Genomic DNA, 56,379 nt, shown 5'->3' on the forward strand with positions numbered 1-56,379 from the left:
GGCCCTCAATCTGCCGCCGGATAGCCGCGCCGCCTAAGCGTTCGCTGATTGTTCGCCCTTAGCGTTGTTTAGCGTACCATCCACGCTATGCCCTCCTCTTGACCCGGTGCGAGCGCGAGCTTCGCGGCGATATGGGCGAGCTTGGCCTCCTGAGCTTCGGCCAGTGTCTCGACGCCTTCGTCCCAATAGGCGCAGCTATACTGAGGTGGACCCGCCTTCTTGGACAGGTTGGCGGCGAAGTTAAGCTAATCCCGGATGTGATTATGCCGCCAGTTTGGTCATCAGATCACGGGGGGCATGCCCCCCGTGATCTGTTTCTCTGATCCGCCCATAGGCCTCCGCCGGGGTTCGCCCGGCCAGACCCGAGTGCGGTCGCTGCGTGTTGTAATAGGTGATCCATCGCCGGAGGCCAGTGCGCAGCTCCGAGCCGGTCTCGAAGGCGTGGAGGTAGACGCATTCGTATTTGAGGGATCTCCACAGCCGCTCGATGAAGACGTTGTCCATCCACCGGCCTCGGCCGTCCATGCTGATCCGCACCTCGGCGTCCCGCAGCACGCTGGTGAACGCAAAGCTGGTGAACTGGCTGCCCTGATCCGTATTGAAGATTTCCGGCTTGCCGAAGCGCGCCAGTGCCTCTTCCAGTGCTGCGACGCAGAAGCCAGCATCCATCGTGTTCGACAGCCGCCAGGCCAGCACCTTGCGCGTCGCCCAGTCCATGATTGCCGCCAGATAGAGGAACCCGCGCCGCATAGGGATGTAGGTCACGTCGGCGCACCACACCTGGTTCGGCCTGTCGATCATCAGCTTGCGCAGCAGATATGGATAAATGCGGTGCTGTGGATGCGGATCACTCGTGCGCGGTCGCTGGTAGATCGGCGACAAGCCCATCTTCGCCATCAGGCGCCGCACCCGACGTCGGCCAACCTGGTGGCCTGCACGTTGCAGATGCCGGACCATTTGGCGGCTGCCATACCACGGACAGTCTAGGAACGCGGCGTCGATCACCCGCATCAGCGCCAGCGTCTCTTCGGCTTCAGGCACCGGCGCATAGTAATAGGATGACCGGCTGATTGACAGCAGCCGACATTGCGCCGTGATCGACAAGCGGTGGTGAGCAGGTTCGACCATCGAACGCCTCCGTGCCACGCTCATCGACCGGAGGCTTTGGCTAAAAAATCGCGTTCCACGACCAACTGGCCGATCTTGGCGTGGAGCTTCTCGACCTCGGCCTCGCTGGCTGCCCTGGCATCATCGCTTGCCCCGCAGAAGGTGTCTGCCATACCTTCGACCGCCTGCCGCTTCCAGGCCGCGATCATCGTATGATGAATGCCATGCTTCGTCGCCAGCTCCGCCAGCGTCAGATCACCCCGGATCGCCTCCAGCGCCACCTTCGCCTTGAAATCCGCGCTATAGCGCTTCCTCGTCTTCTTCATTTCCCGTCCATTCCTCAGGTCGGGATTAGCTTAGCACCCTGTCCAGTTTTCCGGGACCACCTCACCACGATCGACATAGCCCGGCGAAAAGCTGCGCATAATTATGAGATGTCGTCCATCCGTTGGCACCATGGTTTTCTCGACAGCCTCGAGCTTCAGGACAATTGGCGACCAAACAAGATCGTGAGCAGCCTTCTATTCCACCAGGTACCGGCGGGGCAGAAGAAGGTCCTCATCGAGGAGATCTGGAACCTGCTCGAGCCCGGCGGGATGGTCTTGATCGCGGATTACATGAAGCAGGAAAACCCGCTGATGCGGGCGCTGTTTCGCGCGACCGTCCAAAGACTGGACGGATTTGCGGACACCCAGCCCAACGCCGACGGCGTAATGGAAAAGCATATCTCTGCCCGATTTATCGACAGCATGAGGTTAGCCCGATTCAATACGCCGACAGGTGCCATTTCTCTGTGGCGCGGCTATAAGGCAAGGACCAGCAATTGACCAGCACTGCCCCTCCATCGGCCCTGCGCAGACCTCTCGCGAGTGCTTTGTTCGTTATTCTTGCCGCATGTTCAAACGTCGCGTAGGCCGCAAGCTACACGACGGGAGTCGAGGGCTATGTCATCGAGGGACATGTTCCAGATGAAGCCATTGCGAGACTGCTGCGCGAGCGACCCGACGGCGTGGCCGGGCTTGCCGTGCCCGGCATGGAGGCTGGCGGCCGCAGGCAGGCATTTGAGGTGTTTGCGTTTGGCCCGCGCGGACAAAGGGTTTTCGCAAGCTACCCCTAGCACGAAGCGAGTGGCCCGCCTGTCCGAGAACAGGGCAACCGAGATGGACAGCGAACCAAACGGGGCGCTCTGTAGTCGAGCCGAGGGAACTGAATTGACCAATATCACATCTGGTAATCAACCCGAGCGGAATTCCAAAGGGCATGCCGTCCGACCTTATACGCCGGCCAGGCATTTAGGATCAGTCGCCAAAGCCCACTTGACCGCAGATAAACGCGGGGCGCATGAGGCAGGCCGCTGCCCTTTCAGTCTCGTGCCGGCGATCGCGAAGATGCACCCTGCCCCCTCGCGCGCAGGTTGGCCTTGTTTTCAAAGTTAGAGAGTTGTGAACGAGATGAAACACGAGGGACATGCGGCATCGACCGGGACCCAAAGCAGCAAGAGCGAATCTGCCATAAGTCTCGCCGGTGGCGTGGCTATGGGCACGGGGGTCATGATCGGCGCCGGAATATTTGCCCTAACCGGTCAGATCGCACAGTTGGCCGGGCCGCTGTTCCCGCTTTCCTTCGTCGTGGGAGCTATCGTGACGGCGCTTGCGGCCTATAGTTACATCAAAATGTCGAACGCCTGGCCATCGTCTGGCGGCATCGCGATGATCTTGCAAAAGGCCTATGGTCCGGGCGTCGTGGCGGCCTCTGCCTCACTGCTCATGGCGCTCTCGATGGTGATCAATGAAAGCCTGGTAGCCCGTACCTTCGCTGCTTACGCCCTGCGTCCGTTCGGCCAAGAGGAGAATGCCCTTTTCCTGTCTATACTCGCGCTAGCTCTGATCGTCTTCGCCTACTTCGTAAATGCGTCCGGCAATCGTTCGGTGAGCGGCTTTTCGCTCATCATGTCCGTGATCAAGGTCGGCGGCATCGTCGTTTTCGCAGTGGCGGCGATCTGGGCGAGCGGTTTCTTTTCTGGCGCTTTTTCCGAAGACATTTCGCAAACCGGTGGCGGCGCATTTCTGGCATCGGTGGCATTTTCCATCCTCGCCTTCAAAGGCTTCACGACCATTACGAACAGTGGCGGCGATATTGTTGATCCGCATCGCAATGTTGGTCGCACGATCGTCATCTCGATTGTCATCTGCGTGGTGACGTACCTGCTCGTGGCACTGGCTGTCGGAGCAAGCCTGACGATTGGCGAGATTGCCCAAGCGCGCGATTATTCTCTGGCCGCCGCCGCCAGACCGGCGCTGGGTCAACTGGGCTTCTGGTTCACCATCATCATTGCACTATCGGCAACTACCTCGGGGGTGATCGCCAGCGTGTTCGCGGTCTCGCGCATGCTGGCGATGCTGACTGACATGAAGATGATCCCGCACAGTCATTTTGGCATGAAAGGCGGAATACGAAGCCATATGCTGGTCTACACGGTCGTGGTAGCCGGCTCGCTAGCGGTGCTGTTCGATCTGTCGCGCATCGCTTCCCTCGGGGCGTTTTTCTATCTGGTCATGGACATGCTGGTGCATTGGGGTGTCTACCGGCACCTACGAAAGGAGATCGCTGCAAAAAGCTCCGTTCTGCTCGCCGCGATTGCAGCCGACGGTGTTGTTCTTGCTGCCTTTACTGCCACCAAACTCGACACCGACCCGCTTATTGTTGGCATCGCTGCGGCCCTCATCGCCGCTGTTTTTGCTCTTGAAGCTCTCTTCCTGCGTCGAATAGGCAGAAAGGATGAGAAACCCGGGTCGAAACTAAGGTGAAATCCACCACCGGCCCGGATGACGAGACGCGGCTGATCCCCGATGAAGCACGCATCTTTTTATTAGATGGTGATGGGCTCCAAGTTCATCCCCGCTGCCTCCGAAGCGGCCGACTTGCTTGATGCGCCGCTCGAGGTTTTATCGGCCATGCGTGATCGGCAAGGATGCACTGCTGTCCGGCTCCAAGCTTCAGGATGCGCTGGCTCTCACCTCCCGCGGTTTCAGGTATCCGCCCGTCTTGATAGATTGCTTCCTCAATCCAGGAGTTTCGACATATGACAGAGCAAAAGAAGAGCGCCGCGGTTTCGCGATGGGAAGATGAGGGCGGGGCCACGCCGTGCGGCCCTCAGGAAGCTTTGGCAGCAGCTTGCGACGAATGGGATATTCCCGCACTTTCCGATGCCGAGATCATCCAGCTGCGCATCCGGGTAATCGCATTGGAAAATATTGTGCTAAGTGTGCTAGCCAAAGCCACTGACGAACAACTGACGCAAATTGGCGAGATGGCGGAATTCATCACCCCGCGTCCCGGTGCCAGGCAACATCCCCTCACCATTCATGCCGCGTCCCAGATGACCCAGCTCGTGGAGCGCGCCAAACATTTTCGATCGTAAGGATACGAGCGCAATCTGCTAGCCAATCACATCAAATTCGTGCGGTGCGCAAGCAAGAATCGCGGCCAGTTTGCGCTCGGGTCACAGGAAGCCCTTTGGCAGTCTATCGCTAAAGTAGCGGTAGCGCTCTTTGTGTCAGACGATTCGCTGCAACTTGTTCGGTAAAAGCCCCGTAAGCAAGGCGCGATCCCTCCGCGGGGAGGCGAACCGCGCAAAATCCCTCCAGGACTTCATTGGGTCCATCCCGCAGGGCCGCGGCTTGCAGTCCAAGCGCGGTATCTTCGACGAAGGCGCGCGCCGTCGATTCCGTAATCGCGTCCTTGACGGACCATCTCTCCCAGCGGACGATATGTTCGTTCAGGCGATTGTTTGCGCCGCGCGCGGCACCGAATTCCGCGATCCCCATCTGCATCAGAGCGTGATAGGCGGGGTGGAACTCAACTTCGTCCAGGCGCTGACCGAAGCGGTCAAAACCTTTAAGGGTTGGCGGGTTCTCATTGGCGAGCCTACCAAGCTCCAGCGTCTCGGCCCGGCCCACCAGTTCGCCGAAGGCGCCCAGACGGTCCTTGTGCAGCCCCGCTCCAGAACCGGATACACCATCCTGAATTGCCCGGTCGGCGTCAAAAGCATTGAAATCGACGAGCGGCGGCGGCTGATTGCTGACCTCGTGGGTTTCGAGTGCTGTAAGGGGACGATAGGGTACCATGACAACAAATGTGCATCTCGCGCGAGCGGTCATCAAGGTCGGATTTCGCATCTGTGCTTGCCGACCAATGTTGTTGAAATATTCCAGGAGCCGCCGCGTCCTTGGAGATAACCCCCAAAATGCCGCCAGGAGACCCGATGCAAGACAAGTCAAAAGCGCTCCAGGCGGCGCTACGTGCCAATTCCGTGTGTTCCTGCATTACGCTCGACCGGGACATGCTCGAGGCCACATTGAACAGCCAGACCGGACGTGAAGGTTTCGGGGAGCAGTTGGCGATCTCGCACCCGCACCTGTTCGCGAACTCGCCGGTGTTTATCGCGCCGGAGACAGTGACGATGATGGTACGCGTCGTCACGGCGGTGGAGACCGCCGCAGCCCTCGCGCAATATGGTGAGGCGGTGCAGAAGTGGGCACCGCCCAGCTCCGCCCCCGATCTGGGACCTGCCGGTGCGCTGATGGGGTATGACTTTCATCTTTCCGAATCCGGACCGGTTCTGATCGAGATCAATACCAATGCCGGGGGCGCGTTCCTCAACGCAGCCCTCGCCAGGGCGCAGCGTGCCTGCTGCTTCGGCTCCGATGGCTCGAATGGATCAGTGGAGGATTTTGGACCGGCGATTGCGAGAATGTTTCGCAGCGAGTGGTTACGCCAGGGCCGCACCGGGACACCCAACATGATTGCGATCGTCGATGACGCGCCCCTTGATCAGCATCTCTATCCGGAGTTTCTGCTCGCCAAGGCAGCGCTCGAGCGTCAGGGAATTTCGGCGGTCATCGCGGATCCAACGGCTTTTGAGGCTTCCGGCGGTGAACTTTTTGCGGATGGCTGCAAGATCGATCTGGTGTACAATCGTCTCGTCGACTTTACCTTGGAAGAGCCGGATCATTCCGTCCTCAAGGACGCTTATCTGAATAATCTGGCAGTGGTCACGCCCAACCCATACGTCCACGCCATGCTGGCCGATAAGCGAAACCTCTCGCTCTTGAGCGACCCCGCGCTCCTGACCCGCTGGGGCCTGGCAAAAGAGCAGACTGAGGTTCTTGCGACGACTATTCCCGCTACCACTCTGGTAACACCTGATAACGCCGCGTCGCTTTGGGCGGAACGTCGGCATCTCTTCTTCAAGCCGGCGCAGGGATATGGCAGCAAAGCCGCCTATCGCGGTGCCAAGCTCACCCGCAGCGTCTGGTCACAGATCCGGGACGGTGACTATATCGCCCAGCAATACGCGCCGCCGAGTCTTCGCAAGGTCAAGTATGATGGAGAGGCTGTGGACCTCAAGGTCGATGTGAGGCTCTATACCTACGCTGGTTCCGTATTGTTGAAGGCGGCGCGGCTATACAGGGGGCAGACGACCAACATGCGCACACCGGGTGGCGGTTTTGCGCCAGTCCTGGAAGTCTGAATTTTCACTGAATCCTCTTCGTGCTCGCAAGTTGTGATGTTCGCTCGGGAAGGCTTCCGGCTGTTCGGATGGGTATGAGCGGCCATACCCGCCCGCTCGCTACGCGTGTTGGCCCCGGCAGCGGCATTTCGACAGCGAGCGATGAGTGGGAGTTCGGCCCTCGGTAAGGGATCCCGTGCCCTTGTCAAAAGCGGCGTCTCGAAGGTCCACAGCGCTGGACAGGGACGGTGTGTAAGATCGGATCGAGTGAAACGTCAAAGACAACAAGGAGTGCTTTTTGATCCAGCGCAAGCGCTCGATTGCAACCGGACCAGGATGATCAGATGAAGTCGGTTTTGCTCCACATAAACCAGGATCCTGGCCAGGCCGCACGGTTAGCTGCTGCCATGGAAGTCGTTCGCGCCCACAACGGGCAGCTGATCTGTTTGCAGGCAACCCCTCTCGATGCGTATTTCTTTGTCGGCGATCCGTTTGGAGGGTCATACGTTCCTTCCGGCATCTTCCAGACTTTTCGCCAAAACGAGAAACTTGAACAGGTGCGGATCGAAGATACGCTCAAACGGGAGGGAATCGATTGGCAATGGCTTCACGCCGAGGGATCAGCGGCTCAGACCATCATCGAACACGCGAAGTTTGCCGACCTCGTCGTTCTAAGCCAACCCGAAGAGAAGGAAACAATTCTCCCGCGCAGGGCGCCGCTCGCCGCCGACGTGGCGCTCCATGTTCAATCGCCCGTACTACTCGTGCCGGCTGCCGGGCAACGCTTTACCAACAGCAGTGCTGCCATGATCGCCTGGAATGGCTCCCCAGAAGCTGCCAACGCCATCCGGCAGAGCCGTTCGCTTCTGCGCGCCGCGCCCAAATTGCATATCGTAAGTGTCAGCGAGAAGGGGGAGAAACCTTCTTTGGACGATGTCCGCAATTATCTGGCGCGATATGGTGTCACCGCCGAAAGTCATGATTGGCCGCTCGACGGAGACACCGTGGCCAATGCGCTCATTGCGGCCGCAGCGAGTCTCGAAGCAGAATATATCGTGCTCGGTGCCTATGGCCATTCACGACTCCGCGAAACTGTTCTGGGCGGCGTCACCCAGGATCTTATCACGACGAGCCCCGTTCCGCTGATTCTCGCGCACTGATATGATCGGCGTACGGGCCCCGCGATATGCACATGGTTTCTCCTTACCAGCCCCTCAAGCAAGGGGTAGTCAAGGGAGGCGTCGGCAATGACCCCTGTCCAGCTCGTTCCCCGCTCGGTGGCCAAGGTCTGGGGTCGCCGTCAGCCTGGCTTCGGATTTGCGCAGGCAGCAAGCGGCGACGATCCGATCGGTGAAATCTGGTTCGAAGAACCCGACCACCGCTCAGGCGCCCTTCTTGTCAAATACCTGTTTACGAGCGAGCGGCTCTCTGTCCAGGTCCATCCAGACGATGCCGAAGCGCGAGCGCTCGGACATCCGAGGGGCAAAGACGAATGCTGGGTGATCCTGAAGGCTGAGCCGGGTGCGCAGATCGGCCTGGGGCTGAAGGCAGTTGTCGCCATCGACACCCTGCGCCTCGCAGCGCTCGATGGAACCATAGAGACGATGCTTGACTGGCGCGAGGTGAGCCCCGGCGACGTCTACTATCTGCCCGCAGGAACCATCCACGCGATCGGTGCGGGAATTACCCTCATCGAGATCCAGCAAAATGTCGATCTTACCTACAGGATGTACGATTATGGCCGTCCGCGCGCCCTCCATTTGGAAGCAGCGCTGCGCGTGGCACGCCCCGAACCCTGGCAGGCTCTCACACAACCATACGTTCTTGCCGATGCTCGCCGGATAGTCGCCGAAGGACATAAATTCGTGGTCGAGCAATGGAGCGGCGCTCGCGCCGGTACACTCGCGCCCGGCACAGCGGCATGGATTGTACCGCTTTCAGGACACGGACGTATAGGTGATGCCCCCGTGGAGCCGGGCCAGGCATGGCTGGCCGATGAGCAGCATTCCCTCGACTACAATGGCGAACTGCTCGTTGCCTATCCGGGCAGCAAGGTGACTGAGGGCCTCTGGGTGTCGTCCCGTTGAATAAGCCGAATTGAGCAGCGCAGTGCCCTATTATCAATCTTGCCAGCCACTTCACTTGGATCGGCATGCGGAACCCTGATCACGAACCGGGTCTCTATCGGGCTCGGCTTTCGTTCCTAGATAGACGCCTATGCCGGCGAGGACCACGCCGATCATCACCATGAGAGTGAGCGGCTCGGCGAAGAAAAGGGCTCCGATCGTAATGCCCAGAAACGGCACGAGAAAACTGAACACGTTCGCTTTTGAAAGAGGCATCGAGCGCAGAGTCGTTTGCCACAGCCAGAAGGCGAGTGCTGTCCCTGGAAGTGCAAGCCCTACGAGCGAAACTATGAAGCCCGGCGACCAGACGACAGCACGTGGATGTTCGGTCAGCACGGCGATTATCATCAGCGGAATGGCGCCGATCAGCAATTGAAGGCCCATCGCCATCGCCGCGTCGACCCGGTTGGCAAGCTTCCTGATTGCGACATTGCCAGCGGCAACACCGAGCGCGGCCAGGAGCACGTACATCAGGCCAAGTCCGGTTGAGCGCTCGTTGCCGGCGAAGACCTGGGGGGCAGCGACGATGATGACGCCAAGAAAGCCGATCAGCAGGCCGGTCCATCCGCGCAACGCAAGGCGTTCCCCGATCAGGCCGTATGCGAGTACCGCGGCGAAGATGGGTTGGGTATTGGCCACGACGGTCGCCAGGCCGGGAGCGACAAATTCGGCTGCATGGAACATCCCGAAGTAACCCAATCCGGTCATGCCAAGTCCTGCAAGCGCGATCCACCCCCACTCCGCCCTGTCTTTCGGGAAGGGTTTGCCCAGGCAAAGCGCGACCAGAAGCAGCGCCGACCCTGCCGTAACGGCGCGAAGACTTGCGAAGGTCAGATGCGGGGCGAAATCGAGCCCGATCGTGATCAGCGGGTAGCATGAGGCCCAAAGGACCATCACGAGAATGGCAGACAGCCTCGGCGGAATCAAAGCGTCATCGACCGGACGGTGTTCAGGGTATTGCATCGCCGCACAGGATACAGAGCTACCCCCACATTGGGGGTCCTCTTTGGGTACGCGCAAACCGCATCCGCGGTGCAGCAGCACGCTGCTGGCCCAAATTCGATCGTCTGGAATCCACCGCTTGTCCTGCGCTCAGCGCCAACCAATACCAAAAAACCTGCCCTCACTCCATAGTGGCAAGTAGCCGGTCGATGGGGACGGTGGCAAATGTCGTGTAACTATCCGCAATTGCGTAGGGAAGAAGAAGCACCCCGTCATGCACCAGGCTGCCGCAGCTATAAACCACATTGGGCACATAACCTGAACGTTCGTCCGCTTGCGCACGCAACAGCGGTTCGCGGGTGCGCGCCAGAAGTCTGGAGGGATCCTTCTTGTCGAGCAGGCACGCACCAATGGCGTAGTTTCGTACTGCACCGACGCCATGAGTGATCACGAGCCAGCCCTCGTCCAGTTCGATAGGCGAGCCGCAATTGCCGATCTTGATGAACTCCCAGGGATAGCGCGGCGAGACGACAGTGACGCTTTCGCCCCAATGGTGAAGATTGTCTGAGAGCGCCAGCCAGATGCTTTCGTCGTCGTGGCGGCACAGCAGTGCGTATTTCCCGTCTATCCGTCTCGGGAAAAAGGCGAGGCCCTTGTTGTTAGCCCCCGGTCCTTCCATTCTGTGGAGATTGAAGGTTCTGAAATCGTCGGTTGTGAGAAGTTCCGGCGCGATGGCCCGGCCGTCATAGGCAGTATAGCTGCCCAGATAGCGCGATGAGCCATCATCCTCGACAAAGCGAACCAGGCGCAGATCTTCGATGCCGTTGCGTTGCTGCGCCGTTACCGGGAAGAGGACACGTTCGGAAAGATCATCGCCTTCGTTGCAGACGATCCGGATGCTCCCATCGCTAGCGGATGGATTGGGATCCCGCTCGAGCCGGTGCGCGACGACCTGGCGGCTTGGCGCATCGATGGTGAGTCCGGTTTTGATATTGTAACTGCCGGTCCTGAACGTGACGGACGAAATATGCCCCTCCCCCACGCCGCGCAACGATAGCACAAATCGTAGGCTGCCTGGCGGCAGACCCGTCTGATCGGGATGCGGGACGGCACTCGGATTAAAAAGCGCCGCCGCCTCGTAGGAATATTCCTGGTGAAAGAACGCGCCGATGAGCAACGCCTGTTCACGCGTAGCGGAGCATTTCGCGATGATGCGACCGTTGATCTCCTCGAAGCGCGCCAGCAAGAGTTTCTCGACGAAGTAGCTGCGGTCTTCGAAAGGGAGCAATGTCTGCGCAAGGTAGGCCGAGACGGCTGCATGGTCCATCGAGAGCACCCTGTCCACGATGCGCTGCAGCCGCGAGCGTTCCGGCATGGTCAGGGCAAGGGGATCGTCAGCCGGGAAAAACGGCCGAATGACGACCCGCGATGCATCGGGATGCAATTCGACCGGCAGCCGCTTCATGATCCCGGGCTGCCCGCCGCGCGATCCAGTCGCTAATGATGGATTGCGCGTCATACGCATTCGCCCACGCGCAGCGGGACGGTTTCGGATTCGACGCGCTCGTTGAGCGCCTCATCCGCCCAGTGCGGATGCCCCTTCCGCGGATCGGAATAGAGATAGTCGCGCGTCAGGGGAACGGCGTCGCGCTCCTTGGCAAGCTGTACCTGGAATACCATCAGGGTTCCGTTACGGAACATCATCTCACAGGCAGCGAGATAATATTCCCACATCCGGCAGAAGCGTTCGTCGTAAAGTGCGTGCGCCGCGGCGCGCCGCTCCTGGAATCTCTCGTACCAGTGGCGCAGCGTCTCTGCGTAATGGAGGCGCAATATTTCGATATCGGTCACCCAAAGGCCGCTGCGCTCGATCGCCGCGAGTGTTTCCGACAGGGCGGGAACATAGCCGTCCGGAAAAATGTACTTGTCGATCCACGGGTCGCGCCCGCCAGGCGGTTCCATGCGGCCGATCGAATGTACGACGGCTATTCCGCGCGGCGCCAGGTTCTGCTTGATCGCCTCGAAAAAGGTACCGAAGCTCGCCGCACCGACATGCTCAAACATTCCCACCGAGACAATGCGATCGAATTGCTCGTCGATTTCGCGGTAATCGGCCAGTTTGAAGGCTGCGCGATCATCGACGCCCTGCTCGCGGGCGCGGACCCCAGCGCGGCGATGCTGTTCCTCCGAGAGGGTGATCCCCGTCACCTGCGCATCGCAGTGCTGTGCCAGCTCGATCGCTAGTCCGCCCCACCCGCAGCCAATATCGAGGACCCGGTGCCCTGGCTGGGGCAGGAGCTTCTTTGCAATGTGCGAACGTTTGGCAGCCTGCGCGTCCTCGAGCGTGTCACAATCCTCGCCAAAATAGGCGCAGGAATATTGCCAATCCTCGTCGAGGAACATTTCATAGAGCCCGCTCGAAAGGTCGTAATGGTGCGCAACGTTCGCTTTGGCCTTGGCCTTGCGGATGGGCCGCAGGACATGAGCCAAACGCCCCAGCTTCGCGCGCAGGCGCGCCAAAGGCGCTTCATCGAGCGCGGTCAGGTTCGATGAGACAACAAACAGGAAGTCGCGCAGCGTGCCTTCCTCGATCGTCCATTCTCCATTCATGTAGGCTTCGCCAAGCGTCAGCGAGGGATTGATGAGCAGGCGCAGCGGAAGGTCAAGCCTGTGCAGCCGTACGATCACTCGCGGACTATCCTGCGGCGTGCCGAAAGTCATCCGGTTGCCCGCGGCGTCGATCAGCACGAGTTCGCCCCGTTTGACGAGCCGTCGAAGCAACGGAGCCAGAACCGCGAGCAAACGCCGGCCAAGTACGGCATGGACTTGTTTGGATTTGCGCATTTCGGCTCCCACCTTGCTGGATGACTTTCGAAAGACGCCGCCAAAGGCGATCTATTACAGGACATCGCTCCAAGGTAGTATGGCTTCAAGGCCGGTGCGCCTGGACGGCCAGTCATTATCCGGGAATGGCAGATTGAATGCGGTCGCCGCGTGCGCGGCGATTTTCAGGCATTGAGAATTGGTGCGATGTGGGCGCTTTCTTCGCCGAGGCGACCGCGCTGAAAGGGGCGCGCAACCCGCGAGCGTTTGGCGCTGTCGGCAATATTCGACCTCCCAGGACGGGCAAGCCGGGCAAGCATGCCGGATCCAGGATGCGCTCGCAGACTTCGGTAAGCGACAAGCTCTGCGCTCCGCATACTGGCTGCGCGCACCCTGATCGACAAGGCTAATTACGAGCAATCACTGCCGAGGAAGCTCCGCCAATGCTCCGCGCGGGGGTGGTGAAGCGTTCAAAGGAGAGGGCCGAAGAGCCGTGCAATGTTCTGCGCCAAGGTCGCGAGGAAGGACCGCCTCCTCCAAGCCTCCAGGCTGAGCGTATCGCTAACGGCCAGATTGCGCTGCTGTTCCATCCTGAGATCGACAGCAATCTCTCGATCGTAGCAAACTAGGCTGGCCTCGGCATTGAGATAAAAGGAGCGCATGTCGAGATTGAGCGATCCGATGAGGACGATCTCGTCGTCAATACTGATGTGTTTGGCATGCAGCAGCCCCTCGCGGTAAAGATAGATCGCGACCCCGGCGCTCAGAAATTCTCCATAATAGGATCGCTGCGCCAAGCCTACGAGCCAGGAATCGCTAGCATGCGAAAGAATGATCCGCACTTCGACCCCGCGCATCGCGGCTGTTTTCAGAGCCTGGAGAAGCGATTCATCCGGAATGAAATATGGGGTCGTCAAAGTGACACTGCGCCGCGCGCCATGAACCAGGGCAACCACTAACGGACCTGCGCCCGCCAGGGGATATTCCGGACCGCTCGCCAGAAGCTGAGCGGCGTATTTGCCCTTGGCGCGCCCATGTGGAAAAAATTGGCTCCGGTCGAGCACCTCCCCTCGTTCGAGAAACCAGTCGGCGGTAAAGACCGCTTGCAATTCGAGCACGATCGGCCCTTCGACGCGCAGGACAAGTTCCTTGTTGATCAGGCCCGAGGACGCCTTCTTGTCGATAACATTCTGCGAACCGATGTAGCCCACCTGCCCGTCGATCACGACGATCTTGCGATGATTGCGAATATCCGCACGCACCTTGCCCAAACCTGGAAATGCGACGGGGAACGCGCGAGCGACCGCGACACCTCCCGACCTCAGTCTGCGCGTGACGGAAGATGCCCAGGAAAACGAACCCATCGCATCGATCAGCACGCGGCAATCGATCCCGCGCTTCGCGGCATGCAGCAGCGCCGACATAATCCGGTCGCCACTTGCGTCATCCGCAAAAATATAGGTCGTCAGATGAACATGATCGCTTGCCTGTTCGATATCCTCAACAAGCCGATCGATTACCCCTTCGTAATCAGGTAGAAAATGGATTGCATTTCCGCCCAGCACCGGAAATCGACTGAGGCTTTCGACGAAGCGCGTGGCTGATTCCAGATGACCCGACACCGCCGGCCGCAGGCAATGGCGCGAATGGACGATTTGCCGGGCCGCGCGCGCAAGCAGGATTTGCCCCTCGGCGAACCGCCGCCGACGCCAGCGCGGTGCCTTCGGTTGGCCGGCGATAAGATAAAATAAAAACGTCGGGATCGGAAGAAAGAGAGCGAACAGAAGCCAGGTGCGAGCTTCCTCCGGCGAGCGCCGTGATGTGACAGTCACGAGCATGACAAGGCGGATCGTCCACTCCAGCGTCAGGTAAGCGAGCGGAATGGGATCTGTCAGGTTCATGCCGGGCCGGCCGCACTATCAGTGCAGCCGATCCGGCCATCCCAGAACCTGCCACCGTCAACGAGAATGCCCATTGGCGCCAGTTCCGCAAGGACGACAGATGAAAGGGCGACACGCCAGGATTTGGACGTGCCGCCCTTCCCCGTGCACGGGATGGAGGAGTGGGGGGCGTCCCGTGCCGGGCAGTCGGTATTCGGAGAAATTGGCAGCTCCGTGTTGTTTGCATCTCGGATCCCACGCTACCGGGCCATGCGCACTCCGGATGAATAGCATCCCATTCTGGACCGCCTATCAAACGCCCACAGGGACGATTCGATGCGCGACTTCTTACAGTTGTCATACGGCGCGCGGCGCGCGGCGCGCGCTTTTCGTAAGGAAAAGTCTCACTCCGCGTCCTTGTCAATATCCAGGGGACGAACCTTGCCCGAGAGCATCGGCAACCGCCTCGTCCTACCACACAGACCGAGTGAAGAATCCACCATGCATCCAGTCAACGTCGTGAATGCCAGCCCTCAGATCGCCATGGTCGGCAGCTATGTGCCCCGGCAATGCGGAATTGCCACCTTCTCACAGGATTTGCGCGGCGCGATCGTGCACGGTTTGCCCAAAATGGGTTGCAGGATGATTGCGGTCACCGATCAAGCTGGAGCGTATGATTACCCTGCGGAAGTTGGTCTGGAAATTGAACAGCAAAATGCCCGGACGTACACCGACGCCGCCGAGTATCTGAACTCCTCGCTTGTCGATGCCGTTCTCCTGCAGCACGAATTCGGGCTTTATGGCGGTCCGGCGGGATCCTATCTCGCGAGCTTCCTGCGCCAGCTTCGCAAACCTCTGGTCACCATCTTGCATACAGTTCTGAGCACACCGGATGACGATCAGCGACGGGTCATGGCCGAACTGATTAGGCATTCGGCCCGTCTCGTCGTGATGGCCGAAAAGGGCCGTGAGATGCTGGAACAGATCTATGCTGCACCGGCAGACCAGATTGCTGTTGTGCCGCATGGTATTCCCGACCTTGCTCTGTCCGATTCAGAGCGCGCGAAGCACGCGCTTGGCTTCGGCGGGCGCTCGGTTGCCATGACGTTCGGCCTGCTTTCACCGGGGAAAGGGATCGAGACGATGATCGCCGCGCTGCCGCAACTGGTCCGGACCAATCCCGACCTTCTCTATGCGGTCGTCGGCGCGACCCACCCGCACCTGCGCGCGAGCGAGGGGGAGCGCTATCGCGACAGTCTTCGCAAACTGGCGGACGAGTTCGGCGTAGCCAGCCATCTCCATTTTGTCGATCGCTATGTCGATCTGCCCGATCTGCTGCAGCTGCTCGCAGCCTGCGATATCTATGTCACGCCCTATCTTAACGAGGCGCAGATTTGCTCTGGCACGCTTGCCTATGCCGTTGGCCTGGGAAAGCCGGTCGTCTCGACTCCCTATTGGCATGCGCAGGAGTTGCTGGCGGACGGCCGCGGCATGCTGGTGCCGTTCAGCGACCCGCAGGCGATGGCCGGTGCCGTCGGCCGCCTCCTGTCGGACTTCAGCTTGCGACGCCAGACCGAGGCACGCGCCTTTGCGCTCGGCCGCACAATGACCTGGTCGGCGGTGGCGCAACGTTATGCAATGATAATTGGCGATGTTGCGAACCGGCCCATCCCGCTACAACAAGCGGAACCCCACTTTGAGGCCCAACCACAGACATCCTTTTCGCAGGCCGGCTCCAGTGATCCCCTGCGCGCAGATGCGCCACGGCTTGTCGTGAATGGGCGAGTGTGAGGGCTGAATTGGAGATCGCCGGATCTGCGCCAAACGCGACCCCAGCGCGCGCGCATCTCGTTTTCGGTGGCTATCCCAATCTGAATTCGGATTTGAAAGAGCGTCCATGAAATCGATCGCCATATTTGACCTCGACGGGACTCTGGCTGAAAGCAAGCAGCCGATTGATGCCGAAATGGGTGGCCTTCTGGCCAGCCTGCTCGATCATATGGCGGTTGCGGTCATCTCAGGCGGGGACTGGCCCCAATTCGACAAGCAGCTGCTCGGACGGCTGCCCGATGTCGCTGACCTGTCCCGGCTCTTTCTCTTGCCCACTTCCGGAAGCAAGTTTTTCCAATATGAGCGCCGCTGGCGGCAAATCTATGCCGATGAACTGACTGAAACTGAGCGCAGCGCGATCTACGCAGCGCTGCTACAGGCAATCGCGGCGATCGGATTGGATGCCGGGCAGAGCTGGGGCGATCGGATCGAGGATCGAGGTACGCAGATCACCTTTTCCGGTCTCGGCCAGCAGGCGCCACTCGACCAAAAACGAAGCTGGGATCCCGATCTTCGCAAACGTCAGCGGCTCAAAGCTTTCCTCGAGCCAAAGTTGCCAGCCTTTTCGATTCGTATCGGTGGAGCGACTTCGCTCGATATTACACGGCGCGGCGTCGACAAGGCCTACGGGCTTGCGCGCTTTGCCGAGGTGGTCAGCATTCGCAAGGACGAGATGATGTTCTTTGGGGATGCAGTGTTTGCAGGCGGCAATGATGCGCCTGTCAGAGCTGCGGGAATCGCAACTGTGCCGGTTGCCCTTATCGGTGAGACCAAAACCGCAATAAGGACGATCATAGCCTGCGGCCCGCCGCTTTCCACACATTTCTGAAGCTCGGAAACCTCCCAGCAAGCCGATCTTCCGGCCGCCCGGATATCGCAACGCGCTCGGGAAGGTCGGCTTTTGTCGTCCTTTCCAGCTTCCATGAAGTTTCACCCAGCTCGTCGACACGGCAAGTTGGCCGATCCGAGTGCGCCATCATCACCATCGAAGATTTCGAACCGCGCCCGCGCACCACGAGCCAGGTCCGCGCGCCGTGCAACAGGTGCTTGTGTAATTCCTGTGCCCTGTACGCGTCTCTTTTGATGGCCCATCTGAACCCTCGGCATGGGTCCGCGCGGCACGCAAATGGAAGGCATTTCCACATTCTCACGCTGAGAACATGGCTTTTCAAAGCTTCCTGGGTTCTCTGGACTCTAAGCTTCGCGCCTCTGATTCCTGTTCTCTGCCTCAGCGGAAGACCTCCGCGAGTTGTGCGCAGAATTACGCGGCTCTGGGCGCGAGGGACCTTGGCACTCCTTGCCGCGTGGACCGGTATAATACATCGCGTACACGGCGATTGCCATATTGCTCTCAGACCAGCCTTGATTCTGGGAAATCATCAGTCGCCCTGGGAAACGATTGCGGCACTCGTGTTATTTCCCGATCTGGCCATAGTCGCGAAGCAGGAACTTCTCAAAATACCCGTTCTGGGTTGGTATCTTCGATATTCTCCCATGGTCATCATCGATCGAGGCGACACCACCGGCTCGGTGCGAAGCATGGTGACAGCGTGCCGGGATGCTCTTTCCGACGGCCGATCACTGTTGATTTTTCCAGAAGGCACACGCCAACCGGTCGGATCGCCAATCATTTTCAAACGCGGCGTGGAACTGTTGTATCGTACGCTTGGCCTGCCCGCGCTTGTTTTCGTTCACGATTCCGGGCGCTTCTGGCCGGCCGGATCTGTCCTGCGGTCCGGCGTCATTACAGTTTCGCTTCTACCTCCGATTCCGCCAGGCCTGGACGCTCGGGAGTTCTTCCAGCAATCGCAGCGAATGTTGGCGGATGAGGTCGCCCGTCTCGCCGGTTAGCAAGAAAATGCCGCTACCCAATTTAGCGGCTCAGAGTTAGGTGAAGTGGCGGCAAGTTTATTGGCCACTTTTACCGGATAATGTTCGTGGCCTCGGCATGATTTAGCCCCGCGCCGTGCGACAGTGATCGAACTGCCGGAGCCCGCGATCCATTGTCACGACGCCAGCATGAGCGCAAAGATGATCGTGCCCGAGGCCAGCGCGTAGATGAGCATCGGCAGGAAGGTGAAACGAATGATCGTTCCTTCCTCCCTGATCAGACCAACCACCGCGGCTGCGGCTACCACGTTCAGCACAGATACCATGTTGCCGGCATTCGCACCGAGCATTTGTCCGGCGAGCACCAGTACTGTTGGCATGCCGACCTGCTCAGCGGCCTGCGTCTGCAAAAGAGCAAATGTCATATTGCTGAATGTGGCGCTACCTGAAAGAAAACTGCCAAGGGCGCCAAGCAACGGAGCGACCAGCGGCCATTTCGTCCCGACACCGCCAGCGGCAAAGCTGGCAAGCTCCATCGGCATGCTGCGAAGACCAGCGTCGTTTACGCCTGACTGGATAAAAATGCGTACCATCGGCACCGCTGCGCCCAGTGCCATCGCACTCGTTCCGACGATTCGGGCAGCCTCATTGAGCGAAGTTCGGACCTGGGCAAGGTTCATCCGGTGCATGCGAAGCGTCAGCACGGCGATGACAACAAACATGGCGCCTGGCAGGTAGAATGGCGCGACCGAGACACTGATCTCTGTCCCGAAGATGCCGTTCCATTGAATGGAAACCTTGTTCAACCAACTCTTGAACGGCAGGATTTCGATCCGCGTAACGACAAGCATCACCGCGAGAAGCAAATAGGGTGACCAGGCACGCTTGAGTGACATCGGGGAGGCGACGAGGGCGCCGTGCTCTAAAGTTGGTCTCAGCCCTCCATCCGGCAAAAGCCATCCCTTCCGGGCAATCGGAACGATGATCGCTAGACCACAAAGAGCGCCGATGAGCGCGGGCAGCTCGGGCCCGAGCATTGCCGCCACGCCAAGTGCGGGCAGCGTGTAGGCAAAGCCGGCCGCCAAGGCGAATTTCCACGCCGCGAGACCGGCCTTCCAACTTTGACGCACATCGAAGAAACGCGTGAAGATCAGGATCATGATGAGAGGGATGAGGCTGCCGACAAAAAGATCTATCATCGCTGCCTGAACCGCGACTGCCTCGAGCATGGTTTCCAAACTTTGGTCACCGTCGGCCGCGATTGCCGCATCGACCTGTCCGTCTTCCTCCAGACCCTGCGCGAGGCCTATTGCGACGGGCGTGCCGATCGCGCCGAAGGAAACAGGGCTGCTGTCGGCAATCAGCGCAAGCACCACGGCTGCCATTGGCTTGAAGCGCAGAGCGACAAGCAAGGGTGCGGTGATCGCGGCCGGGGTTCCGAAACCAGCAGCACCTTCGAGGAAGGCCCCGAAAAGCCAGGCGATGACTATAATTTGCGCGCGGGGGTCAGGGGCAATGCGGGTGAACCCGTCCCGGATGACGGTCATGGCTCCGCCTGCCGTGAGAACCTTGAGCAGGAAAATCGCCCCGAAGACTATCCAGACGATCGATGCCGCGATCACCGTCCCCTCGGCGGCGGCAGCAAGAACCTGGATTACCGGCACACGCCAGATGACGACGCTCACAAGGGCGGTAACGAGAAGGCTGATAGGCATCGCCACGGCGGCAGGCAAACGAAGCATGACCAGCAGTCCGAGGACCGCAATGAGCGGCGCAAGCGCGGCAAGGATCAAGGCTATTGTGATCGGGCCAGCACTCCCCTGCTGTCGGGCGTTGCACCTCCGGCGCCCATTGAGACGCTTGGTACGGATACGTATTACACTGGAACCGCGAGCTCGTGGGTCCCCTTATCCGTGACATCAGTCTTCCCGATCACGCAAGGTTGCCTTATGTTTGGGATCTTTGTCTGCGCGCGGTACGCACTCTAGTGTGGCATCTTTGGAAGTTCCCAAGCATGTGTCGATCGAGACGGGTCCCCGCCGAATGTGCGAGGGTCGATTGAGAATGAGCGCGTGAATTTGCGGGGGTAAGGTCAAATATGTGCTTTTCGGCCACAGCTAGTTTCACCGCCGGAGCAGCGTTGCTGGTTACCGGTGCATTCAGCATACGCCTTGCGCGGAACCCTGCCGAGCGGCCATATGCAGCGATACCGCTCCTGTTTGGCGTTCAGCAATTGATCGAGGGCGCACTTTGGCTGACATTCCCTGACAAGACGCAGCTTCTCAGTACCGTGCTGACTTATGCCTATTCGATATTTTCACACGTACTCTGGCCAATCTTTGTCCCGCTCGCCGTCTATTTTCTCGAACCTGTGAAATGGCGCCGCAAGGCGCTGCTGGTAGCGGTTGCGGGAGGAACAGCAGTGGGTCTTTATCTGCTCTATTTCCTCATCCGGCTTCCGATTGTGGCTACAGCTGCCGAGGGACATATCGACTACGTATCACCCCACTTCTACGTTAAAATCGTCATGGCTCTGTATATTTTGGGAACCTGCATAAGCCCTCTTCTGTCGAGCCACCGCTGGGTGCGATGGTTTGGCATCGCAGCGATCGTGTCGTTTCTTCTTGCCGGCATCTTTTACCTAACCTGGTTCATATCGGTCTGGTGTTTCTTTGCGGCGATCATGAGCGTGATGGTTCTGATGTTCTTCTTGCGGCGTTCGCCGGCGCTCGCCTCCGGCGCGCGAATGGACACAGCAAAATCCGAGCGCTTCCTCGCCGAGTGACGGAATGTCGTGGCGCTGGATCGGGGAAAGTTTACAGTCTTCCTGTTGGTGGAGGAGGGAGGCAAAAGCGATGCGGGGTGACGCACCTCAAAATTCCTGATGTTCCTTGACCCTTATCGTCCGGGTATCCCGAACTCCCATTTACAAGCGAGACGACCGTTACCGGGTCATAGATCGGCAGCGTGCGAGCAATTCGCTTCAATGGCAGCTATTAGAAAGGCTTAACTGTTGGATCACAAAATTCCCTACTTGAGGGAAATTTTTGTTTTCCTCGCGGCTGCCGGATTGGTGATCCCGACCGTCCGTAAACTCGGCGTCAGCTCTGTCCTCTGATTTCTATTTGCCGGTCTCCTGATTGGGCCGCACGGTCTCAATCGCATTGTCGTGGATGTGCCATTGCTCGCCTATGTCGTCATCGCGGATGTCGACGGTGTCCGTCGCGTCGCTGAGCTCGGCATAATCTTTCTGCTGTTCATGATCGGCCTTGAACTCTCAACGAGGCAATTGTGGGGGATGCGACGGATCGTTTTCGGTCTTGGCACCGGGCAAGTCTGCGCATCCGCTGCCATCATCGGGGCAATCGCCTACGCCTTCGGCAACTCCATGATCGCATCCGCCATTTTAGGGCTTTGTCTGGCATTATCATCCACCGCGCTCGTCATGCAGAGTTTGACTGAGACAGGGCGTCTTGGCACCCGGTCCGGGCGCGCGGCGTTCGGTATCCTCCTGTTTCAAGACCTCGCCGTCGTCCCCATCCTCTTTCTCGTAGGCGTGGCCGGCGCGGAAGGTAGCGAGTCGCTGGCCGGAGCCGCTACACGGGCGATCCTTCAGGCTGCTATCATTATCGCCGCCATTCTGGCCGTCGGACGCATTGCTATTCGGCCGCTGTTGCGGTTCGTCGGCGGCAGCGGCAGCCGCGAGGTGTTTATTGGCCGCCGTCCTGCTGATTGTGCTTGGAACCGCTGCACTCACGGCACAGGCGGGCCTTTCGATGGCGCTCGGCGCATTTCTTGCTGGGCTGCTGTTCGCAGACACCGAGTATCGTCACCAGATCGCCAGTGATATTGAGCGCTTCAAGGGCCTACTCCTGGGCCTCTTCTTCATGTCCGTTGGCATGAGCCTTGACGTGAGTGCCGTCTGGCAGTTGCTGGGCTGGGTCGTACTTTCAGTGATTGGCCTCGTCGCACTCAAAGCTGGGACCCTGTTCGTGGTTTCGAAAGCGTTCCGGCAGCCCACCGCCGTCGCTGCGGAGACTGCGGTCCTGCTCTGCCAAGGCGGCGAATTTGCATTTGTCGTCCTCGCTGCCGGGCTTGCGGTCGGTGTGCTGGACCCAACTGTCGGTCAGTTCATGCTTATGGTGGTTATCTTGACGATGTTTCTCACCCCGGCCCTTTCCGCCGCCGGCCGTCTGCTGGGCCGATTTTTGGAGAAGCGGGAGAATGGCACCCTCGTACCTGCCGACCTCGGGATTACAGGGGAAGCCCACGTGATTATCGGCGGCTTCGGCCGGGTTGGGCATCTTCTGGCTGATCTGCTGGACGCTCAGCGCATCAGTTATGTCGCGCTCGATACCGATGCCGAAATCATCGCACGTCAGCGTGCGAAGGGAATGTCGGTTGTCTTTGGCGATGCCATCTGTTCGCGGCGCGAACCGTTTGAGCCGATCCGAGGCGGACGCGGCGAGCCAATTGGTCGCGCCGCGATACCGTGAAAGAGCGAATCCGAACTCACGGTGTAATTCCGTCGGTGTTCAAGCGTCTTTGCCAAGCGAGCAACGAATCCGGAGTGCACGCTGCCGGACGAGAGAACGAAGAATCTTCTGGAGGTTGGTTTGGCAAAAGTGACGCTTGAGGTCGGCGGCCTCTTCGAGGAACTCGATCATCTTGGCGTAGAGAAACAACTGGAAGCCGAGGACGGCGTCAGTCGCGCTGTCGCCAATCCGGCTTCGGGAAGCGTTACGATTGATTTTGACGGGGGTTTGACGAGCGAGGAAAAGCTGCGCCGGACCGTGCTCTCCTGCGGGTTCCGCTGCCGCGGCGCGGTCCATCCCCGACATGTCTGCAAGCCAGGCCCCAACCCGGTACCATCCGCTCATGCCGGCCACGAAAGAGTTGCGGCTGCCAGCAAGGCGCACGCGCAGGATGCCATGGCGCACGAGATGGGACACGGCGCTGGTGCCGACATGCAAGCGATGGTCCGCGACATGCGCAACCGGTTCTTGGTGGCTCTCCTCTTTACCATTCCGATCTTCGTCTATTCGCCAATGGGCGGCATGTTCACGCCGCCTGCTCCGCCTTTCGGGTTGGGCCTCGATCTGTGGCTGTTCTTCCTCGCGAGCGCTGCGGTCATCTATCCCAGCTGGCCGTTCTTCGTCGCCGCCTGGCGCGCGCTGCGCAACGGGATCCTCAATATGGCGGTGCTTGTCGTGCTGTCGGTTGGAACAGGCTATCTCTTCAGCGTCGGCTCGACCTTCCTCTTTCCCGGTGTGCAGTTCTACGAGGCAGTCGCGGTCCTGCTGGTCTTCATCCTGCTCGGCCACTGGCTCGAAATGCGCGCGCGCGCCGGGGCGTCGCAGGCGATTCGCGCACTGCTCGATCTCGCGCCGCCGATGGCGACCGTCATTCGCGAAGGCCGCGAAGTGGAGATCGCCACCTCCGAAGTCCAGGTGGGCGAGACGATCATCATCAAGCCTGGCAACAAGATCCCCGTCGACGGGGAAATCGTCGAAGGAACCTCGCTGATCGATGAATCGATGCTTACCGGCGAGTCGATGCCGGTCAACAAGGCGGTCGGCGACGAAGTCATCGGCGCATCGATCAACAAGAGCGGCAGCTTCCGGTACAAGGCAACCAAGGTTGGTGCCGACACCGCGCTGGCCCAAATCGTCAAGCTCGTCCAGGAAGCGCAGAATTCCAAGGCCCCGGCGCAGCTGCTTGCCGACCGCGCGTCGCAGTGGTTGGTCTTGATCGCGATCCTTATCGGACTGGCGACCTTTGCGACATGGTTCTGGTGGCTCGGCGCGCCATTGCTGTTCGCCGTCACGCTGACGATAACCGTCTTCGTCATTGCTTGCCCGGATGCTCTGGGACTCGCGACCCCGATGGCGGTCATGGTCGGGACCGGGCTCGGCGCGACCAACGGTATCCTGTTCAAGAATGCCGGCGCGCTCGAGGATGCGACCAAACTCGACGTCATCGTGTTCGACAAGACCGGCACGCTAACGATGGGGCAGCCGCATGTGGTCGACATCGTCGCTGCGGAAGGCCGGTCCGACGAGGATGTTTTGCGGCTCGCCGCCGCGGTCGAGCGTGGTTCGGAACATCCGCTCGCACTCGCCATCCTTGACCGCGCAGGAGATCTCGCGCTCGACGACGTCCGCGACTTTCACAACCGGGAAGGCATGGGCGCAGAGGCGCTGGTCGGTGGCAGCACGGTGCTGCTCGGCAATCGCCGACTGATGGACGAGGAGAACGTCCCACTAGGCGCCTTGTCCGAAGCGGCGGACGAGCTGAAGGGTGCCGGACGGACGGTCGTTCACGTCGCGCACAAAGGCGATCTGGTCGGTCTGATCGCCATCGCCGACGCCCCGCGCCCCACCGCCATTGCGGCCGTCGCAGCGCTGCGCAAGCGCGGGGTCGAAGTGGCAATGCTGACCGGCGACAATGAGGGCACGGCAAAGCGCGTGGCGGCACAGCTGGGCATCGCCACCGTGCTCGCCGACGTCCTGCCCGGACAGAAGGCCGATAAAGTCAAGGAGTTGCAGGCCCAAGGCAAGCGCGTGGGCATGGTTGGAGACGGAATTAACGACGCGCCGGCGCTGACCCAGGCCGATGTGGGTTTTGCGATCGGGGCCGGCACCGACGTCGCTATGGAAAGCGCCGATGTCGTACTTATGCGCAGCGATCCTTATGACGTGGTCGGCGCCATCGTTCTTTCGAAAGCAACCTTGCGCAAGATGCACCAGAACCTGTTCTGGGCTGTCGCTTACAATGTCATTGCCTTTCCGGTCGCGGCGGGGGTCCTCTACCCGCTGATCATCAGCCCGGCGGTCGCCGCCATCGCCATGTCGGGGAGCTCCGCGCTCGTGGCCGTGAATGCACTGCTCCTCAAAAGGACGCGAATGGAAGGTATCGGCAGCAGCGTAGCGGAGTCCGGAGAAAGCGATCGGAGCCCCACGGCGAGCCCGATTCCTGCGTGATGCTGTGCTACCCGCAGCATACCGCTGGCGCATTGCCCCTCCTGTCGAAGCGGGATAATTCCAGCGGTTGAGCGGCCGACAACGCCCAGACAGGCCCGGACAAATGCGGCAGAGCAAACAATGCGCGGGACGTTCGGGTTGTAACTATAGTCGAGCGAGCGCGTCTCTATCCATCAAGCGGCGCGGTGTGCCGCTCCACACCCGAGGAAGGCGCCAATGACCTTGCAACTTACTTTTCTGGGCGGTGCCGGTACGGTTACCGGATCGAAATATCTCGTCGAGACCGACGACTGCAAAATCCTTGTCGACTGCGGCCTGTTCCAGGGTTTCAAGCAGCTACGCCTGCGCAATCGCCAACCGCTCCCGGTAGCGCCGGCCGATATCGATGCCGTTCTCCTCACGCATGCTCATCTTGATCATTCGGGTTTCATTCCGGCGCTTGTCCGCGACGGTTTCCGTGGCCCCGTGATCAGCACGCACGCGACCTTCAAGCTGTGCGAGCTCCTGCTCCCGGACAGCGGCTATCTCATGGAAGCGGACGCGCGCTATGCCAACAAGCGCGGGTTCAGCAAACACACCCCGGCTCTTCCACTCTATACCGAACGCGATGCCAAGGCGGCGCTTGCCTCCTTCGCTCCGACCGGCTTCGACGAACCAACGAGGGTTGCCGAAGGCTGCAGCGCGATCTTCCGGCCAATGGGGCATATTCTCGGGGCGGCCAGCATCGAGCTGAACTGCAACGGGAAGCGGATCGTCTTTTCGGGCGATATCGGCCGCTACTCCGCAGCAACGATGATCGATCCGGTGCGCGTTCCGCGAGCAGACTATCTCGTCGTCGAGTCGACCTATGGCAACCGACACCATGACGAGACCGACCCCGAAACCGCGTTGGAAGATGTCATCAACCGCACCATCGGGCGCGGTGGAAGCGTCATCATCCCGTCATTTGCTGTCGGACGCGCGCAGACGCTGCTGTTTCATCTGAGCCAACTGCGTCGCCGCGGACGGTTTGGTCCTGTACCGATCTTCCTCAACAGCCCGATGGCGGTCAACGCAAGTTCGATCTTCTGCGACCATGTTGGAGAGCACCGCCTAACAGAAGAGCAGTGTCGGGAGGCCTGCGGCATTGCCGAATACGTCCGTGACGTCGAGGACTCAAAGCGCCTCAATCGCGACCCCATGCCCAAAATCATTGTCGCGGCCAGCGGGATGGCGACGGGCGGAAGGATATTGCATCATCTCAAAGCTTATGCCCCCGATCCCCGCAACTCGATCCTCCTGGCCGGTTTCCAGGCTGGCGGGACACGGGGCGCAGCCCTGCGCGATGGTGCCAGCGAACTGAAGATCCACGGAGAGTTCATTCCTGTGCGCGCAGAGGTTGCCACTCTCGACATGCTGTCTGCCCATGCCGACCAGGGCGAACTCCTGCGATGGCTTGGCGGCTTCGAGGATCCGCCGATCCAGACATTCGTGACTCACGGTGAGCCGGAGGCCTCCGATATGTTTCGCCGTTGCATCACCGAACGGCTTGGGTGGGAGGCGCGGGTGCCCGAACACGGCGAGCGCGTGGTTCTCGCGTGAGGGCGAGCGGGCCTCAGATGCTTACCGACCAGCCAGTGGCGCCTCATGGCCTGCGCGTCCGACGCCTCGGCATCGAGACCGGCGGCGAAGCGATCGTGTTCATGCACGCAGACTGTCCAGTCGCCCGTTCGGAAGGGTTCGCGACGCGGACGCGCGTGGAAGTCCATGCGGGAGGCCGCCGCGCACTCGCAACGCTCTTTTTCACGACAAACGGCCTGCTCGACCCCGACGAGGTCGGATTGCCGAACGCTCTTTGGCGCCAGCTTCACGCTGGCGATGGCGATGTCATTGAAGTGCGTCATCCGCAGCCACTCGCTTCGATGAGCGATGTGCGCGCCAAGATCTACGGCCATCGTCTCGAGCAGGACCGGCTTGCGCGGATCGTCGCGGATATCGCCACCGGCCGCTATTCCGACGTGGAACTCGCCGCATTTGTGACCGCCTTTGCCGGGCAGCCGCTCGACGTGAGAGAAACTGCGGCGTTGACACGTGCCATGCTCGAAGCGGGTGACCGGCTCGACTGGCCCGATGAACTGGTTTTGGACAAACACTGCGTCGGCGGGCTCCCGGCCAACCGCACCACTCCGCTCATTGTGGCGATTGTCACCGCTGCCGGCTTCACCATGCCCAAAACCTCTTCCCGCGCCATCACCTCGCCGGCAGGGACGGCCGATGCGATGGAAGTGATGGCGCCAGTCAATCTCGATCTGGCAGCGATGCGGCGCGTGGTCGAGCGTGAGGGCGGATGTGTCGTCTGGGGCGGCAATGTGCGCCTGAGCCCGGCTGACGACATCCTGATCGGAGTCGAGCGCGCGCTCGATGTGGATAGTGAAGTCCAACTTGTCGCGTCCATCCTGTCCAAGAAGCTCGCGGCCGGGGCGACGCATGTCCTGCTCGATCTACCCGTGGGCGCAACTGCCAAAGTGCGCTCACCAGCTGAAGCAGCCAGGCTCAGCGCGCATCTGGTCGCGGTCGCGGCGGAATTCCATCTCTCGGTGACCCCGGTGTTGACCGACGGAACACAGCCGGTGGGGTCGGGCATCGGGCCAGCGCTCGAGGCGCACGATGTTCTCGCCGTCCTTCGCAGAGCTCCCGATGCTCCGGCGGACCTGCGCGAGCGGTCGATTGATCTGTCAGGCAGAATACTCGACCTCGCCGGCGGACCGCCCGGGCGGGGGCGTGCGCAGGCGAGCGCGATCCTCGACGACGGCCGGGCGCTCGACAAGTTCATGGCGATTTGCGAAGCTCAAGGGGGCTTTTCCGAACCGTCCACCGCACCGCTGCGATATACGATCAGCGCACCTCGCAGTGCCAGGGTGGCGGCATTCGACAATCGGACGCTGGCGCGTGTTGCCAAGTTGGCGGGTGCACCGCGATCCAAATCGGCAGGTATATCGCTGCATGTGAAGCTGGGTGCGACAGTAGCGCGGGGAGAGCCGATCTTCACCGTTCACGCGGAGAGCCGCGGCGAACTGGACTACGCGCTGGCCTTCGCCGCCGCCAATCCCGACGCCATCCGATTGGCAAGCCTATGAATCCGGTCCTGTTCTCGCTCAGCGCCTCGCCCGACATGGCGGCTCACTTGTGTGCCGAGACCGGCATGGAGCTTGGAGAAATCGTCTGGCGCCAGTTTCCGGACGGCGAGAGCTATGTGCGCCTGTTGTCCTCCGTCCGTGAGCGAGACGTCGTTCTGCTGTGCACGCTCGATCGGCCCGATACCAAGGCCTTGGCCCTCTTGTTCGCGGCCGACAAGGCACGCGAAATGGGCGCGCGCCGCGTTGGCCTCGTTGCGCCCTATCTGGCCTATATGCGCCAGGACAAGGCCTTCAATGAAGGCGAAGCCGTAACTTCGGTCACTTTCGCGCGCCTACTCTCGCGCACGTTTGATGCGCTCATCACCGTCGATCCGCACCTTCATCGTCACTCGGACCTCGGCGCAGTTTATTCCATTCCGGCCATTGCGGTTCAGGCCGCGCCCGCAATCGCCGGGTGGATACGCCAGGAAGTTCCCAATCCGGTCCTTGTCGGTCCCGACGAGGAAAGCGGTCAGTGGGTCGAAGAGATCGCCGGCCTTGCCGGCGCTCGCTACGCAGTTCTCCGCAAGGAGCGCAGGGGCGACTATGACGTCAGTGTTTCGGCCGACAATCTTCCCGATTTATCCAACCTTACACCGGTGATCATTGATGACATCGCCTCGAGCGCGCGCACCATGATCGAAGCGGTGCACATTCTTCGGGAAGCAGCTGCCGCAGCGCCGATCGCGATCGTCGTCCATCCGATCCTGGCTGGCGATGCCTTTGGGAAACTGCAGGCGGCGGGCACCGGCCGGATCGTCAGTACCGACACCATTGCGCATCCATCCAACGCAATCAGTGTCGTCCCACAAATCGCCGCAGCGCTAAAGGCGTGGCGCAATGAAACAGCCCGGCCGGAATCCTCGTCGGCGGGTCGTCAACGCGTCAACGAAAGCCCTTCGTAGTGATGCGGACAGAACACCCGCCACGAAGCAGCGACCGTGGTGATGGGTCAGACAGTCGGTGTGCAGGAGATTATTCGAGATTCGATGCCATCTTCCCGCGAGCCGCCTCCGTCATCCCGCCAACATGACATATGCCTGTTCGTTGCAGGTGAGCCAAGACATTCCTGCGCCCGTCCGGGCAGGTACTGTCAGCCAATGTCCCGCACAATCCACTTGGCAGTACGCCCCGGAGAACCGCTCGAGACCTGACAGATATCTGCCGTCTCTAATCAGCCGAGGACCCTTCCACATTGGCTCGAAGCGAGGACTCTGCATGGGCACATTCACAGTCGAGAAAGCCATGCTCGATGCACGTGCGGCACATCTGCAGGAGTCGGGTCTTCAGCGCACGACGTGCGCGGTGCAATCTGACGGTCACATTGTTGACCGTCGTGTCGAGACTTTTCGCGATCTCGTCCCGCGGCTCTTCGAGCAAATCGGCGCGCCAGATGACCTCCGCATAGACAGGTTTCAATGTCGGCAGGAGCCGGTAAAGGCAATTGCACACTGTCTGGTCAAGATCCACCTCCGGTTGCGTGTGCGCATGGCTGCTCTCGGCAAGCTCATGCGGATCGACACCGATCTCCTTGCTGCGCCGTCGGATGACAGTCCGCTGGAAATCGGCAATCGTCGTTGCCAGAACGCGCGAAAGCCAACCTTTGACCGACTTTGCCTCGCGAAGGTCTCCCGCGCGCTCGATCGCCTTGAGCATGAAGCGCTGCAGAACCTCCTCCGCTTCGTGGGAACTGTGAAGACGCCGATTCAGGAATTTGAGAATGTCCTGATGACTGTCCACCAGCGCCCGTCGGACGACTTCGTCCATCGGCCTCAAGGCATCGTCGCCGGCAGCCGCCGAAGTGGCAGGATCATCATCCATCGAGCTTTCCAATACGAATATTCTCGCTGAGGATCGCCTACCTCAAACTTCTGCAACAGAGTGCCACGCTACAGGAAGCTTTAACATGTTTAACCCGAATCGATTGCTCACAATCCAGGCTTATCGTGGACGACTCAAATGCCGATGACGACCAGCGCCTCGTCTCGTCGTCGGGATCACCCGGGCAACGCAGCGAGCGTGCGCGGGCTTCAGCTTGCGGCCGTGAAGGATGGCAGAAGATGATCGACCTGGCGATCACCGTCCACTTGCTGGCGCTGACCGACGATACGGGTCTGGCCCAACACGCCCGGCATCATTTCGTCGACCGTTCTCACGGCTACTGTCTCGATGACAACGCGCGAGCGGTAACGGTAATGTGCCGTCTGGCCCACCTGCGCACGCTAAGCGCCGCAGAGCAACACGCTCTCGCCGCTTATGCCGCGTTTCTCGATCATGCTTTCGACCGGCAGGCACGATATTTCAGGAACTTCATGACGTATGATCGGCGCTGGCTGGACGAGGAAGCGGCTGAGGATGCTTGCGCTCGCGCTGTTCATGCCTTGTGCGTCATGATTGCGATGCCCCCTCAGGACTGGATGCGGGTCTGGGGACGCGATCTTTTCGAAGCGGTTCTGCCGCGCCTCCACGAGCTCGCCTCGCCGCGTTCGTGGAGCCTGGTCCTGACGGGTCTGGACATATTGCTGCGCAACAGCTCTCCCTGGAGGCAAGCGGAGCAGCTGCGCGAGCAACTGGCGCATGCATTGCTGCAGCGATGGCGGGACGCCGTGCAACCTGCCTGGCCGTGGTTCGAAGACGGGCTGGCCTACGACAATGGACGCGTGGCCGAGGCCGCGATTACGGCCGGTACGGTGCTGGGCATGGCTGACCTGCGGGAAGCCGGACTATCGGCCCTGCAGGCACTCTGGGACTGGCAGTACGATGGACAGGTTTTTCACCCGGTCGGTACGCACAATTTTGGACGCAGACACCAATTGCCGTGCAGGTTCGATCAACAGCCCATCGAAGCCCATGCCATGGTCGATGGGTGCCTCGCAGCCGCCAGTTCAGGTGCCGACACCGCCCTCTGGCGCGAGCGCGCGGATATCGCGATGGCATGGTTTTTCGGACGAAATGATCTTGGCCGCGCGCTCGTGGAACCGGAAAAAGGTCTGTGTCATGATGGCCTTCACGAGGACCGGATGAATGCCAACGCGGGCGCGGAATCGACGCTTGCCTATATCGGCGCGTTCCTATCGATGGCCTCGCTGGAGAGACAGCGATGACCCCACAGGCAACTCAGGACTCCTTCAAAGCCTTGTCCAAGGACCCAAATGGAGAGGCCCTGGGAAAGCAGAACGCTATGACAACCGGCATTTTGCCCTCAGCGACCCGCCTTTCCAAAAAGCGCAGCGAGTTCGGCGAATTTGGCGCGCTGCGTTTCCTTGTCGCCGCTCTCGATCGCTTCCTGAACACAGTCCTGGGCATGAATGGCGAGAACCTTGGCTCTCGTTGCCCGCAAGGCGGCTTCCATCGCAGCGATTTGATGCATGATATCGACGCAGTACCGCTCTTCTTCCAACATGCGGATCACACCCCTCGCCTGGCCCTCGACCCGCCGCAGACGAGCGATTTCCTTGGTGAACTTCATCTCTCGATCCCTCGTCGCCTCAGGGCGTATCGTACCAAATGCACCGCCCTTCCTTACCCTACCGGGGTAAAGTTTACAAATGTCCGCCTGTCGGCTATCGGAGAATGGTGTCGAAGCACTATCCTGTCCATCGGAGCGGCACAAACCGGGAAGCACGCCGAATTTGCCCGGCCGGAAGCAAGGAGCCGATCATGACGCAATTGTCCATTCCCCGCGCGATCCAGGTCTGGGGCACGGCTTTGAGCCTGTTCCTGATGATCAGTCTTATCGCCTGTATCCTTTACGGTTTGGCCCTGCCTTCCGGGTTCGAAATGCACCGCGCCTGGTCGCCCTGGCTCCCCGGTTTCGAATGGCTGACACTCGGCGGTGTTCTCGCGGGTCTGTTTTGGTCCCTCATCTACGGTTTTTGGGCGGCGGCCCTCCTCGTCCCCCTGCACCGCCTCACAAGGCGTTGGTTCGGAGTTGCAAATGACTGATCACAAGACCTGCTGCGACTCTGCCAGCGGCGCGCTGCCGACCGAAGGCGTAGCGATTGATCCGGTTTGCGGCATGAGCGTTACGATTGCCGGAGCCAAGCACAGCGCCGAGCACGATGGTGCGCGGCATTACTTCTGCTCCGCACACTGCCAGCAGAAATTCGTGACCGATCCCGAAATGTATCTGAGCGGGGCGCATCTGCAGGCGGTCGAGGACCTGCCCGAGGGCACGATATACACCTGCCCGATGCACCCGGAAATCCGGCAGCAAGGACCAGGCTCGTGCCCGATCTGCGGCATGGCGCTCGAACCGGAAACCTTCAGCCTCGATGACGGCCCCGATCCGGAGCTCATCGACATGAGCCGGCGCTTCTGGATAAGTCTGCTCTTCACTATCCCGTTGTTCATCTACGCGATGGGCGATCTGATCCCGGGACAGCCGTTTTCACAGCTTGTCGAACCGGCCTTGGCGCAATGGATACAGCTGGCGCTGGCCACACCTGTCGTGCTCTGGGGCGCGTGGCCATTCTTTACGCGCGGTCTGCAATCGGTCCGGACGATGAACCTCAACATGTTCACGCTGATCGGGCTCGGCGTCGCCATCGCCTATGCGTTCAGCGTCGTGGGAACGATTGCGCCGCACATCTTCCCGCCCGGCTTTCACGATGCCGATGGCCGGGTGGCGGTCTATTTCGAAGCGGCGGCGGTCATCGCCACGCTCGTCCTGCTCGGGCAGGTGCTCGAACTCAAGGCACGGGGCGCAACATCGAGCGCTCTGCGCGCGCTGCTCGAACTCGCTCCGCCGACCGCGCTAAAACTCATGCCCGACGGCTCGGAGCGTGAGGTCGCTCTCGATCAGGTCGCGACGGGCGACCGCCTGCGCGTCCGCCCCGGCGACAAGATCGCCGTCGACGGCCGTATTCTTGAAGGCTCGAGCAGCGTCGATGAATCGATGATCAGCGGCGAGCCGCTACCGGTGAAAAAGTCAATCGGCGACGAGGTGACGGGGGGTACGGTCAACCAGACCGGCGGCTTTGTCATGACTGCGGAACGCGTGGGCAAGGACACGATGCTGTCCAAGATCGTGCAGATGGTGGCTGAGGCGCAGCGCAGCCGCGCGCCGATCCAGCGTCTGGCCGATCTTGTCGCGGGCTGGTTCGTGCCCGTGGTAATCGGCATCGCCATACTTACCTTCGCTGCCTGGGCGGTCTGGGGGCCGGAACCGGCGTTCGCGTATGGCCTGGTCAATGCCGTAGCCGTACTCATCATTGCCTGCCCCTGCGCCCTGGGCCTCGCCACGCCAATGTCGATCATGACCGGGACCGGCAAGGGTGCGCAAAACGGTATCCTGGTGAAGAACGCCGAGGCGCTCGAGACCTTCGAGAAGGTCGACACCATCGTCGTCGACAAAACCGGGACACTGACCGAAGGCCGACCGGAGCTGGTCATGGTCGAACCTGCACAGGGCATCGATGAATCGGAGATGCTGCGCCTGGTGGGCGCCGCCGAAATCGGCAGTGAACACCCGCTCGCCGAGGCGATCGTCAAGGGCGCTCGCGCGCGCGGCCACAAGTTCGCGGCGGCGAGCGATTTTTCCTCCGTGACGGGCGAAGGTATCGAGGCAAGAGTCGGCGACCGGCGCGTCGCGATCGGCAACGCAAAGATGATGCGCCGGGTCGGTGCCTATGACGCGATCATGGCCGACGCCGCCGAAACCGCGCGCGCGAAGGGGCGGACGGTGATGTTCGTTGCAATCGACGGTAAGCCGGCCGGGCTGATTGGCGTTGCCGATCCGATCAAACCGACCAGCGCGCGCGCCATCGGCCGTCTCCACGCAGCCGGTATTCGGGTGGTCATGCTGACCGGCGACAGCGAGGCAACCGCGCGCGCCGTGGCGAACGAAGTGGGGATCGACGAGGTCCATGCCGATGTCTCGCCTGCGGACAAGAACCGCATCGTCGGTGAATTGAAGGCGGCAGGCAAGACTGTCGCAATGGCGGGCGACGGGATCAACGATGCGCCTGCGCTTGCCGCGGCCGATGTTGGGGTGGCGATGGGAACCGGCACCGATGTCGCGATTGAAAGCGCCGGCATGACCCTTGTGCGCGGAGATCTCGAAGGCCTGGCCCAGGCGCACCGGCTTTCGAGTGCAACCATGCGCAATATCCGGCAGAATCTGTTCTTCGCCTTCGCCTACAATTCGCTCGGCGTGCCGATTGCCGCTGGCGTGCTGTTCCCCTGGTTTGGCATATTGCTGAGCCCAATGATCGCAGCCGCCGCGATGAGTCTGTCTTCGGTATCGGTCATCGGCAACGCACTGAGACTGCGATCGCTCGATCTCAGAAGCGAGCCATAAGGAGGTAAATATCTTCTGGCACCCTGTCCGTCGTCTGGTCCGCTGGCGCCTCTCCCGCTCCGCACGCAAGGTGCTCGAGACGCGAACGCTCGAGCAGGTGGATGGCGCCACGCTCCGCTGGTTGTCGGATGAGATTGATCTGTTCCTCGAGAGCCTGGAACCGCAGGCTCGCAGGCTGCGTCTCTTGGCGGATCTCGGCCAACTTCCGAGTGTGAGCAATCGCCTCATGGTGGAACTCGCCATCTATACCGCCGCGGCCTATCGGGCCTTGCTCAACGCAGGGCTTTCCAGAGCATCGGCGCGAAGCGCCGTCGCCGATATCGGGTGGGACGTCTATGCGCTCCTGTTTCGGCTGAATTCGCTTCCCTTCCACCTGGTCACGCAGGATCCCGGCAAACGGCTACGCGGCACGCGATAGGACTGCTGCTGCGCTTTTCATTCAGCGCACCGGGTTACGCGGTCGAGGCGCGCCGGGGAGGCGACGACCGTATCACCCACTAGACCCACTGTCCCTCGCAGACCTTTATACGGACCCTCGTTGCGGAAGCGGGCGACCGCGGCGATCTCGAAACTTTTTGCGAAAGCTGGTGCCGGTACGACTCGCCCGGCGCCGACATCATCGCGGATGACGGCGGCCGAGGTCAACGTAAGCGGGAACAGGCGAATGCAGCCCACGCTGGCAGCTCTCGAAAAATTCACACCGGGTTTTTGGCCGTCTTCACGGTCGACGCGCGGTAAATCCGCTCAATGGCTTCGGCGAGCACGCGATTGAATTCCTCGTCATCCATCCCGGCGCGCAGATCCTGCAGGAGCGCACGGCTGAAGCTTGCCACAAGCGCATGATTTTTCGCCAGCTCGTTGCAAGCCTCTTCTTGCGAATACCCGCCAGAAAGCGCCAACACCCGCGCACAGCTGGGATGTCCCACAAGCGGCGCAAATAGGTCTGGCGCTGCTGGCATGGAAAGCTTGAGCATCACCCGGCGACCAATTGGCTGCTTATCGAGTGCCTTCGCTAGTGCGCCAAGGAGTATCGCGTCGCATTCCGCGCGCGACTTGCTTTTCAGGTTCACCTCCGGCTCGACGATTGGAATCAGGCCCTTATCCAGAATGCGATTTGCGATGTCGAATTGTTGATCGACAACTGCGCCAATGGCTTTGGTGGACGCCTCGTTGATCAGCGAGCGCATTTTCGTACCGAAAACGCCCTTGGCCTTTGCGCGGTCAAGCAAGGTCTCGAGACCCCGGATCGGCTTCATGAGCCGAACACCGTCATTCTCGTCTTCCAGACCCTGATCGATCTTGACGAAGGGCACGATGCCACGCTGCCGGAGCAAGTCCGGCACGGGCGTGCCGTCCACCTCGCCATCCATCGTTTTCTCGAACAGGATCGCACCCAGGATCTTGCGGCCATCGAACGACGGAGCGGTAATGAGCCGGCTCCGCATCTGATGGATGAGGGCGAACATCTCTTCTTCACCGGAATAATCGTGAGCGCTGATGCCATAGTTTGTCAGCGCAGTTGGCGTCGAACCGCCGGACTGGTCGAGCGCAGCAACGAAGCCGGCACCGCCAATGATTTGCGCCATCAATACCGGGTCGTGCATGCACTGCCTCCGTTCATCCGGGCGTGGGCTGCTTTTTTGCGTGCCACTTCCGTCCGGCAGCACCTGTCGCGCCTTGCACTCCGTTTGAATACGCCGTGCTCGCGACCGCCAGGACCTTCGGCCGGAGGAACCGGAAAAGGTGCATTACCGCGCCCGTTGGAGCTGCCAGCGGGTATGGTCATCGGCGCTCACCCATGAAGCGGAGCAGAAACAGGAACAGGTTGATGAAATCTAGATACAGCGTCAGTGCACCCATTACGATCGCCTTGCCGCGGAAATCGCCGCCCTTAACCTCAGAATAGATGTTCCTGATCTTCTGGGTGTCATAGGCCGTGAGCCCGGCAAACAGCAGAACTCCAATGCCGCTCACGATCATGTCCATCACCGAGGATTTCAGAAACATGTTGACGAGCATGGCGATGATCAGCCCGAACACGCCCATGATCAGGAACGATCCCCACGCGGACAAATCGCGCTTGGTCGTATAGCCCCACAAGCTCAACGCGGCAAAGGCCGATGCCGCCACGAAGAAGGTGCGGGCGATGCTGACCCCAGTGTAAGCAAGGAAAATGGTAGCGAGCGACACGCCCATGAGTGCCGCGTAGCTCCAGAACATCGCCTTGACCGCCGTCTCGGAAAACCGATTGATGCCAAAGCTCAGGGCAAGCACCAGCGCCAGAGGCGCAAATACAGCGACCCATCCCAATCCTGTCGGCGCTCCGGTTGCAGCAAAGAACAGTGCGCGTACACTGTCCGTGCTGGCCACGAATAGCGCGACCAAGCCGGTGAGCAGCAATCCGCTGGCCATATAATTGTAGACGCCGAGCATATAGGATCGCAGCCCCGAATCGTAGATTTGCGCGGGCGCCCCCGCGCGGGACCGTAAGGGGTGCTGATCTAGAGTTTTGAGTGGGTCTGCCATTGTGAAGTCCTCCTGCGCCGGACCGCTGACGGTGCCGAATTTCTGCCGCCGCCCTCTGAAGACGTTTGAGCCTCCGGTGAATTACAGTTTGCTGTCATTATGCAGACCCGCGCTTTAGACGACAAGAGCGCCATGGAAGAGGAAGACCTCCGTCGTCGCTTGAACGCACCTGGCAACCGTCCGGGTTGCCGCGCGACACGCTTCAATCATGGGTATAGGTGAAATGCACCGTCACAGGCGGCTTGCGATGCATCGCGTGCGGAGCCTGCTTCGATTGCGACGGCAACATGTGCGGCGGGCGGTCCACGATAATTCCGATCCGGTAATTGATGCCTCGGGCAAAGGTGGTGTACCCGCCGAAGGTAAGAGCGCCCGCGACAGTCATCGGCTGCAGGCGAACCGATCGTTGTATTCCGCCAGGCTCGAGGATATGCGCGGTGACATTCGCGTCCTTGATTCTGGCCCCTGAAGCCTTTTCAAAGACAGCGGCCGTGATGTGCATGCTGTGAGAGCTTGCCGGCGTACCGCCATGCATCTCCGCCTCGGGATGGCCGGTTGGATGGCCCTTCACCACTGCCGCCGGCACCACGCCTAAATACACCGTGAGACCGCCCGCGCTCTGAGAACCATCGATTACACCCGCGTTGGCTGTGACCGGAGCGAAGAGCATTCCTGCTAGGCCCACCGCAGCAAGCGCTTGGCGCCAGAACGATCTGTATCTCATGGTGAAGGTATCTTTCTCTTTTTTAGGTCCGGGCAAGGGGCAGGACTGCATCGGCTTGCCCTATGGGTTACGCGTTGCCGCCACCAGGCGCATCTTTTTGCTTGGCCAGAGTCTCGAACAATCCTCCAAATTCAATGGGGAACGGGAAAACGATGGTCGAGCTCTTATCTCCGGCAATTGTGCCCAGAGCACCCAGATAGCGAAGCTGCATGGCTTCAGGACGTGCCGAAAGAGTTTCAGCCGCTTCCAGCAATTTTTGCGCCGCCTGTTGCTCGCCTTCGGCATTGATGACCCTGGCCCGGCGCTCGCGCTCGGCCTCAGCCTGCTGGCCGATCGCACGGATCATGCTTTCCTGAATATCGACATGCTTGATTTCGACATTTGCGACCTTGATTCCCCAAGCGTCGGTTTGTGCATCAAGAATACTCTGAATATCCTTGTTGAGCTTGTCCCGCTCGGAGAGCATTTCGTCGAGCTCGTGCTTGCCGAGCACCGAGCGAAGCGTGGTCTGCGCAAGTTGGCTGATGGCATAATCGAACTGCTCCACCTGAATGATTGCACGCTCCGGATCGGTCACGCGGAAGTAGATCACCGCGTTCACGTGGATGGAGACGTTGTCGCGCGAGATCAGGTCCTGGGTTGGCACGTCAAGAACGATCGTACGCAAATCAACGCGTGCAATGGTCTGTACGAAGGGGAAAATAAAGATCAGCCCGGGACCCTTGACCCCGGTAAAACGACCGAGCGTGAATATAACCGCACGCTCATATTCCCGCAGAATGCGGATCGAGCCTGCCAAAACTGCCAGCGCAATGAACAGGATGACAATTATGGTAAAGATGTTGCCGCTCGCGTCGTACTGCATCTCGTTCTCCGATCGCTTGGACACTGTCATGTGCTGCTTGCCCCAATAGGAGGCAACTACGCCGTCAAAGACGCGCCGGAATTCGAAATCTTAGAGCCTGATCCGAAATTAAGTTGAGTGGTATCAGCTGGTTAGCTTGACGCTTACTCAAGTCGTTGATTCAGCGGTTTTGCAACGAACCGAAGGAAATCAACGATGTGGACCGACACCACTCGGACGCAGTATGCCCGCGCGGAACTGGCATTGCCAAGTGATTTGACCGATGCCGAATGGGCGGTGCTGGAGCCGTTCTTCCCGCCACCTTCTCATGTTGGCCGCCCTCGCAAGTGGCCGCTGCGGCGGATTGTCGAAGCGATCCTGTATCTGCTGCGGGGCGGACTGCCATGGCGGATGCTACCGCCCTGCTTTCCGCCGGTCTCGACGGTGCGACGCTGGTTCTACCTGTGGCGTGATAACAGGCTGTGGCTGTCGCTCAATCATGTCCTGTTGCTGATCGGGCGCGAAGCTGTAGGCCGCGAGGCGTCGCCAAGCGCCGGAGTGATCGACAGCCAGAGCGTCAAAACCACGGAAAGTGGCGGCTCACGGGGCTATGACGCAGGCAAGAAGATCAAGAGACGCAAGCGCCACATCCTCACCGACACCGATGGAAATCTCGTTCATGCGGTGATCCACACCGCCGACATCCAGGATCGTGATGGCGCACCGCTGGTGCTCGCCGAAATCATCCATCGCTTCCCGTGGCTACGGCATGTCTTCGCCGATGGCGGATATGCTGGCGACAAGCTCCGCCAGGCGTTGCGCAGGGTTGGTAAGTGGACCGTCGAAATCGTCAAACGGTCCGACAAAGCAAAGGGCTTTGAGGTTCTCCCACGCCGCTGGGTTGTCGAGCGCACCCTGGCATGGCTCAACCGAAACCGACGTCTCGCAAAGGACTTCGAGCAGACCATCGCCTCGGCAACCGCGTGGCTGTTCATCGCCTCGATCCAGCTCCTCACGCGCCGCATCACAAGGCTATGAAATCACGTCGGTTAGTTTTGAATCAGACTCTTACAGAGCCATGAAATGAAGGAAGGTCGCCAGATCATGAATCGCCTCCGTCCATCGCAAATCGGCGTATGAGAATGTCGGTGATGTCCCGAGTCCGGTCCGCAGCTGCCTGCCGTGAATGATCCGAACCAAACCACAAATGCATGTCAGGCGTTCGGGCTCAGGACCGGGAGGCTGGACAACGATCGATATGCTCGATTCGACCATCGCATGCCCTTTGGGGCGACGCAGGCCAAGAAATCAGATTTCAAGTGTAAGAATCGCAGATGAAGAACGTCAGAATCTCAGAATCAACGACAACCACTGCAGTGGCCCCAGGCGCGCCGCAGTTGATGAAACGACTTTGCAGACGGAGATTCTCACATGCTGTCCAGGTCGGGATACGCCCCTCGCTGTTGCTGCGCGCATCCATGATTTCGATCGTTCCTGCGCGCGATAATGGCAACAATCAGCAGCGCGCAGGCGTCGTTCGAGGGGCGGAGTCCTCCCCCTGCCCATTCTCCGCCCCTCGAACCTTGCAAAGTTGTCGGCCGTCCGGACGCCAAGGTCAGCTGGCAAATACATTTGGCACGGCGCCATGAGCACTGCGTCGCGATTGGCGAAGGCTGGCGTGGTCGTCGCAGTTCGCGGCAGTGTCGTGGATGTCCGTTTCGAGGATCATTTACCGCCCATCTATTCCGTGCTTCGTGCCGGCCCGGACAGACAGATCGTCATTGAGGTGCTGGCGCAGCAAGATGCGCACCACGTGCGGGGCATTGCCCTAACACCGACACAGGGCCTGGCTCGCGGCTCGCCGGCGGAAAACACAGGCGGGCCGCTCAAGGCCCCCGTGGGTAAGTCCGTGCTCTCACGGATGGTCGACGTATTTGGTAACGCCATAGACCGCAAAGCTGCTTTGTCCGAAGTCGAATGGCGTTCGGTTCACCGCGCACCGCCCTCGCTTATGCACCGCTCGACCAAATCGGAGATCTTCGAGACCGGGATCAAGGTCATCGATGTTCTGGCGCCGCTCGAACGCGGCGGCAAGGCGGGACTTTTCGGCGGAGCGGGTGTCGGCAAGACGGTGCTGCTGACCGAAATGATTCACAATATGATCGGACACAACGCCGGAATCAGTATCTTTTGCGGTATCGGTGAGCGCTGCCGCGAAGGCGAAGAGCTGTACGATGCGATGAAGGACGCTGGCGTGCTACAGAACATGGCGATGGTCTTTGGGCAGATGAACGAACCGCCAGGCGCGCGATTCCGTGTGGGACATGTGGCCCTGACGATGGCCGAATATTACCGCGACGACGAACACCGCGATGTCTTGCTGCTCGTCGATAATATCTTCCGCTTCATACAGGCGGGCATGGAGGTGTCGGGCTTGATGGGCCAGATGCCGTCGCGCCTGGGCTATCAGCCAACCATGGGCACCGAGCTATCGGGGTTCGAAGAGCGCATCGCCAACACCGACACCGGCGCAATCACCTCAATCCAGGCGGTCTATGTGCCCGCCGATGATTTTACCGATCCGGCAGCCGTGCACACCTTCTCGCATCTCTCCGCGTCGATCGTGTTATCGCGCAAGCGGGCCAGCGAAGGGCTTTTCCCGGCCGTCGATCCTCTGCAGTCCAGATCCAAGATGGCCACCCCTGGCGTCGTCGGCGAACGCCATTATAGCCTGGCCCAGGAGGTCCGCCGGACACTTGCACAATATGATGAGCTCAAAGACATCATCGCCATGTTAGGTCTGGAACAGCTTTCCCCCGCCGATCGCAACATCGTCGCGCGCGCACGCCGGTTGGAGCGATTTCTGACGCAACCTTTTTTCACGACCGAACAGTTCACAGGCCACAAGGGCAAACTGGTCAGTCTCGAGGACGCGCTGAGCGGCTGTGAGCGCATCCTGCGTGACGAATTCAAGGACTTCCCCGAAAGCGCGCTCTACATGATCGGCGCGATCGACGAAGCCAGAACGAACTCTCAATCAGAACTCGAACCTGCGGGCTGACCCATGAATCTCAAGATTCTCCTGCCGTTCGAGATCTTCGTCGAGAAGACTGACGTGATGCGCATCGTCGCCGAAACGCCGGACGGGTCGTTTGCCATTTTACCGCACCGTCTGGACTGCGTGGCGGCCCTCGTCCCCGGTATATTGATTTACGAAACGCCCTCTGACGGGGAGACTTTCGTCGCCATCGATGAAGGTGTGATTATCAAATCTGGCGCCGAGGTGCTCGTCTCTGCCCGCCGCGCACTGAGCGGGACAGTCCTTGGCCAGTTGCGCGACGCGGTGGAACGGGAGTTCCTGACATTCGACCGACGCGATCAAGACATGCGCTCGACCCTGGCAAAACTGGAGGGCGACCTCATCCGCCGTTTGGTGACGGTCCGCGATGAGAGATAGGCCGACCAAGACACCTCGAACCCAAGAGCAGTCGTTCGGTAAGACGATCGGCACTAAAGCGGAGCGAAAACTGAAGGCTCGGCGCAAGGCCGGCAAAGGCGTCTGGTTCGGTTTGGGAATGATGGGGCTCGTCGGCTGGTCGGTAGCAATCCCGACGCTGCTCGGGGCCGCGCTCGGCATTTGGTTGGATCAACGTCATCCAACCGAATTTTCCTGGACTCTCGCCCTGTTGGTGGCGGGTCTTGCCATCGGCTGTTTCAACGCGTGGCACTGGATCGCCAAGGAAGACAAGGCGATGCAGGACGATCTGGAAGACACCCATGAATGAACTCGGATCTTTGGGGCCACCTTTGGTCGCTGGCCTTCTGCTCGGTGTGTTCTTCTTCGGGGGACTATGGTGGACCGTCCGCAGGGGTATTTCGTCAAGACAGCCGGGACTTTGGTTCATGGGCAGCATGCTGGTGCGGACAGGCATCACCATGGCGGGGTTCTATCTGGTGGGAGGATCACATTGGGAGCGCTGGCTCATGTCCCTCCTTGGCTTCCTGGCCGCACGTCTGACGATGAAATGGCTGACGGGTTCATCGACCAATATCCTCACCCGCTCGGCAGCGGAGGCACGCCATGCGCCTTAGTCCCGACGACATGGTCTTCTGGCAGCAAGGCTTTTTCAAGCTCAACGGCACAATCGTGTTCACATGGGGTCTGATGCTTGTGCTGGCCATTGGCGCAATGCTCATCACGCGAAACCTCTCCACGGAATTGCACCGCTCGCGCTGGCAAAATCTGCTGGAAATCATCGTCACGGGCATCGAGCAGCAAATCGAAGATGTGGGTCTGCGGCCCGCACGGAAATACATCGGCTTTTTAGGAACGCTCTTCCTGTTCGTCGCCTTGGCCAGTCTGTTCACGATTGTCCCTGGCTACGAGCCACCGACCGGTTCGCTTTCGACAACGGCGGCTCTGGCGCTGTGCGTCTGGGTGATCGTCCCGCTGTACGGCATTCGGGAACAGGGTCTGGGCGGATATCTCAAATCATATTTGGAACCGACAGCCATCATGCTGCCGTTCAACATCATCAGTGAACTGTCGCGCACATTGGCACTCGCCGTGCGTCTGTTCGGCAACATGATGAGCGGAGCGCTCATCCTCGCCATCCTCCTCAGCGTCACGCCGTTCATTTTCCCCGTCGTGATGAGTGCGCTCGGACTGCTCACCGGCATGGTGCAAGCCTACATCTTCAGCATTCTGGCCACCGTATATATCGCTGCCGCCACACGCGTTACTGGTCCTAGATCAGAGCCACGACCAGTTCCTTCAGCATGAACGGCGTCAACAAAAAGGAGGCATTATGGATAGCGCGACGCTAATTGCGATTGCTTCAATCGTCACTGCCGGACTGACGATCGCCTTGGGGAGTATCGGGCCCGCGCTGGGCGAAGGACGCGCGGTCGCCACGGCGCTGAGCTCGCTGGCACAGCAGCCGGATGCTTCTGCCACGATCACACGAACCTTGTTTGTGGGGCTGGCCATGATCGAGTCGGTCGCAATCTATTGCTTCGTGATCTCGATGATACTCATCTTCGCCAATCCGTTTTGGAGTAACATCATCGCTCAGACCGCGGGACAGTAGTCCGTGCTCATCGATTGGTTCACTGTCGGTGCGCAAGCGCTCAACTTTCTCATCCTGGTGTGGCTGTTGAAGCGCTTTCTCTATCGCCCGATCCTAGGCGCGATCGATGCGCGCGAAAAACGGATCGCTGCCGAACTCGCCGACGCCGACGCAAGAAAGGCGGAAGCGGAACGAGAGCGCGAGGAGTTCCGGCGCAAGAACGAGCAGTTCGATCAGCAACGCACCGACCGCATGAAGATGGCGATCATAGAAGTGGGCGTGGAGCGACAGCGGCTCCTCGACGAAGCACGGAAGGCCGCCGATGGCATGCGTGCAAAACGACAGGAAGCGCTGCTAAGCGAGGCTCACAATCTCAATCAAGCAATCTCCCGCCAGGCCCAGCAGGAGGTTTTTTCCGTTGCGCGAATGGCGTTAAAGGATCTTGCCGCCGCGAATGTCGACGAGCGCATAAGCGAGGTCTTCATCGACCGGCTGCTGGAGATGGACAGCGGGTCCAAGGAGCGACTTGGCAAGGCTCTCGAGACGACCCCTGATCCGGCGCTTGTGCGCAGCGCATTTGATTTGCCCGCCGAACACCGCGCGGCAATCGAAAAAGCGCTCCACGATATCTTCTCAATCGACGTCCGCGTCCGGTTCGTTGTCGCCCCCGAATTGGTCGGCGGGATTGAGCTGATCGCAAATGGACAAAAGCTCGCCTGGAGCATCGCCGATTATCTGACGTCTCTTGAAAGCCAGGTCGATGGACTACTTGCGGAGAGAGGTGAAGTAAAGACCCAGACCACCCTAAAGCACGGCTCAACATCGATCGCGAAAACCGAGGGTCTCAACCCTAAAATCACTGAACCATCAAAACTGGACAGGAAGGGCGAATGATCGTCAAGCCTGAGAACTTGCCGAGTGTTCTCGGTCCTGCCTTATCCGCAGTTGGACAGGCGCGAAAAACATTCAAACCGCAGCTGACATCGAAGGAGGTCGGCACGATCACCGCCATTGCCACTGGTGTGGCCAAGGTGGCCGGCCTTCCTTCCGTCGGCTTTGAGGAACTCATCAGATTTCAGGGCGGCACGCTCGGCATAGCGTTCAATGTCGACGAAGACGAAATCGACGTTGTGCTCCTCGGGCCCCATTCTCATCTCAACGCTGGTGATGAAGTCGGGCGCACGAGCCGGGTGATGGATGTCGCAGTAGGCGATGGCTTGCTGGGGCGCGTTATCGATCCGCTTGGACGACCGCTCGACGACAAAGGCCCGGTCATCACCAGCGAGCGCTTGCCCATTGAGCGTAACGCGCCGCACATTATGGATCGCGCGGCAGTTACGATCCCGCTCCAGACCGGGATCAAGGTCATCGACGCCCTCATTCCGGTCGGCCGTGGTCAACGCGAATTGATCTTGGGTGATCGACAGACAGGCAAGACCGCCATTGCGATCGACACCATTCTCAATCAGCGCGATCAGAATCTGCTGTGCGTGTATTGTGCCATCGGCCAGCGTGCCTCCGCCGTTGCAAAGACGGTAGCAACACTGCGGGAAGCCGGTGCTATGGACTATACGGTGGTTGTGGTCACCGAGGGGAACGATCCGCCGGGTCTGACCTTCATCGCCCCTTACGCTGCTACCAGCATCGCAGAGCATTTCATGGCGCAGGGTCGCGCCGTGCTGATTGTTTATGACGATCTCACGCAGCATGCCCGTGCTTACCGTGAGCTATCCCTGCTATTGCGACGTCCGCCCGGCCGCGAGGCCTTTCCCGGCGATATCTTTTACATTCACGCGCGGCTGCTCGAAAGGGCAACGCACCTGCGCGAGGAGCTCGGAAGCGGGTCGCTCACGGCGCTCCCGATCGTTGAAACCGAAGCGCAGAACCTGTCCGCATATATTCCAACCAACCTGATTTCGATCACCGATGGCCAGATATATCTCTCCCCTGCGTTGTTCGAACTGGGTGTATTGCCTGCCGTCGATGTCGGCAAATCCGTCTCGCGTGTCGGCGGCAAGGCGCAACGCGCAGCTTTCCGCGCTGTAGCTGGCGATCTCAAGCTCGCCTATGCTCAGTTTGAGGAACTCGAGACCTTCGCCCGGTTCGGTGCCAAGCTTGATCAAGACACCCGCAAAACAATCGAACATGGTCGCCGCATTCGCGCCTGCCTCCAACAGCCCGAAAACGCGCCAGTCTCAGTACCGGCGCAAATTGCGATCCTTCTGGCCGTAACCACGAAACTTTTCGATACGGTTGCGCTCGGCCAGATGGCGAATGCTGAGCTTGCGGTTCAGAAGGCTGCCTCCAACATCCCGGCTAACGTGCGGGCGCAACTGGAAAGCGCCGAAAAGCTGAGCGATGACGATCGCGCAGCGATTATCGAAATCGCCCGGCAGGCACTTGCTCCTTTCCAGGGCGCACCGCCGTCAGACGCAATAGCCGAGTCCAGGAATCGTTCCCCTTTGGTCGCCGCTCAGTTCAAAGCCGCGAAGGATGGAACGGCCACGTCATGAGCAATACGACGGAAGGCCTGAAGCGAAAGATCCAGAGTGCCGACGATCTCCAGTCCGTCGTCCGGACAATGAAGGCCCTGGCTGCATCGAGCATCGGACAATTCGAAAGATCCGTTCGCGGATTGGCCGATTACCAGCGCGCTGTTGAACTTGGGTTGGGCGTCTGCTTTCGGCAAAGCGCGCGCCCGCTTCCAGCGCGCGGCGAAGAACGACACGGGCACAACAAAGCAGTCAGCGCGATTGTTTTCGGGTCGGATCAAGGTCTGGTGGGTCAGTTTAACGACGTGATCGCCGAGCACGCGATCACGACCCTTGCCACGCTTCACGGCAAATGCTTGGTGTGGGCGATCGGCGAACGTATTTCTGCCCGCCTGGCGGATGCCGGATTGCAACTAGTGGGACTCTTGCCAGTACCCAGTTCAATCCAGGCCATCGCCTCGCTTGTCGCGCAGGTTCAGTTGGCCAGTGAAACGCAAGCAGCCAATGGTGCAAGTCTGTGGGTGTTCCACAATCGCCCGTTGCCCGGCTCTCTATATGAACCGGTCGGGCAGCGATTGTTGCCGCTCGACACACAGTGGCAACAAGATCTGCTCAACATCCCCTGGCCCGCCCAGAATCTCCCTGAAATCGTAGGCGCCAATTATCCGGCAACGAGCGCCTTCATCCGCGAGTTTCTGTTCATCTCACTCTTTCGGGCCTGCGCCGAGTCTCTCGCGAGCGAGAATGCGAGCCGGCTGGTAGCCATGGAGCGCGCCGACAAGAATATCAGCGAATTGCTCGAGCAACTGCGCGCCGCCTTTCATCAGCTGCGCCAGAGCGACATTGATGAAGAACTGTTCGATGTCATCTCCGGCTTCGACGCTCTGGCATCATCGCGGTAACTGCCGCCGTCGGAGCAATCATCATTGGACATGTTATTGCCCATTGTTGCTCCACGACAGGCCAAACCCACGAGGCTCCCGCCCTCGGACCTGTGCAGCCGGTCCGCTTCGCTAACAATGTCCTTAATTGACCGACACATCGACACATCGCCATATAGGAGTTATATGGCGCATCGATCGGCCACTAATCAATGCATGGAGAGAAGGCGGTGACGGTTCCTTTATCGTGATGGGGGAATCAGTTTGCCACTTCACTTTCCTGCCCCGCAGGGCAAAGGGCAGACGTCAAATGGACGATCGTGTTCAACGTGCTCTCTGCGGTTGCAACGCTCCCGGCAGTACACATCAGTTTGAAACCCGCGTCCATTTCTGGTTCTTGCAACCGACATGCCCGAACATACATCCATGAACCTGGAGGGTGTCGGCGCTGATCGGTTTCAATTCCCCGCCGACCGTTCTGTCGAGATCGGGAACCAGAACTTTCCCGCGCCATTTGTTCCGGCCGTACCGATCGAACTCGCGGAAAAGATTGATGCCTATGAGCACGTCGGTTCCGGCTTTCGCTGCGTCGGCCTTCGCTTTCTCGTTTGCATAAACAACGACGCCGCAAAGCTTCGTGCCGCATTCCTCGATCCGGACACGAACACTTCCGGACGGGTTAGCCCAAACACCCATGATAGCCTCATTCGGCGCTCCGGTTTGCCGAGCATGTGCCGCATTCGATGCAAAGATGAGGGCCGCGCCCATGATGACCAAACGAATCATAGCCTCTCCTTCTTACACCAAAAGAGAACCGGGCATACTAGGTCTGATGAACGAACATCGTCAGGCGGCTCATACACTCTCACGTTGGCGACGACCTTGTCCTCGTTCTGACGCACCGCTTCTGGAGCGACAATGGAGCGTGTTCGTGGAAACTCTTTGCGGCTTCCCCCGGCTCGGTAGTCGATAAAGTCAAGGCCTGTTCTGCCGAGCGGACTGTAATCTGGGGAGCCATCGCGCGTCCATGATGCTGAGGCGGCCTCCTTTCTTTGATGGCTACCGTCCTTAGGCCGAAAGTGGGAGCAAGATATGAGGCAAGGTCACAAGCACGCGTCCGACAGACGGGGATGGCGGATGCCGATCGTCTTCCTCGGTTTTGCAGCGATTGCGGGGTATTTCCTGCTTACCGAGCATAGGGTTCACGCGCTCAGCATACTTCCCTGGGCTTTGCTCTTGCTGGCCTGCCCGCTGCTCCACATGTTCATGCACGGTGGACACGGAGGTCATGGCGGCCAAGGTGGTGATGATGATGATCAGCGCACCAGCAACAACGGCGCGAATCCGGTCCGCGATCGCCACAGCGGACACAAGGTCACCGATTCCAGCGCCCGTCGCCGATAACTCCGGAGAAACCTGCCATGCATAGCGACGCATCCGCCGCCTATGGACTTTGGGGTCTGGTGATCCTCAACTCCGCGATCTTCATTTTCTTCGCGTTCAGCTTCTTCAAACCGCAAACCAAGCGCGATTGGCGATCATTCAGCGCTTTCAGTGCTTTTCTCGTCGCACTTTTCGCGGAGATGTACGGCTTCCCGCTGACCATCTATCTGCTCTCGGGCTGGCTCCAGAGCAACTATCCGCAGGTGGACTGGTTCTCGCACGACGCCGGCCATCTGCTCGAGGAGTTGTTCGGATGGCAAGCCAACCCTCACTTCGGGCCCTTTCATATCCTGAGCTTCATCCTGATCGGCAGTGGCTTCTGGATGATATCGAGCGGTTGGGCACGGCTTTACCGGGCCCAGAAGCAAGAGAAGCTCGCAACTGAAGGTATCTATTCCTACGTCCGGCATCCACAATATGACGGCTTCATCCTCGTCATGCTCGGCTTCCTGTTCCAATGGCCGACTGTCCTAACGCTGGCGATGTTCCCGGTCCTGGTTGTCATGTATGTGCGTCTCGCCCGGAGCGAGGAGCGCGAGGCGCTCGCCGCTTTCGGCCAGGATTATCGAGCCTACATAGCGCGCGTCCCGGGTTTTATTCCCAAGCTGTCGCGCTCGCGGTCAGGTGATCCAAATCTGGCCAAAAGCCGACCGCGCCGCCCATTCTAAAACGGCCCAGGACGAAGCCCTAGTAGAGATGTCAGATCGATATGAGCAAGAACAAGCAGGACAGATCTGCGCCCGGCTACGCCGAGAAACTCCATGCGCTTGAGATCGGGCTCAGCGCGTTGCAACGCCAGGTGATCGCCGGTGGCCGCAAGCTGCTGATCACTCTGGAAGGGCGCGATGCAGCCGGCAAGGATGGCACGATCAAGCGCATCGTCAAGCATCTGAGTCCTCGCCTCAAGGCGATCGAGCTTCGCGGGCATCATCAGGGCGCAGCAATGGCAATCCAGACGCCTGGCGGCGCTCATGCGACAAATGGCGATGAGAAGATGGCTTCGCCGCCGAGTTGGTGTTCGATTTCCAGCAAGCGATTGTACTTGGCGAGACGTTCACCTCGACACGGCGCTCCGCCCTTGAACTGACCACCGGTCATCGCGACGGCAAAATCTGCGATAAAGTCGTCTTCTGTCTCGCCGGAGCGATGGGAGAATTTGTAGCGCAGTCCAGCTCGCCGACACAGTTCGATCGCCGCCACCGTTTCGGTCACCGTGCCGATCTGGTTGGGCTTGATCAAAACAGCGTTCGTGGCTTTGTCATCAATGCCCCGCTGGATGAAACGCGAATTGGTGACATACAGGTCATCGCCGACGATCTGGATGTGGTCTCCCATCGCCAGGGTCTGCTTTACAAAGGCGGGCCAGTCCTGTTCGCCGAAACCATCCTCGATCGACACGATCGGAAATGCGGCGATCCAGTCAGTGTAGACGGCCAGAAGTTCGTCACTGGTCATATGCGCTCTGCCAAGCCCGGGCAGAACATAACCGCCGTCCTTGACGAAGGAGGTCGCTGCGGGATCCAGCGCGATGGCAATTTGACGGCCTGGTTCATAGCCTGCCACCTCAATTGCACGGACGATCAGCTCGAGCGCTTGACGCTCGTCTTTCAGATGGGGCGCGAACCCGCCTTCATCACCAACCCCCACACCCAGACCCTTCTCTTCCAGAAGCTCCCTCAGGACATGATAGGTTTCCGAACCATAGCGCAGCGCTTCGCCGTATGTCGGGGCACCATGCGGTACGATCATGAACTCCTGCATCTGGAGCCCATTGGCGGCATGCTTGCCGCCATTGATAATGTTCATCATGGGGACCGGGAGACGCCGGGCGGTGGAACCCCCGAGGTACTGGTAGAGCGGCAATCCCATCGCCTGAGCAGCGGCCCGAGCGACCGCCAGCGAAACGCCTAGAACGGCGTTTGCGCCGAGCCGCGCCTTGTTCTCGGTTCCGTCGAGTTCACACATCAACCGATCAATTTCCGGCTGCCGGACAACATCCACACCGATGAGGGCGCCCGCGATTTCGCGTTCGACATTTGCGACCGCCTTCAGGACCCCGCGACCGGCATACCGCGCCGCATCGCCGTCGCGAAGCTCGTGGGCCTCGAACTGGCCAGTCGATGCTCCCGAGGGCACCGACGCGCTTGCGGCGATACCGCCCTCCAGACGGACTGTCACCTTGACCGTGGGCCAACCGCGCGAATCAAGACTCTCCTGCGCCGACAGAGCAGCAATGGTTCGCCTCATTCGATGTCTCCTCGTCCAGCAAACAAATTCAATGGCCGCGGCCTTCGGCGATCGGCCTACTCAGCCTTTGTCCTGCGATCTTTCAACCGTCCGGCAGCGGCACGGCCCCAGCACATTCCGAAAGTCGTCCGCCGACCGATCCGCGTCCAAATTGCGCCACCGTCTTCGTAACGTCTTTCATCATTGCTCGTATCGACAAAGAGACGTCGCAGCGGGCCGATCCTTACCAGAACGCCCTCCCAAATCGCTTGCGAGCGCACCGAACTCCGCGTCTGAATGACGAGTCTGGCAGCAGCATGGAAATCCGTTGGCCGAGTTTCCCGGGGGACCCGCACCACGCGGTACTGTAAGATCGGGTGCTGCCCTGCGTCCCTTCCGGGACATACTGATAGTCTGTCTTTGGCCGGCGCGGCCGCAAGAGCGGTCATTGGTTCGCTGTCGTAAATCACGTCGCGGCAGATAGTCGGCAACAGGGTTTATATCAGGCGTGAGTGCACAAGGAGCGCAGCGATGACGGAAAAACGCATAGCCTGGTTTGAGTCCCTGAACGTGGGCGACGTTCCCATCGTCGGCGGCAAGAACGCCTCGCTTGGCGAGATGGTACGCACACTCGAGGAAAAGGGCGTGCGTGTGCCGGGCGGCTTCGCGACGACCGCCGCGGCCTTTCGTGAATATGTGGCTGCCAACCAAATCGAGCCGGATCTGCGTGCCAGCATTGCGGCATTGCAAAGCGAAAAGGCCTCGTTGCATGAAACGGGTGAAACAATCCGCCGGCATTTTCTCGACGGAGAATTCCCGGAGGCGATCGCCACAGAAATCCGGGACGCATATCGCGAGCTTTCCCGCCGCAGCGGCCAGGACGAGATCAGTGTTGCTGTGCGCTCTAGCGCAACTGCTGAAGACTTGCCCCAGGCGAGCTTCGCCGGTCAGCAGGAAACCTTTCTCAATGTGCGCGGTGAGCGCGCGCTGCTCGACGCCTGCCGGCGGTGCTACGCCTCGCTGTTTACCGACCGGGCGATCAGCTACCGTGAAACCCAGGGGTTCGATCATCTGGAAGTCGCGCTGTCGATCGGCGTCCAGCGGATGGTACGCTCCGACCTGGCAGGCTCGGGAGTCATGTTTTCGATCGATACGGAAACCGGATTTCCCGGCGTCGCCGTGATCAGCGCCGCATGGGGTCTTGGCGAAACCGTCGTGCAGGGCGCGGTCGATCCCGACAAATATCTCGTCTTCAAGCCCTTGCTCGACGACCGGCGCTACACCCCGATCATCGAGAAGACGCTCGGCGCCAAAGAGACCAAGATGATCTACGCGACCGGCGGGAGCGAGCGCACGACGACGGTTGCAACCACCCAGAAGGAGCGCCAGGCCTTCGTTCTCAGCGAAGCGGAAATTCTGGAGCTCGGCCGATGGGCCGCGACGATCGAGGAACACTACGGCCGGCCGATGGACATGGAATGGGCCAAGGACGGAGAGACCGGCGAACTCTACATGGTTCAGGCGCGGCCCGAGACGGTGCAGTCGTCCCGGCAAACCGGCCAAATCAAGAGCTACCGCCTGAAGACGAAGGGAAAGCCGATCATCACCGGCTCGGCGATCGGTGAAGCGATTGCCTCAGGTCAAGTCTGCGCCATTCGCAGCGCCGCCGACATCGACACCTTCCGCGACGGAGCCATCCTCGTGACCGGCATGACGGACCCCGACTGGGTCCCGATCATGAAGAAGGCCGCCGGAATCATCACCGATCATGGCGGCACGACCAGCCACGCCGCCATCGTCAGCCGCGAACTGGGAGTGCCCGCCATCGTCGGCACGGGCCGCGGCACCGAACTGCTGCTTGACGGGCAGGAAATCACGCTTTCCTGCGCGGAAGGTGATCGGGGCGTGGTCTACGAAGGCATCCTGGAATTCGAGTCATCGCAGGTGGATGTTTCCGACCTGCCCGAAACCCGAACCGCGATGATGGTGAATATCGCCAGCCCTGCCGCCGCATTCCGCTGGTGGCGCCTGCCTGCGCGCGGAGTTGGCCTTGCGCGGATGGAGTTCATCATCAACAATCTGATCAAGATCCATCCGATGGCGCTGATCCATCCCGACCACGTGACCGATCCAGCGGCGCGGCGAGAGATCCGCCAGCGCACGCGCGGCTACGATGACCCAGTGGACTTCTTCGTCGAGACGCTCGCGCTGGGAATTGCCAAGCTCGCAGCGCCCTACCACCCGCACCCCGTGATCGTTCGCTTGAGCGACTTCAAATCCAATGAATATGCCCACCTCCTCGGCGGCAGCGTTTTCGAACCGGAAGAGGAAAATCCGATGCTCGGATGGCGCGGTGCTTCGCGCTACTACGACGCGCGCTATCGCGAGGGTTTTGCACTGGAATGCCGTGCGCTGAAGACGGTGCGCGAAAGGATCGGTCTCGAGAACGTTGTCGTCATGGTGCCATTCTGCCGCACGCTCGAGGAGGCTGATCGCGTGCTTGCCGTGATGAAAGAGAACGGACTCGAGCGGGGCCGGGACGGCCTCGAAATCTACATGATGTGCGAGATTCCCGCCAACGTCTTCCTTGCCGAAGAGTTCGCGCAGCGCTTCGACGGATTTTCGATTGGTTCCAATGACCTCACGCAACTCGTGCTCGGGGTCGATCGGGACTCGGGCGATCTCGCCGCCCTGTTCGATGAGCGCAATGAAGCGGTAAAGCGTGCGATTCGCGAAGCCATCGTCCAGGCGCACGCCGCCGGCATCAAGATCGGGATCTGCGGCCAGGCCCCCAGCAACTATCCCGAATACGCCGCTTTTCTGGTTGAAGAAGGCATCGATTCGATCTCGCTCAACCCCGACAGCTTTGTCTCTACGCTTCGCAACGTTGCCCAAGTCGAGCAGAGTTTGAAGACCGCGCCGCGAGCAACCTCCGAGCCGGATGCTTCTCGATGAAGGTCGTCGTGTTCGAGACGGAAGAGTGGGAGCACCAGGCGTGTCTGAGGCTTGAACCCGAGCACGAGGTCGAATGCACTCGCCAGCGCCTCGACCCGCAAACCGCCACCCTCTTCACGTCGGCAGAAGTCGTAAGCACCTTCGTGAACTCACAGCTCGGCGCCGACGTACTGACCCAGTTCCCCCGTCTCAAGCTGATCGCAACCCGGTCTACCGGATACGATCATGTCGATTTGGACTGGTGCAAGGCGCACGGTGTCGCGGTCGCGAACGTACCCGACTATGGCGATTCGACCGTGGCGGAGCATGCCTTCGCCCTGCTCCTGGCCGTCGCCCGCAATCTGGTCGAGGCGGTGGAGCGCACACGCCGCGGCGACTTCTCGCAAGCCGGGCTGCGCGGCTTCGAACTGCGTGGCAAGACGCTCGGCGTCATCGGAACCGGACGAATAGGCCGCCGCGCGATCGAGATCGCTGGCGGGTTCGGCATGAATGTCGTGGCCTACGATCTCTATCCGGATGAAGACGCGGCAACACAATTCGGGTTTCGCTATGCCGATTTAGATGAAGTTCTCGCAGATGCGGATGTAATCACGCTCCACGTACCGGCAACGCCGGGAACCGCGAGTCTAATTTCCGACCGTGAATTCGACCTGATGAAGCCCGGCGCACTCCTGATCAACACTGCGCGGGGCAACGTTGTCGATGTGCCTGCGCTGGTACGAGCTCTGGCGGACGGCAAGGTTCGGGCGGCGGGACTTGACGTATTGCCACAGGAGCCTCTCGTGCGCGAGGAGGCGCAGATTTTTCGGGGAGCGTCGAGCGATGGCTACGACCTCAAGGCGCTCGTCGCCAATCACGTCTTGCTGCGGTTCCCGAACGTGATTGTGACGCCCCATAATGCCTATAATACGCAAAGCGCCGTTCGGCGGATCATCGAAACCACCGTGGAGAATATCGAGGCGTTCGGGCGCGGCGAGCCGCGTAATCTGGTTGGGGAACGGTAAAGTTCAGACCTTCTCCAGTGCACAGAGCCAGCAGCCAAGTCCGCTACGGGCCCTTACCGCGCCCCTGATCGGCGCCCGGATGGATTCGGGCCGGCGAACACCGCCGTCGGAACATCAAACTTTTGCTCGCTTCGGTCATGCTCCGGGACCTAGCATCACGGCATAACGCTAGTGTCGGCACCGGGCTCAGATATCCCTGATCAACCCCCTGCGATGGTGCGCGTTAAGGGCATCCGGCATGAACCGCTGCCCCAATGGAGCGATCCACCATTTTTGCCCTTGCCCGCGTCGTGTTCAGGCAGAGGCTTCAGGCGACCCAGCCATAAGCCCCCCAGGCATAGGGAGGCATTGATTCGACGCTCAGTTCCAGACCCTTTACGCCCGGGACATTCTCGGCTGCGACCCGGAGCGCGTCCACTTGATCCTGCGAATCCACAAGGCCCCAGATACGCACGGTCCCGTCTGCGACAATCACGCTGATACCGTAGGACGGGGCCCAGTCCGCTTGCTCGAGTTCCTTGAGAAGCTGTTCGCGGATTGTCTCGTCTGCGACTGACACGGAGGGAGACGCCATGTCTTTGCCCGCGGCCAGACCGCGTATAAGATCGGCGCGACTGACAATGCCGACTACTTTGTCCTCGCGCATGACCGGAACACGCTTGATCCTCTGGGTTTCCAGCAGGTGTGCCACTTCGCTGCTCAGGGAATCCTCCGTGACGGTAACTACTCCGGGCGTCATCACGTCTGCGGCGAAACGCCCGCGTGCCTTCACATAATCCGCCGCGCTTGCCCCCCTTTTGGAGAAATGTCTCAACCACCAGGAACCGTGCGGATGGCTACCGTCCTCGGTCCTGCGCAGCAGGTCCCCTTCGCTAACAATGCCCCTGAGCTCGCCGTTCGTATCGATCACCGGCACGGCACTGATATGCCGCTCAAGAAGGAGCCGGGCAACCTCCGGGATCGGTGTCTCAGGCGTAACCGAAATGACCGAGGGTGTCATAATGTGTTTCATCTTCATCATTGATCTCCCAGAGCTTTAGCGATGGTCCCGATACCAAGCGCGGTATTGGTCCTGGCTATGGACTCATTCGGATCACGAATTTGCCCGACCAGAGCCCTTATTGCGTCGATCGTTTCAGGAATGACGATCGCCTGGTTATCGACCATGTAGCCGTAGAAGAGTTCATCCCCTTCCACCTTCAGCATGTCCGACCACAGGGCTACTTCGTAGAGGTTGTCATGGGGCCGGCCGAGATCCGCCATCAGCTCCTTCACGGTGTTGATGGCCGTCAGTCCATCTGCCATGCGGATGAGCGCGATGCGGCTTGACGAACGAAAGGCCTCGAGGACCTCTTCCTTTTCCGCCGGGCGGGTCAGTTGCACCGCCCAGTAGTGCAGGTGCGCCAGGGTTTCGGGCACCTTTACCGCCATCGTGACGACATCGAGCTCGGGATCGACGCTCTTGGCATCAGGCCCCTGATGGCTAGGAATTTCGGGTTCCGGAACCAGCGTATTCATGATTCCGCCGAGATGACTCTCCCACGGGTCGGTGGCGCGGCGCAGCAACGTACCCCGGGCCCGGCGGAGCAGGCCGGCATTTTTCAGCGCGCTCAACGTCCGGACAATCGAGGTCGTGTTGCAGGAGACAACGCGGGTGCTTTCCCGATCGAGCGCGCCCACGTAACTCGACTCGGCTACGAACGAATGCCCGGTGACCGTATGCTTC

General features: G+C 60.2%; 53 protein-coding genes and 3 pseudogenes (1 of these 56 only partly in view). 36 read left to right on the forward strand and 20 right to left on the reverse strand.

The features are described from left to right. Positions 1-80: 80 nt before the first annotated feature. Together FHS75_RS14630 and FHS75_RS14635 are read right to left on the reverse strand one after the other, a co-directional pair. A pseudogene (locus tag FHS75_RS14630) lies at positions 81-203 on the reverse strand (SAM-dependent methyltransferase); the annotation flags it as partial. A gap of 58 nt (positions 204-261) precedes the next feature. Beyond that, positions 262-1,433 (reverse strand): IS3 family transposase gene (locus tag FHS75_RS14635; RefSeq protein WP_179408449.1). Its coding sequence is split into 2 segments (ribosomal slippage): positions 262-1,169 and positions 1,169-1,433, totalling 1,173 coding nucleotides; the frame shifts between segments, so codons are not numbered across the junction. Between the two features lie 108 nt (positions 1,434-1,541). Between FHS75_RS14635 and FHS75_RS14640 the strand changes: the two genes are divergently transcribed. The 4 genes and pseudogenes from FHS75_RS14640 to FHS75_RS14655 all read left to right on the forward strand — a co-directional run bounded on the left by FHS75_RS14640 (position 1,542) and on the right by FHS75_RS14655 (position 4,528). Then, the gene (locus FHS75_RS14640) at positions 1,542-1,934 is read left to right on the forward strand and encodes a class I SAM-dependent methyltransferase (RefSeq protein ID WP_179408450.1); all 393 of its coding nucleotides are present in this window, start codon (positions 1,542-1,544) and stop codon (positions 1,932-1,934) included. Positions 1,935-2,029: 95 nt separating this feature from the next. Then, a pseudogene (locus FHS75_RS17940) lies at positions 2,030-2,224 on the forward strand (DUF411 domain-containing protein); the annotation flags it as partial. Positions 2,225-2,642: 418 nt separating this feature from the next. Further along, a complete protein-coding gene (locus FHS75_RS14650; protein ID WP_229735678.1) occupies positions 2,643-3,914 on the forward strand; it encodes an APC family permease in 1,272 nt (423 codons plus the stop codon). Between the two features lie 275 nt (positions 3,915-4,189). After that, complete coding sequence (locus tag FHS75_RS14655; RefSeq protein WP_179408452.1) at positions 4,190-4,528, forward strand: hypothetical protein; 339 nt, start codon at positions 4,190-4,192, stop codon at positions 4,526-4,528. A 109-nt stretch (positions 4,529-4,637) separates the two neighbouring features. Here FHS75_RS14655 and FHS75_RS14660 read toward each other — a convergent pair whose 3' ends face one another. After that, complete coding sequence (locus FHS75_RS14660; RefSeq protein ID WP_179408453.1) at positions 4,638-5,234, reverse strand: hypothetical protein; 597 nt, start codon at positions 5,232-5,234, stop codon at positions 4,638-4,640. Between the two features lie 137 nt (positions 5,235-5,371). Here FHS75_RS14660 and FHS75_RS14665 point away from each other — a divergent pair, with 137 nt between their 5' ends. The 3 genes from FHS75_RS14665 (at position 5,372) to FHS75_RS14675 (ending at position 8,706) form a co-directional block, all read left to right on the forward strand. Beyond that, a complete protein-coding gene (locus FHS75_RS14665) occupies positions 5,372-6,640 on the forward strand; it encodes a hypothetical protein (RefSeq protein WP_179408454.1) in 1,269 nt (422 codons plus the stop codon). Between the two features lie 323 nt (positions 6,641-6,963). Next, on the forward strand, positions 6,964-7,779 hold the full coding sequence (locus FHS75_RS14670; protein WP_179408455.1) for a universal stress protein: 816 nt from the start codon (positions 6,964-6,966) through the stop codon (positions 7,777-7,779). 87 nt (positions 7,780-7,866) lie between these two features. Further along, positions 7,867-8,706, forward strand: coding sequence for a class I mannose-6-phosphate isomerase (locus FHS75_RS14675; protein ID WP_179408456.1), 840 nt, complete (start codon positions 7,867-7,869; stop codon positions 8,704-8,706). A 51-nt stretch (positions 8,707-8,757) separates the two neighbouring features. Here FHS75_RS14675 and FHS75_RS14680 read toward each other — a convergent pair whose 3' ends face one another. From FHS75_RS14680 to cls, 4 genes are all read right to left on the reverse strand, one after another. After that, a complete protein-coding gene (locus FHS75_RS14680) occupies positions 8,758-9,789 on the reverse strand; it encodes a DMT family transporter (RefSeq protein ID WP_218845284.1) in 1,032 nt (343 codons plus the stop codon). A 79-nt stretch (positions 9,790-9,868) separates the two neighbouring features. Beyond that, on the reverse strand, positions 9,869-11,206 hold the full coding sequence (locus tag FHS75_RS14685; RefSeq protein WP_244959108.1) for a glycoside hydrolase family 130 protein: 1,338 nt from the start codon (positions 11,204-11,206) through the stop codon (positions 9,869-9,871). Further along, positions 11,203-12,531 carry an SAM-dependent methyltransferase gene (locus FHS75_RS14690; RefSeq protein ID WP_179408457.1) on the reverse strand — a complete coding sequence of 443 codons (1,329 nt, stop codon included), beginning with the start codon at positions 12,529-12,531 and terminating at the stop codon, positions 11,203-11,205. The genes FHS75_RS14685 and FHS75_RS14690 overlap by 4 nt, the downstream gene beginning before the upstream one ends. 449 nt (positions 12,532-12,980) lie before the next feature. Continuing rightward, positions 12,981-14,411, reverse strand: coding sequence for a cardiolipin synthase (cls, locus tag FHS75_RS14695; protein WP_119083574.1), 1,431 nt, complete (start codon positions 14,409-14,411; stop codon positions 12,981-12,983). Positions 14,412-14,831: 420 nt separating this feature from the next. Here cls and FHS75_RS14700 point away from each other — a divergent pair, with 420 nt between their 5' ends. The 3 genes from FHS75_RS14700 (at position 14,832) to FHS75_RS18120 (ending at position 18,071) form a co-directional block, all read left to right on the forward strand. After that, positions 14,832-16,181, forward strand: a complete 1,350-nt coding sequence (locus tag FHS75_RS14700; protein ID WP_172593103.1) for a glycosyltransferase family 4 protein — start codon at positions 14,832-14,834, stop codon at positions 16,179-16,181. 106 nt (positions 16,182-16,287) lie between these two features. Then, a complete protein-coding gene (locus FHS75_RS14705; protein ID WP_179408458.1) occupies positions 16,288-17,049 on the forward strand; it encodes an HAD-IIB family hydrolase in 762 nt (253 codons plus the stop codon). Between the two features lie 254 nt (positions 17,050-17,303). Next, positions 17,304-18,071: a lysophospholipid acyltransferase family protein gene (locus tag FHS75_RS18120; RefSeq protein ID WP_083988182.1), complete on the forward strand. Its 768-nt coding sequence runs from the start codon at positions 17,304-17,306 to the stop codon at positions 18,069-18,071. 155 nt (positions 18,072-18,226) lie between these two features. On the opposite strand, the gene FHS75_RS14715 is transcribed toward FHS75_RS18120, so the two are convergent. Next, positions 18,227-19,843, reverse strand: a complete 1,617-nt coding sequence (locus tag FHS75_RS14715; RefSeq protein ID WP_229735673.1) for an L-lactate permease — start codon at positions 19,841-19,843, stop codon at positions 18,227-18,229. A 305-nt stretch (positions 19,844-20,148) separates the two neighbouring features. Here FHS75_RS14715 and FHS75_RS14720 point away from each other — a divergent pair, with 305 nt between their 5' ends. The 3 genes and pseudogenes from FHS75_RS14720 (at position 20,149) to FHS75_RS18125 (ending at position 22,546) form a co-directional block, all read left to right on the forward strand. Next, entirely contained in the window at positions 20,149-20,835 is a 687-nt protein-coding gene (locus FHS75_RS14720; protein WP_066850754.1) for a DUF6629 family protein, read from the forward strand. A gap of 348 nt (positions 20,836-21,183) precedes the next feature. Next, a pseudogene (locus FHS75_RS17945) lies at positions 21,184-21,897 on the forward strand (cation:proton antiporter domain-containing protein); the annotation flags it as partial. Beyond that, positions 21,785-22,546, forward strand: a complete 762-nt coding sequence (locus FHS75_RS18125; RefSeq protein WP_229735677.1) for a cation:proton antiporter domain-containing protein — start codon at positions 21,785-21,787, stop codon at positions 22,544-22,546. The pseudogene FHS75_RS17945 and the gene FHS75_RS18125, both read left to right, overlap by 113 nt. 39 nt (positions 22,547-22,585) lie before the next feature. Here the strand turns inward: FHS75_RS18125 and FHS75_RS17955 are convergent, their stop codons facing one another. After that, positions 22,586-23,023, reverse strand: a complete 438-nt coding sequence (locus FHS75_RS17955; RefSeq protein WP_229735671.1) for a hypothetical protein — start codon at positions 23,021-23,023, stop codon at positions 22,586-22,588. Here FHS75_RS17955 and FHS75_RS14735 point away from each other — a divergent pair. The 4 genes from FHS75_RS14735 to FHS75_RS14750 all read left to right on the forward strand — a co-directional run bounded on the left by FHS75_RS14735 (position 23,018) and on the right by FHS75_RS14750 (position 29,093). After that, positions 23,018-25,033: a copper-translocating P-type ATPase gene (locus tag FHS75_RS14735; RefSeq protein ID WP_229735670.1), complete on the forward strand. Its 2,016-nt coding sequence runs from the start codon at positions 23,018-23,020 to the stop codon at positions 25,031-25,033. The genes FHS75_RS17955 and FHS75_RS14735 overlap by 6 nt on opposite strands. Before the next feature lie 216 nt (positions 25,034-25,249). Continuing rightward, positions 25,250-26,614, forward strand: a complete 1,365-nt coding sequence (locus FHS75_RS14740; protein ID WP_179408461.1) for an MBL fold metallo-hydrolase RNA specificity domain-containing protein — start codon at positions 25,250-25,252, stop codon at positions 26,612-26,614. A gap of 17 nt (positions 26,615-26,631) precedes the next feature. Further along, a complete protein-coding gene (locus FHS75_RS14745) occupies positions 26,632-28,149 on the forward strand; it encodes a thymidine phosphorylase family protein (RefSeq protein WP_179408462.1) in 1,518 nt (505 codons plus the stop codon). Then, on the forward strand, positions 28,146-29,093 hold the full coding sequence (locus FHS75_RS14750; protein WP_179408463.1) for a ribose-phosphate pyrophosphokinase: 948 nt from the start codon (positions 28,146-28,148) through the stop codon (positions 29,091-29,093). Before FHS75_RS14745 ends, FHS75_RS14750 begins: the two co-directional genes overlap by 4 nt. 265 nt (positions 29,094-29,358) lie before the next feature. On the opposite strand, the gene FHS75_RS14755 is transcribed toward FHS75_RS14750, so the two are convergent. Beyond that, positions 29,359-30,021 (reverse strand): RNA polymerase sigma factor, encoded by a 663-nt coding sequence (locus tag FHS75_RS14755; protein ID WP_229735669.1) that lies wholly within the window; start codon positions 30,019-30,021, stop codon positions 29,359-29,361. Between the two features lie 227 nt (positions 30,022-30,248). Between FHS75_RS14755 and FHS75_RS14760 the strand changes: the two genes are divergently transcribed. Continuing rightward, positions 30,249-31,292, forward strand: coding sequence for a hypothetical protein (locus FHS75_RS14760; RefSeq protein ID WP_179408464.1), 1,044 nt, complete (start codon positions 30,249-30,251; stop codon positions 31,290-31,292). 98 nt (positions 31,293-31,390) lie between these two features. Here FHS75_RS14760 and FHS75_RS14765 read toward each other — a convergent pair whose 3' ends face one another. Further along, positions 31,391-31,657: a metal-sensitive transcriptional regulator gene (locus FHS75_RS14765; RefSeq protein ID WP_179408465.1), complete on the reverse strand. Its 267-nt coding sequence runs from the start codon at positions 31,655-31,657 to the stop codon at positions 31,391-31,393. A gap of 191 nt (positions 31,658-31,848) precedes the next feature. On the opposite strand from FHS75_RS14765, the gene FHS75_RS14770 reads away from it, so the two are divergent. The 3 genes from FHS75_RS14770 (at position 31,849) to FHS75_RS14780 (ending at position 34,907) form a co-directional block, all read left to right on the forward strand. After that, positions 31,849-32,133 carry a hypothetical protein gene (locus tag FHS75_RS14770; RefSeq protein WP_179408466.1) on the forward strand — a complete coding sequence of 95 codons (285 nt, stop codon included), beginning with the start codon at positions 31,849-31,851 and terminating at the stop codon, positions 32,131-32,133. Further along, complete coding sequence (locus FHS75_RS14775) at positions 32,126-34,489, forward strand: heavy metal translocating P-type ATPase (RefSeq protein WP_179408467.1); 2,364 nt, start codon at positions 32,126-32,128, stop codon at positions 34,487-34,489. The genes FHS75_RS14770 and FHS75_RS14775 overlap by 8 nt, the downstream gene beginning before the upstream one ends. A gap of 70 nt (positions 34,490-34,559) precedes the next feature. Beyond that, positions 34,560-34,907 (forward strand): hypothetical protein, encoded by a 348-nt coding sequence (locus FHS75_RS14780; RefSeq protein ID WP_179408468.1) that lies wholly within the window; start codon positions 34,560-34,562, stop codon positions 34,905-34,907. A gap of 277 nt (positions 34,908-35,184) precedes the next feature. On the opposite strand, the gene FHS75_RS14785 is transcribed toward FHS75_RS14780, so the two are convergent. From FHS75_RS14785 to FHS75_RS14800, 4 genes are all read right to left on the reverse strand, one after another. After that, the gene (locus FHS75_RS14785) at positions 35,185-36,093 is read right to left on the reverse strand and encodes a fructose bisphosphate aldolase (protein WP_179408469.1); all 909 of its coding nucleotides are present in this window, start codon (positions 36,091-36,093) and stop codon (positions 35,185-35,187) included. Between the two features lie 178 nt (positions 36,094-36,271). Next, on the reverse strand, positions 36,272-37,015 hold the full coding sequence (locus tag FHS75_RS14790; RefSeq protein WP_179408470.1) for a Bax inhibitor-1/YccA family protein: 744 nt from the start codon (positions 37,013-37,015) through the stop codon (positions 36,272-36,274). 202 nt (positions 37,016-37,217) lie between these two features. After that, on the reverse strand, positions 37,218-37,739 hold the full coding sequence (locus FHS75_RS14795) for a hypothetical protein (protein ID WP_179408471.1): 522 nt from the start codon (positions 37,737-37,739) through the stop codon (positions 37,218-37,220). Between the two features lie 67 nt (positions 37,740-37,806). Continuing rightward, positions 37,807-38,604 carry a slipin family protein gene (locus tag FHS75_RS14800; RefSeq protein ID WP_179408472.1) on the reverse strand — a complete coding sequence of 266 codons (798 nt, stop codon included), beginning with the start codon at positions 38,602-38,604 and terminating at the stop codon, positions 37,807-37,809. A 195-nt stretch (positions 38,605-38,799) separates the two neighbouring features. Between FHS75_RS14800 and FHS75_RS14805 the strand changes: the two genes are divergently transcribed. The 10 genes from FHS75_RS14805 (at position 38,800) to FHS75_RS14850 (ending at position 47,046) form a co-directional block, all read left to right on the forward strand. Further along, the gene (locus tag FHS75_RS14805) at positions 38,800-39,621 is read left to right on the forward strand and encodes an IS5 family transposase (protein WP_179408473.1); all 822 of its coding nucleotides are present in this window, start codon (positions 38,800-38,802) and stop codon (positions 39,619-39,621) included. Positions 39,622-40,228: 607 nt separating this feature from the next. Next, entirely contained in the window at positions 40,229-41,644 is a 1,416-nt protein-coding gene (gene atpD / locus FHS75_RS14810; protein ID WP_179408474.1) for a F0F1 ATP synthase subunit beta, read from the forward strand. 3 nt (positions 41,645-41,647) lie between these two features. Further along, positions 41,648-42,040 (forward strand): F0F1 ATP synthase subunit epsilon, encoded by a 393-nt coding sequence (locus tag FHS75_RS14815; protein ID WP_066850737.1) that lies wholly within the window; start codon positions 41,648-41,650, stop codon positions 42,038-42,040. Then, positions 42,030-42,368 carry an AtpZ/AtpI family protein gene (locus FHS75_RS14820; protein ID WP_179408475.1) on the forward strand — a complete coding sequence of 113 codons (339 nt, stop codon included), beginning with the start codon at positions 42,030-42,032 and terminating at the stop codon, positions 42,366-42,368. Before FHS75_RS14815 ends, FHS75_RS14820 begins: the two co-directional genes overlap by 11 nt. Continuing rightward, complete coding sequence (locus tag FHS75_RS14825) at positions 42,361-42,675, forward strand: ATP synthase subunit I (protein WP_179408476.1); 315 nt, start codon at positions 42,361-42,363, stop codon at positions 42,673-42,675. Before FHS75_RS14820 ends, FHS75_RS14825 begins: the two co-directional genes overlap by 8 nt. Then, the gene (locus tag FHS75_RS14830) at positions 42,665-43,366 is read left to right on the forward strand and encodes a F0F1 ATP synthase subunit A (RefSeq protein WP_066850735.1); all 702 of its coding nucleotides are present in this window, start codon (positions 42,665-42,667) and stop codon (positions 43,364-43,366) included. The genes FHS75_RS14825 and FHS75_RS14830 overlap by 11 nt, the downstream gene beginning before the upstream one ends. Before the next feature lie 25 nt (positions 43,367-43,391). Further along, a complete protein-coding gene (locus FHS75_RS14835) occupies positions 43,392-43,673 on the forward strand; it encodes a F0F1 ATP synthase subunit C (protein WP_179408477.1) in 282 nt (93 codons plus the stop codon). 3 nt (positions 43,674-43,676) lie between these two features. After that, the gene (locus FHS75_RS14840) at positions 43,677-44,546 is read left to right on the forward strand and encodes a F0F1 ATP synthase subunit delta (protein ID WP_179408478.1); all 870 of its coding nucleotides are present in this window, start codon (positions 43,677-43,679) and stop codon (positions 44,544-44,546) included. After that, positions 44,543-46,165, forward strand: coding sequence for an alternate F1F0 ATPase, F1 subunit alpha (locus tag FHS75_RS14845; RefSeq protein ID WP_179408479.1), 1,623 nt, complete (start codon positions 44,543-44,545; stop codon positions 46,163-46,165). The genes FHS75_RS14840 and FHS75_RS14845 overlap by 4 nt, the downstream gene beginning before the upstream one ends. After that, complete coding sequence (locus FHS75_RS14850; RefSeq protein WP_179408480.1) at positions 46,162-47,046, forward strand: F0F1 ATP synthase subunit gamma; 885 nt, start codon at positions 46,162-46,164, stop codon at positions 47,044-47,046. The genes FHS75_RS14845 and FHS75_RS14850 overlap by 4 nt, the downstream gene beginning before the upstream one ends. 345 nt (positions 47,047-47,391) lie before the next feature. Here the strand turns inward: FHS75_RS14850 and FHS75_RS14855 are convergent, their stop codons facing one another. Next, positions 47,392-47,811 carry a DUF2147 domain-containing protein gene (locus FHS75_RS14855; RefSeq protein ID WP_218845286.1) on the reverse strand — a complete coding sequence of 140 codons (420 nt, stop codon included), beginning with the start codon at positions 47,809-47,811 and terminating at the stop codon, positions 47,392-47,394. Between the two features lie 351 nt (positions 47,812-48,162). Between FHS75_RS14855 and FHS75_RS14860 the strand changes: the two genes are divergently transcribed. Continuing rightward, positions 48,163-48,429 (forward strand): DUF2933 domain-containing protein, encoded by a 267-nt coding sequence (locus tag FHS75_RS14860; RefSeq protein ID WP_229735667.1) that lies wholly within the window; start codon positions 48,163-48,165, stop codon positions 48,427-48,429. A gap of 17 nt (positions 48,430-48,446) precedes the next feature. After that, entirely contained in the window at positions 48,447-49,136 is a 690-nt protein-coding gene (locus FHS75_RS14865) for a methyltransferase family protein (protein WP_179408481.1), read from the forward strand. Here FHS75_RS14865 and FHS75_RS17960 read toward each other — a convergent pair. Continuing rightward, entirely contained in the window at positions 49,133-49,357 is a 225-nt protein-coding gene (locus FHS75_RS17960) for a hypothetical protein (RefSeq protein WP_244959117.1), read from the reverse strand. The two genes, FHS75_RS14865 and FHS75_RS17960, sit on opposite strands and share 4 nt — an antisense overlap. Here FHS75_RS17960 and FHS75_RS17965 point away from each other — a divergent pair. Beyond that, positions 49,268-49,555: a hypothetical protein gene (locus FHS75_RS17965; protein ID WP_342356019.1), complete on the forward strand. Its 288-nt coding sequence runs from the start codon at positions 49,268-49,270 to the stop codon at positions 49,553-49,555. The genes FHS75_RS17960 and FHS75_RS17965 overlap by 90 nt on opposite strands. Here the strand turns inward: FHS75_RS17965 and eno are convergent. Beyond that, a complete protein-coding gene (eno, locus tag FHS75_RS14875) occupies positions 49,438-50,715 on the reverse strand; it encodes a phosphopyruvate hydratase (protein WP_179408482.1) in 1,278 nt (425 codons plus the stop codon). The two genes, FHS75_RS17965 and eno, sit on opposite strands and share 118 nt — an antisense overlap. A gap of 510 nt (positions 50,716-51,225) precedes the next feature. On the opposite strand from eno, the gene ppsA reads away from it, so the two are divergent. Together ppsA and FHS75_RS14885 are read left to right on the forward strand one after the other, a co-directional pair. After that, on the forward strand, positions 51,226-53,649 hold the full coding sequence (ppsA, locus tag FHS75_RS14880) for a phosphoenolpyruvate synthase (RefSeq protein ID WP_179408483.1): 2,424 nt from the start codon (positions 51,226-51,228) through the stop codon (positions 53,647-53,649). Beyond that, positions 53,646-54,653, forward strand: a complete 1,008-nt coding sequence (locus FHS75_RS14885; protein WP_179408484.1) for a hydroxyacid dehydrogenase — start codon at positions 53,646-53,648, stop codon at positions 54,651-54,653. Before ppsA ends, FHS75_RS14885 begins: the two co-directional genes overlap by 4 nt. 307 nt (positions 54,654-54,960) lie before the next feature. Here FHS75_RS14885 and FHS75_RS14890 read toward each other — a convergent pair whose 3' ends face one another. After that, the gene (locus tag FHS75_RS14890) at positions 54,961-55,674 is read right to left on the reverse strand and encodes a CBS domain-containing protein (protein WP_218845287.1); all 714 of its coding nucleotides are present in this window, start codon (positions 55,672-55,674) and stop codon (positions 54,961-54,963) included. Beyond that, positions 55,671-56,379, reverse strand: the 3' portion of a protein-coding gene (locus tag FHS75_RS14895; RefSeq protein WP_179408485.1) for a type II glyceraldehyde-3-phosphate dehydrogenase. Its footprint extends 347 nt past the window's final position; 709 of the gene's 1,056 nt are visible here — the last part of the coding sequence; its start codon lies off the right edge, out of view; its stop codon occupies positions 55,671-55,673. Before FHS75_RS14895 ends, FHS75_RS14890 begins: the two co-directional genes overlap by 4 nt.

The sequence above is a fragment of the Novosphingobium marinum genome (genome assembly GCF_013408095.1).
Classification (GTDB): domain Bacteria; phylum Pseudomonadota; class Alphaproteobacteria; order Sphingomonadales; family Sphingomonadaceae; genus Novosphingobium; species Novosphingobium marinum.

What these genes read in the sequence shown, in the direction of transcription:
- FHS75_RS14655 (WP_179408452.1), top strand. Translation starts at nt 4,190, where the DNA reads ATGACAGAGCAAAAGAAGAGCGCCGCGGTTTCGCGATGGGAAGATGAG.
- FHS75_RS14765 (WP_179408465.1), bottom strand. Translation starts at nt 31,657, where the DNA reads ATGAAGTTCACCAAGGAAATCGCTCGTCTGCGGCGGGTCGAGGGCCAG.
- FHS75_RS14860 (WP_229735667.1), top strand. Translation starts at nt 48,163, where the DNA reads ATGCCGATCGTCTTCCTCGGTTTTGCAGCGATTGCGGGGTATTTCCTG.
- FHS75_RS14855 (WP_218845286.1), bottom strand. Translation starts at nt 47,811, where the DNA reads ATGATTCGTTTGGTCATCATGGGCGCGGCCCTCATCTTTGCATCGAAT.
- FHS75_RS14800 (WP_179408472.1), bottom strand. Translation starts at nt 38,604, where the DNA reads ATGCAGTACGACGCGAGCGGCAACATCTTTACCATAATTGTCATCCTG.
- FHS75_RS14720 (WP_066850754.1), top strand. Translation starts at nt 20,149, where the DNA reads ATGTGCTTTTCGGCCACAGCTAGTTTCACCGCCGGAGCAGCGTTGCTG.
- FHS75_RS14685 (WP_244959108.1), bottom strand. Translation starts at nt 11,206, where the DNA reads ATGACGCGCAATCCATCATTAGCGACTGGATCGCGCGGCGGGCAGCCC.
- FHS75_RS14740 (WP_179408461.1), top strand. Translation starts at nt 25,250, where the DNA reads ATGACCTTGCAACTTACTTTTCTGGGCGGTGCCGGTACGGTTACCGGA.
- ppsA (WP_179408483.1), top strand. Translation starts at nt 51,226, where the DNA reads ATGACGGAAAAACGCATAGCCTGGTTTGAGTCCCTGAACGTGGGCGAC.
- atpD (WP_179408474.1), top strand. Translation starts at nt 40,229, where the DNA reads ATGAGCACTGCGTCGCGATTGGCGAAGGCTGGCGTGGTCGTCGCAGTT.
- FHS75_RS14835 (WP_179408477.1), top strand. Translation starts at nt 43,392, where the DNA reads ATGGATAGCGCGACGCTAATTGCGATTGCTTCAATCGTCACTGCCGGA.
- eno (WP_179408482.1), bottom strand. Translation starts at nt 50,715, where the DNA reads ATGAGGCGAACCATTGCTGCTCTGTCGGCGCAGGAGAGTCTTGATTCG.
- FHS75_RS14820 (WP_179408475.1), top strand. Translation starts at nt 42,030, where the DNA reads ATGAGAGATAGGCCGACCAAGACACCTCGAACCCAAGAGCAGTCGTTC.
- FHS75_RS14760 (WP_179408464.1), top strand. Translation starts at nt 30,249, where the DNA reads ATGATCGACCTGGCGATCACCGTCCACTTGCTGGCGCTGACCGACGAT.
- FHS75_RS14890 (WP_218845287.1), bottom strand. Translation starts at nt 55,674, where the DNA reads ATGATGAAGATGAAACACATTATGACACCCTCGGTCATTTCGGTTACG.
- FHS75_RS14885 (WP_179408484.1), top strand. Translation starts at nt 53,646, where the DNA reads ATGAAGGTCGTCGTGTTCGAGACGGAAGAGTGGGAGCACCAGGCGTGT.
- FHS75_RS14670 (WP_179408455.1), top strand. Translation starts at nt 6,964, where the DNA reads ATGAAGTCGGTTTTGCTCCACATAAACCAGGATCCTGGCCAGGCCGCA.
- FHS75_RS14775 (WP_179408467.1), top strand. Translation starts at nt 32,126, where the DNA reads ATGACTGATCACAAGACCTGCTGCGACTCTGCCAGCGGCGCGCTGCCG.
- FHS75_RS14795 (WP_179408471.1), bottom strand. Translation starts at nt 37,739, where the DNA reads ATGAGATACAGATCGTTCTGGCGCCAAGCGCTTGCTGCGGTGGGCCTA.
- FHS75_RS14660 (WP_179408453.1), bottom strand. Translation starts at nt 5,234, where the DNA reads ATGGTACCCTATCGTCCCCTTACAGCACTCGAAACCCACGAGGTCAGC.
- FHS75_RS14640 (WP_179408450.1), top strand. Translation starts at nt 1,542, where the DNA reads ATGTCGTCCATCCGTTGGCACCATGGTTTTCTCGACAGCCTCGAGCTT.
- FHS75_RS14735 (WP_229735670.1), top strand. Translation starts at nt 23,018, where the DNA reads ATGCAAGCGATGGTCCGCGACATGCGCAACCGGTTCTTGGTGGCTCTC.
- FHS75_RS14675 (WP_179408456.1), top strand. Translation starts at nt 7,867, where the DNA reads ATGACCCCTGTCCAGCTCGTTCCCCGCTCGGTGGCCAAGGTCTGGGGT.
- FHS75_RS14750 (WP_179408463.1), top strand. Translation starts at nt 28,146, where the DNA reads ATGAATCCGGTCCTGTTCTCGCTCAGCGCCTCGCCCGACATGGCGGCT.
- FHS75_RS14705 (WP_179408458.1), top strand. Translation starts at nt 16,288, where the DNA reads ATGAAATCGATCGCCATATTTGACCTCGACGGGACTCTGGCTGAAAGC.
- FHS75_RS14815 (WP_066850737.1), top strand. Translation starts at nt 41,648, where the DNA reads ATGAATCTCAAGATTCTCCTGCCGTTCGAGATCTTCGTCGAGAAGACT.
- FHS75_RS14845 (WP_179408479.1), top strand. Translation starts at nt 44,543, where the DNA reads ATGATCGTCAAGCCTGAGAACTTGCCGAGTGTTCTCGGTCCTGCCTTA.
- FHS75_RS17960 (WP_244959117.1), bottom strand. Translation starts at nt 49,357, where the DNA reads ATGCTTGACGATGCGCTTGATCGTGCCATCCTTGCCGGCTGCATCGCG.
- FHS75_RS14865 (WP_179408481.1), top strand. Translation starts at nt 48,447, where the DNA reads ATGCATAGCGACGCATCCGCCGCCTATGGACTTTGGGGTCTGGTGATC.
- FHS75_RS14690 (WP_179408457.1), bottom strand. Translation starts at nt 12,531, where the DNA reads ATGCGCAAATCCAAACAAGTCCATGCCGTACTTGGCCGGCGTTTGCTC.
- FHS75_RS14770 (WP_179408466.1), top strand. Translation starts at nt 31,849, where the DNA reads ATGACGCAATTGTCCATTCCCCGCGCGATCCAGGTCTGGGGCACGGCT.
- FHS75_RS14650 (WP_229735678.1), top strand. Translation starts at nt 2,643, where the DNA reads ATGGGCACGGGGGTCATGATCGGCGCCGGAATATTTGCCCTAACCGGT.
- FHS75_RS14830 (WP_066850735.1), top strand. Translation starts at nt 42,665, where the DNA reads ATGCGCCTTAGTCCCGACGACATGGTCTTCTGGCAGCAAGGCTTTTTC.
- FHS75_RS14850 (WP_179408480.1), top strand. Translation starts at nt 46,162, where the DNA reads ATGAGCAATACGACGGAAGGCCTGAAGCGAAAGATCCAGAGTGCCGAC.
- cls (WP_119083574.1), bottom strand. Translation starts at nt 14,411, where the DNA reads ATGAACCTGACAGATCCCATTCCGCTCGCTTACCTGACGCTGGAGTGG.
- FHS75_RS14790 (WP_179408470.1), bottom strand. Translation starts at nt 37,015, where the DNA reads ATGGCAGACCCACTCAAAACTCTAGATCAGCACCCCTTACGGTCCCGC.
- FHS75_RS14805 (WP_179408473.1), top strand. Translation starts at nt 38,800, where the DNA reads ATGTGGACCGACACCACTCGGACGCAGTATGCCCGCGCGGAACTGGCA.
- FHS75_RS14745 (WP_179408462.1), top strand. Translation starts at nt 26,632, where the DNA reads ATGCTTACCGACCAGCCAGTGGCGCCTCATGGCCTGCGCGTCCGACGC.
- FHS75_RS14825 (WP_179408476.1), top strand. Translation starts at nt 42,361, where the DNA reads ATGAATGAACTCGGATCTTTGGGGCCACCTTTGGTCGCTGGCCTTCTG.
- FHS75_RS14785 (WP_179408469.1), bottom strand. Translation starts at nt 36,093, where the DNA reads ATGCACGACCCGGTATTGATGGCGCAAATCATTGGCGGTGCCGGCTTC.
- FHS75_RS18120 (WP_083988182.1), top strand. Translation starts at nt 17,304, where the DNA reads ATGGCCCATCTGAACCCTCGGCATGGGTCCGCGCGGCACGCAAATGGA.
- FHS75_RS14665 (WP_179408454.1), top strand. Translation starts at nt 5,372, where the DNA reads ATGCAAGACAAGTCAAAAGCGCTCCAGGCGGCGCTACGTGCCAATTCC.